This window comes from Ruegeria sp. (genome assembly GCF_040830605.1).
Classification (GTDB): domain Bacteria; phylum Pseudomonadota; class Alphaproteobacteria; order Rhodobacterales; family Rhodobacteraceae; genus Ruegeria.
In genome coordinates this window covers 1-55910 of sequence record NZ_JBFOMD010000006.1, presented here as the reverse complement: position 1 = coordinate 55910, position 55910 = coordinate 1, and the positions used below count along the sequence as shown (strand labels likewise).

Here is a 55910-nt window from a genome sequence, read left to right as displayed (position 1 = left end):
CGGCGCTGATGGCGACCTCGATGGCGGCGACGCGGGCGTTGGAGGCCGAGGGTGTTTCGGTTTCGAAGGCGGCCTTTGTGGCTGGGCACTCGCTGGGCGAATATTCGGCGCTGGCCGCTGCGGGGGCGCTGTCGGTGGCTGACACCGCGCGCTTGCTGCGGACCCGCGGTCTGGCGATGCAGAGCGCGGTGCCGGTGGGTGAGGGCGCGATGGCAGCCATTTTGGGGCTGGACCTGGAGGCGGTGCGGGCGGTGGCCGAAGAGGCCGCGCAGGGCGAGGTCTGTCAGGCCGCCAACGACAATGATCCCACGCAGGTGGTGGTCTCGGGCGCCAAGGCGGCAGTTGAACGTGCGGCCGAGATTGCCAAGGAAAAGGGGGCCAAGCGCGCGGTGATGCTGCCGGTCAGCGCGCCGTTCCATTGCGCCCTGATGCAGCCCGCTGCCGATGCCATGGCTGAGGCGCTGGCCGGGGTGCAGATCGGCGCACCCGCCGTGCCTCTGGTCGCCAATGTTCGCGCCGAGGCGGTGACCGATCCGGACCTGATCCGGCAATTGCTGGTGGAACAGGTCACCGGCTCGGTCCGCTGGCGCGAAAGCGTGCAGTACATGGCCGCCCAAGGCGTGACCGAGGCTTGGGAGATTGGCGCGGGCAAGGCGCTGTCGGGCATGATCCGCAAGATTGACCGAGACATCGGCTCCAAGGCGGTGGGCACGCCGGAAGACATACAGAAAATCACGCAGGAAGGTGCGTAAGCCTTCATGACAACATGAGGTCCGGGGCAATAACTCCGGGCGCAGAAAAGGGAACAGAGATGTTTGATTTGACCGGAAAGAACGCGCTTGTTACCGGCGCCTCTGGCGGGATCGGCGGCGATATCGCCCGGGCGCTGCATGACGCCGGTGCGTCCGTCGGCCTGTCGGGCACGCGGGTCGAGCCGTTGCAGGCGCTGGCGGACGAGCTGGGTGAGCGCGCTCATGTATTACCCTGCAATCTCGGTGACAAGGAGGCAGTCGAGGCGCTGCCGAAACAGGCGGCCGAGGCCATGGGCTCGGTCGATATCCTGGTCAACAACGCGGGGATCACGCGGGACAACCTGTTCATGCGGATGTCGGACGACGAATGGCAGAGCGTGATCGACGTCAACATGACCGCGACCATGAAGCTGTGCAAAGGCGTCATTCGCGGGATGATGAAGGCACGCTGGGGCCGGATCATCAACATCTCGTCCGTCGTGGGCGCCATCGGCAACCCCGGTCAGGCGAACTATGCGGCCTCCAAGGCCGGGATGGTGGGTTTTTCCAAGGCGCTGGCGCATGAGGTGGCGACGCGAGGAATCACCGTGAACGCCGTGGCGCCGGGCTTTATCACCACCGCGATGACGGAAAAGCTGACCGACGAGCAGAAGGCTGGCCTGCTGAGTCAGGTCCCGGCGGGCCGGATGGGCGAGCCGGGCGAGATCGCCGCCGCGGTGGTGTATCTTGCAAGCCCCGAGGCGGCCTATGTGACCGGCTCTACCTTGCATGTGAATGGTGGTATGGCCATGTTGTAGGCGCAATCGGGGGCAAATGGGAAAGCGTTTGCCTCTCGCGTCGACTGTGTTATAGGCGGCGCATGTTTGCGGAAACCGATCCGGGGGATCGGTTTTCACCTTCCCGGTCAGCCGGGACCCAAACCGCCCGGATCGGGCAAACCAAAGCCACCCCGAGCGGGCAAGGGCAGAACCGGGCAGAGCGCCCTGAAGGAATGAGGAATTGATATGAGCGACGTCGCAGATCGCGTGAAAAAGATCGTGGTTGAGCACCTGGGTGTCGAAGAGGACAAAGTGACCGAGAACGCGTCCTTCATCGACGATCTGGGCGCCGACAGCCTGGACACCGTGGAACTGGTGATGGCCTTCGAAGAAGAGTTCGGCATCGAAATCCCGGATGACGCAGCCGAAACCATCCAAACCTTCGGCGACGCCGTGAAATTCATCACCGAAGCTTCCTGAGTTTCGAGTGTGACCTTTTGGCGGCGCTTCCGGCCTTCGGAGGCGCCGTTTTTCTTTGCCCGCCTGAATAATTCTTGCACGGATACGGCTGTCTCTGCACTCTGGTTCTGAGGCAGAAGACAAAAAACGGGCAGGGCATGATCAGAACCATCCCGATGATCAATACCGCGCGGCTGACGCTTTGTGCGATGCGGCCCGAGGATTTCACGCGCTATGCCGAGATCTGGAGCAACCCTTGCGTGGTCCGGCATATCGGCAAGGAGCCACGCTCGCGAAGTGAGGCGTGGGATGCGTTCTTGCGCAATGCGGGCCATTGGCAGATGACCGGGTTCGGGCAATGGGCGGTGCTACAGCAATCCGACCGCCAGATGATCGGGCAGGCGGGTTTCTTTTACACTCACCGGGCTTTGGGCGAGGATTTCGACCAGTTCCCCGAAGCGGGCTGGGTGCTGGCGCCCGAGGTGCAGGGGCAGGGGCTTGGGTATGAGGCGGCGCAGGCGGCCCATGACTGGTTTGACAGGATCATGCCGGGCCCCTTGGTGGCGTTGGTTGATGGCGAAAACACCGCGTCCCAGCGGCTGGCCGGCAAGTTGGGATATCGTTTGCTGCGCGAGGCCGAATATGGCGGCAGCCCCGTGCATTTGTTTCGCCGTGACCGTCCGCCCGATCGGCGGTGAAACGCCTCAGGGATTTGCGCGCCGCAAATGGCGCAAACGATGCCGAAACTGGGTGATGAGCCCGATTCCCTCCGCGCTATGGTATGCTCGAATCCCGTGGCTTTGAGCGGAGGAACAGGCCCATGATGATTTACCCGACGATGGAGCTGCAGCAGGGGCGATGCGTGACCCTGGACAAGGGCCGGCTGGACGCAGCGATGTTGTGGCATGTGGATCCGGTTGAAACCGCGCGCAGCTGGGCTGCGGCGGGTGCCGAATGGATGCACCTGACCGATTTCGATGCGATCGAAGGCCGCGACACAAATGCCGGACTGGTTGAAGAGATCATTCGCGCCGCCGAGATCCCGGTACAGCTGGGCGGCGGTATGCGCAGCCGCGAAACCATCGAACACTGGATCGACAAGGGCGTGGGCCGCGTCGTGATCGGCACTCTGGCGGCGCTCGATCCTGAACTGGTCAAGGAACTGGCCAAGCGGCATCCGGATCAGATCGTATTGTCCGTCGATGTCTGGAAAGGCCGGGTGATGACCGAGGGCTGGCGCAACTCCAGCGCGTTCACGCCGGAGGCCTTCCTGGACGCCTATGGCGATGCGCCTTTTGCGGCCGTCATCGTTACCGATATCGACAGTGATATGGAGGATGTCGAGGCGCAGCTGGGCCTGATCTCGGGGCTGGCCGCCAAGGCACGCACGCCGGTCATTGCCAGCGGTGTGGTGCGGTCGGTCGATGACATCTCGCGGCTGGCCTATATCCACAATATCTCGGGCGCGCTAGTGGGGCGGTCGCTGTTTCGCAAGACGCTGGATCTGGGCGAGGCGCTGGAGGTGGCCAAGGGCGCGCACGAGCCGGTGGCGCAGTTCCAGTAGGCCGGGTCGCACCCCTTTCGCGCAGGCGGGCGCGGACGGTGCGCGCTGCGCGGACATTTTCGACTTTGCCACGGGCCGGGGCAGGGATGCTCCGGCCCACGGCCTTTGAACCGACGGGCCGTCCGGTGGCTGAAAAGCGCTAAGGGCAAAACCGCCCAAGCTCTTGCCCCCGGCCCCCCGGGCGGGGTATGAGCGGTTCTCGAACACCAAGCAGGCAAGAGGCACTTTCATGCGCAGAGTCGTTGTAACCGGGCTGGGATTGGTCACACCTTTGGCCAGCGGGGTCGAAGAGAGCTGGTCTCGGCTGCTGGCCGGAGAGTCGGGCGCGGGTCCGATCACCCTGTTCGATGCCCAAGCCAGCGGCGTCACCACCACCTATGCCTGCGAGGTTCCGCGTGGCGACGGCACCGATGGCACCTTCAATCCTGACGACTGGATGCCTCCGAAAGAGCAGCGCAAGATCGAGGATTTCATTCTCTATTCGATTGCGGCCGCGGAAATGGCCTGCAAGGACGCCGACTGGCTGCCCGAGGATGAGGACGCGCGGCTGCGCACCGGTGTGATGATCGGCTCGGGCATCGGCGGGCTGGGCTCGATTGCCGAGACCGCCAACTTGATCAGGGATCGCGGCCCGCGCCGTGTGTCGCCGTTTTTCATTCCGGGCGCGCTGATCAATCTGGCCTCAGGGCAGGTGTCGATCCGCTTTGGCTTCAAAGGCCCGAACCACTCGGTGGTGACGGCGTGCTCGACCGGCGCACACGCGATTGGCGATGCCAGCCGTCTGATCCGGCTCGGTGACGCAGACGTCATGGTCGCGGGTGGCGGCGAGGGCTGCATCTGCGAGATCGGCATCGCCGGCTTCAACTCCTGCAAGGCGCTGTCCACCAAATATGCCGACAATCCCAAGGGCGCGAGCCGCCCCTACGACGTAGATCGCGACGGGTTTGTCATGGGCGAGGGCGCGGGCATCGTGGTGCTGGAAGAATACGAGCACGCCAAGGCGCGCGGCGCCAAGATCTATGCTGAGGTGCTGGGCTATGGCATGTCGGGCGACGCCTATCACATCACCGCGCCGTCCGAGGATGGCGACGGGGCCGAACGCTCGATGAAAGCGGCGCTGCGCAGTGCGGGGCTGGAGCCGAAGGACGTCGACTACATCAATGCACATGGCACCTCGACCATGGCTGACACGATCGAACTGGGCGCGGTCGAGCGGTTGCTGGGCGATCACGCGGGCAACGCGACCATGTCCTCGACCAAATCGGCTACTGGGCACCTGCTGGGCGCGGCTGGCGCGATTGAGGCGATTTTCTCGATCCTCGCGATCCGCGATCAGGTGGCGCCGCCGACGATCAACCTGGACAACCCTGCGGTCGAGACCCCGATCGATCTGGCCCCCAATGCCAAGCGTGAGCGCGAGATCAACGTGGCCCTGTCGAACTCGTTCGGCTTTGGCGGCACCAATGCGAGCGTGATCTTCGGAAAGGCCAGTTAAATGTGGCGCGCGCTTGCTTCGAACATGCTGACCGTCCTGGCGGTCGGCCTGTTCCTGATGGCCGGTGTGATCCTGTGGGGGCAGGCGCAGTATACGGCCGGGGGACCGCTGGACAGCGCCATCTGTCTGCGGGTGGAAAGCGGCTCGAACATGAGCCGTGTCAGCCGTGATCTGGAGGAGCAAGGCGCGGTGACCAGCGCGACGATCTTCCGGCTGGGTGCGAATTATGCCAACAAATCCAGTCAGTTGAAGGCAGGCAGCTTTCTTGTGCGCGAAGGCGCGACGATGGAGGAGATCGTCGATCAGGTGACCCGGGGCGGGGCCAGCACCTGTGGCACCGAGATCGTCTATCGCATCGGCGTGACCCGCAGCACCACACAGGTGCGCGAGCTTGATCCCGCCTCGCTGGAGTTTGTCGAGATCGCGTCGTTCAACCCGGCTGAAGATGAGGTGCCTGCTGCCTATACCGAGAAGCGGGGCGAGCGGGACACCCGGTACCGGATCGCGATGGCCGAAGGGGTGACCTCGTGGCAGGTGGTTGAGGCGCTGAAAGGCATGGATGTGCTCGATGGAGAGGTGGCCGAACTGCCCGCCGAAGGTGTGCTGGCGCCGGACAGCTATGAGGTGACGCCGGGCACGACACGTGCGGATTTGCTGCAAGATATGCAGGAAAAACAACAGCTTCGGGTGAATGCGGTTTGGGAGAACCGCCAGGGGGGACTGCCCTTGGCGAGCCCGGAGGAGATGCTGATCCTGGCCTCGATCATCGAGAAGGAGACCGGGTTGCCGGACGAGCGCGGGCAGGTGGCCAGCGTGTTCATCAACCGGCTGGACCGGGGCATGAAGCTGCAGACGGACCCGACCGTGATCTATGGCGTCACCAAGGGGCAGGGCGTGCTGGGACGCGGGCTGCGTCAGAGTGAGCTTCGCCGGGCAACGCCTTGGAATACCTATCTGATTGACGGGTTGCCGCCGACGCCGATTGCCAATCCCGGGCTGGCGAGTCTTGAGGCGGCTGTGGCGCCGGAACAGACGGATTTCGTGTTCTTCGTTGCCGACGGAACCGGCGGGCATGCCTTTGCCGAGACGCTGGAGGAGCACAACCGCAACGTCGCCAAATGGCGCGAGATTGAGGCGCAGCGGCAGAGCGAGGGGAACTGACCCCGCCTGCCGGGATCTTCCGATTTGTACAGGGTTTTGAGGGCGGGTTGTCCGGGTTGTACAACGGGGCACCATGGCGGAGTGCGGGCTGATCGCGGCCATTGCAGTGCCAGAGGTTCAGCTCCTGGCGATGTGCGGCGGTTCTAATCCGGCGTTTTGCCTTCGGGCGAAGCGGCGGGGATTTGAAATGACTCTGCGGGCAGGTCTGCGGCACGGCGTGCGTGGGCTTGAGCGTATGCGTCTTCGAGAGACCGCGTGTGGGCTGCCGTGTCGAACAGCGGGCAGGTCAGCCGGTTGGCGGTGAGCCGCTTGCGGATTGCCCGCAGTTTTTCGGGATCAGTGGCCAGTGCGAAGGCGAGGCTTTCGTAGTCGGCGTCGCTGGTGGTGATCATCTCTGGCAAGCCCGCTGCTGTCAGTACGCTGGCGGCGACGCGGGCGGAGAACTGGTCTCCGATCCGGGTCAGAACCGGCAACCCGGCCCAGAGCGCATCGACGGCGGTGGTGTGCGCATTATAGGCAAATGTGTCGAGGAACAGATCCGCCAGACGGTGCCGGGCCAGATGTTGCGGGTTGGGCATCCTGTCGGCGAACACCAGCCGCGTGGCGTCTACCCCGTGCGCCCGGGCGGTGTGGCGCAGGTTGCGTTCGGCCTGCTCGCTGGTCCTGAGCAGCCACAACACGCTGCCGGGTGTTCGGGTGAGCAGACGCATCCATATGGCGAAGACGCGGGGGCAGATCTTGTAGCTGTTGTTGAAGCAGCAGAAGACGAAGGCGTTTTCCGGCAAGTCATGCTCTGCCCGGGTTTGGGGGTCATCCGAGATCGGACGGTTGCGGTCGCTGGGAAAATAGCTGTGGGGCAGGGATATGACCGCCTCGGAAAAGCTGTCATGCCGGTTGGGCGGCAAGACCGTGCCATCGGCGATCACGTAGTCGATATAGGAGGCCCCGGTGGTGCCCGGATAGCCGAGCCAGGCGATCTGTGTTGGGGCCAGCCGGCGGGAAAACAGCGCGGCCCGGTTGTGTCGGGTATAGCCCATCAGGTCGATGGCAATATCAAGCCCGTCCTCGCGCGCCAGTGCGGCGGCCTGTGCATCGGACAGGCCGCTGATGTCGTGGAACCGGTCGAAATGGGCGCTGACCTTGTCCCGCATCGCGTCGGTGCAGCCTGTGAGTGCATAGGCGATGAGCGTGAAACGGGATTTGTCATGGGCGGCCAGAGTGCCGGTCAGCAGATGCGCGGCGGCGTGATCGCGGAAATCCGCGGACACATAGCCGATGCGCAGTTTCCTGTCCTCGCTTCCGCCACGGGCGGGCAGGGCCGGGGCGGGTTGGCCGATGCTCTGCTGCACATGAAGCATGGACCGTTGTTTTTGCCGGGCGGGGTGATCCTCGAGCGCCAAAGTGGCGAAGGGGGGCACGGGTTGGCCTGTGGTTCCCAGCGTCTCAAGCTGCGCATTCAGCCGCTCCATTTCGGTCCAGTCGCACAGACCCGCCAAGTGATGCAGGGCTTGAGCAAGGAACCGGTCGTTGTCGGGCGCCAGGGCATGGGCGCGCAGGTAATAATCGCGGGCCAGTTCGGGCTGCCCGGCATCCTGCAGGGTGAGGGCCAGGCCAAAACAGGTTTCGGCGGAGTGAGGCGCCTGACAGAGTGCCTGTCGCAGGCACGCGATCGCGGTCTCATAATCGCCCGTGCGGCGCAGCGCGTTGCCCTTGTTGACGAGGGAGTCGTAGTACCCCGGCTGCCGGTTCAGCGCGGCGTCGAAACATTCGAGCGCCTTGGACCATTGGTGTTGCTCCTGCCGGAGGTTGCCCAGGTTGTTCCACGCCTTGACGTGATCCGGGTTCCGCTTGAGCACCGAGTGATACTGCGCTTCCGCGGCGTCGGTGTTCTTCATCGCCTGCAGCGTCACGGCGAGGTTGTAGCGGGCTGTGACGTCATCGGGACACAGCGCCAGCGCCTGTTCGTAGCATTCTGCCGCAACTTGCAGCTCACCCAGTATCTTGGAGACGTTCCCCAGCGCGGTGTGGACCCGGGCGGCGTCCTGGGCGGGAAGGTCTTGGGACAGGACTTCGCGAAAAAGATCGGCGGCCTCGCGGAAGTGACCGATACGCAGCCGCGCCTCGGCCCGGCGCATCAGTAGGTTGACGCTTGGCATGGCTCTCCCGCTATTTGGCTACGGCCACTCGGCCCCTGTTGGTGTCGGTATAACACTTTAGCGCACGCGCAGTCTGCGGGTGTTTTGGTCCGGGCTGCCGTTGCTGGCCGTTTGGCGTAAATTAGGGATTTGTTAGGTATTTCAGCGCGTTGGGTGTTGCGCCTGTTGCGCGAAGGCTTGACATTGCGGACGGTTTCCCGTATAAGTTGTGTCATGCTAGAAGAAGTGGGCGGCGGCCCCGGGGCGACCCGGTGGCCGTTTTTCATTTCTCTCGTGCGGAGATCACTCACGCATGAGGTCACGCACACATATGACTTTGATTACCCCGGAAGAGCGGATTTCGCGGACGGCTGACTTGTTGCAGTCGCTCGAGACGTCCATTCGCGGTCTGCGGCAAGCGGCGGAAGACCTGCGCAAGCAGATCGAGACCGGGGAGGATGCAGATCTTGCTGGTTCAGCCAAGCAGCTCGGTCAGGTCGAGGGACTGATCCGAAGTTGCCAGAAAGTGGAGACAAGCTTTGTCGAACATCATCACAGACAGGCCGGAGTTGCCCAAGGGGGCTATGCGCTCGACCTTGAGCAGGCCCGATTTGAGATCGGGTGCAGGCTGGCTCGCCTCCGCCGATGCCGCGGTGCGGGAAAGGTTCCTGAGTGAGATCGGGGAGGGAGGGCTGTGTGCCCTCCCTTTCCTGTTCGAGTTCTGGGCGTTGCCGCATCAGTTGCCGCCCGAGGGCGACTGGCGGGCTTGGGTGATCATGGGCGGGCGCGGCGCGGGAAAGACGCGGGCCGGGGCCGAGTGGGTTCGGTCGATGGTCGAGGGGTCGAAGCCTTTGGATGGCGGCGAGGCGAAGCGCGTGGCGCTGGTGGGGGAGACCTTTGATCAGGTGCGCGATGTGATGATCTTTGGCGATAGCGGGATATTGCAGTGTTCGCCGCCGGATCGCCGTCCGGTGTGGAAGGCGTCGGAGCGGAAATTGGTCTGGCCGAACGGGGCCGAGGCGCAGGTGTTTTCGGCGCATGATCCCGAGGGGTTGAGGGGGCCGCAGTTCGATGCGGCCTGGGTGGATGAGCTGGCCAAGTGGAAGAAGGCGGGCGAGACCTGGGACATGTTGCAGTTTGCGCTGCGGTTGGGCGAGCGGCCGCGGGTCTGTGTGACCACGACGCCGCGGAATGTGAAGGTTTTGAAGGAGTTGCTGGCGTCGCCGTCCACGGTGGTGACCCATGCGCCGACCGAGGCGAACCGGGCCAATCTGGCGGCGTCGTTTCTGGAGGAGGTGCGGGCGCGCTATGCGGGTACGCGGTTGGGGCGACAGGAACTGGATGGGGTTTTGCTGGCGGATGCCGAGGGGGCGCTGTGGACCGGGTCGATGCTGGAGGCGGCGCGGGTTGGGCACGTGCCGGAGCTGGATCGCGTCGTGGTGGCGCTGGACCCGGCAGTGAGTGCCGGGGCGCAGTCCGATGCCTGCGGGATCGTCGTGGTCGGTGCGCGCTTGCAGGGGCCGCCGGAGGAATGGCGGGCCTATGTGCTTGCGGATCGAACAGTGCAGGGGAAAGGCCCCTCGGGCTGGGCGCAGGCGGCGGTGGACGCGATGGACGAGTTTGGCGCCGAGCGGCTGGTGGCCGAGGTCAATCAGGGCGGGCAACTGGTTGAGGAGGTGGTACGGCAGGTGGCGCCGCTGGTGCCGTTCCGGGCAGTGCGGGCCTCACGTGGCAAGGTGGCGCGGGCGGAGCCTGTGGCGGCGCTTTATGAGCAGGGGCGGGTGTCTCATGCGGCCGGGCTGGACGCGCTGGAGGAGCAGATGTGCCAGATGACGGCGCGGGGGTTCGAAGGGCAGGGCTCGCCGGACCGGGTGGACGCGCTGGTCTGGGCCTTGCACGAGCTGATGGTGGGGCCGGCAGCGCAGCATAGAAGGCCGAGGGTGCGGGTGTTGTGAGCGAGATGTCGGATTTGAGTCGATGAAAGTGGCTCGAGGACTGGTGCTGAAAGTGCGACCCGGGCTAGCTGTGCGTGCCGTGAGGCTATTGCGGTGGTACAACAGCAGTCCCATCGGCACAGCCGTAGAATGGCAAGGCGGGTGCAAGGGCACCGCCTGATTGCAAGTGGTCATGGGGTCGGTGCTGTTCTTAGTGTGCACGAGTATTGTGGGGCGACCGTTCCGAACGGGAATGATGGGATGCGGCGGGTCTTGTAAGACGCAACAATCGCTCTTTTAGCCCCGCGTCTCTGAGTGCTGTCGTCCAGCCTTCCTGCGGACGGCCTTGACCGCCCCATCCACGGCTACTTCCTACGTTCCGGCTTTGGGTTCCGTGTTCGCCTCCCGGCGGCGCAGATGAGCCGCAAAACCTGCGTGATGCAAATCCCCAGGTCCGACTTACGTGTGCGAACCCCGGACGCATCTTGGGCGTTGCAAAGCTAAGTGCGGCGTAGCGTTCATTGATACGACGGGCGCAGCGGTCAAATCGGGTTCAATCACGATATCTGAACTATCCGTGCCGTCAGTATGCCTCGCCCTGAACGCAGCCTTACCGTCGGAATAATACGTTCTGCGCCTGCTTGTCCCGGTGATCCCCCCGTAGCTCCGCGAACAACGCACGGCCCGCCTGCACCCCCGGACGCGCGCCCATGACCTCCAGCCAGCGGGCGAAGTGCGGTTTGTCCTCCAGCACCTGCTGCTGACCCTCCCACAGGCTGGCCCAGCCCCAGATCGACATGTCGGCGATGGAGTAGAAGTCTCCGGCTACGTATTCGGTTTCGGCCAGCCGCCGGTCCAGCACACCGTAAAGGCGGGCGACCTCGGCGCGATAGCGGTCCTTGGCGTAGGGCAGATCCTGCGGCGGGTCGAGTTGAGGGGCGTATTTCAGGAAGTGATGCGCCTGACCCGCCATCGGGCCGACGCCGCCCATCTGCCACATCAGCCATTGCTCGACGGCGATCCGGTCGCGTTCGGTCGACCCGTAGAACCGCCCGGTCTTGCGGGCCAGATACATCAGGATCGCGCCGCTTTCGAACAGTGAAATCGGCTCACCGCCCGGCCCGTCGGGGTCGATGATCGCAGGCATGCGATTGTTGGGCGCGATCTTGAGGAACGCGGGATCGAACTGGTCGCCCTTGCCGATGTCGATCAGGTTTGTGTGATAGGGAAGTTCCATCTCTTCCAGCGCGATGGAAACCTTCCAGCCATTGGGTGTCGGCCAGTAGTACAGCTCGATCGGGTCCGCCATGCATCCTCCTCAACCTGAGGGGATCATGAGGCTTTCTGGGCAAACGGCAAGAGCAGTTGCGGCCGTGGCAGGGCAAAAAGTCGTGACCAGCGCCGGGCCGGCCGTTCGGGCAGGCCGCAGCTCAGGGTGGGCAGGCTCAGCCGGTCGTGGTTTCTCAACAGTGCGTTGTAGACCCTCAGAACGCCGGGGCGGGTGTAGCTGGACCAATGGCAAATACGCCGCCGGGGCGCCGCTATGGGGATGGAAAGGCGGGCCAGGTGGGCCAGGGTGTCGGGGCAATCCAGTTGCAGCGTGACGGCATTTGGCGCGTCAAGGCCCAGGCCGATGCTGCGGTCGCCGCGTTTCGGCGGCGCGATCAGCCATTCGTAAAGGGCGTCGAACAGATCGTTTTCACGGCTCGTGACATTTATGAACTCGGCCTGACGGCCAGCAGAGGTTGCCAGGGCCGCAAGCGCCCGGCTGCGATAGGTGGCGCCGGTCATGGAAATAATCCGCCTGAGCGCGCCGGGCGGGACATGATGCAGCGCTTCGAGCGCCAGTTCGGTGCCCATCGAATGGCCGATGAAATGGATCGGCCGCGCCCGGTTGAGGCGGTGAAGCTCGGCGATGATCCCGGCCAGCACCCGGCCCGCCGTTATCGCCCGCCGCCGCGCCGCCCAGAGCGGCCCACTGGCATCCCAGCCAACGGCAACTGCCAGCCCCTCATCGGCGCAGCCGGAGCCGAAGCCGAGCTGTTTGGGCCAGCTTGGGCCGGAGCACGGGCCCGGCGCGGGGTGCAGCGACAGGATAGTGCGGTGCGGACAGGCTTGCGCGTCATCGGGCCGGTATTTGTACCCGTGGGTCATGATGATTACCGGGCCTTCCAGCGTGCGGGTCTGGCGCAGGGTCCCGTGCACGGGCCGGGGGCTGCGGTGCAACGCGGTCCTGTCGCCTGTCACGTTGATCCTGATCACCGGCATGGCTCTGCCTCACACAATGTGTTGTGGTGGTGCTGTCTCACGACGCTATGACGGTCGGGTAAAGGGACCGTTACTGAACGGTGACGACGCGTGTTGCGGGCTTGACGCGCCGGGGCGCTGGGCGTATGGGCAGGGCAGAGACCACGTGGCGATTTGTTACCGGATTGCGGGCCACGCTAAACAACACCGCTAAAAGGTCAGGATGAAAGACCCCTTTCGCTTGGCCGCGTCTGGGGTTTTTTCTTTGCCCTCTGGTTTCGGGGTCGAAAGGGATGAGATGAGCGAGAGCTGGAACAAACGCACCCAAGCCGTGCATGGCGGCATCCGCCGCAGTCAGTACAACGAGGTGAGCGAGGCGATTTTCCTCACCCAGGGCTTCGTTTACGAAAACGCCGAACAGGCCGAGGCGCGGTTCATCGAGAGCGGCCCGGATGAGTTCATCTATGCCCGCTACGGCAACCCCACCGTGTCGATGTTCGAGCAGCGGATTGCGGCGCTGGAGGGGGGCGAGGACGCCTTTGCCACCGCATCCGGCATGGCTGCGGTCAATGGCGCGCTGACCTCGATGCTGCAGGCGGGCGATCATGTGGTGTCGGCCAAGGCGCTTTTCGGGTCCTGTCTTTACATTCTGGAAAACATCCTCAGCCGCTATGGGGTCGAGGTGACGTTTGTGGACGGTACCGATCTGGAAGCCTGGAAGGCGGCGATCCGGCCCGACACCAAGGCGGTGTTCTTCGAATCCATGTCGAACCCGACCTTGGAGGTGATCGACATCGCCGCCGTCTCGGAACTGGCCCATGCGGTGGGGGCCGTGGTGGTGGTGGACAACGTGTTCTCGACCCCGGTGTTCTCGAAAGCCATCGAGCAGGGGGCGGATGTGGTGGTCTATTCCGCCACCAAGCATATCGACGGGCAGGGCCGGGCGCTGGGCGGTGTTATCATCGGCAGCCGCGAGTTCATCCGGGGCACGGTCGAGCCGTATCTCAAGCATACCGGCGGCGCGCTGAGCCCGTTCAACGCGTGGATCATGCTGAAAGGTCTGGAAACCATCGCGCTGCGGGTGAATGCGCAGGCCGATACCGCGCAGAAGGTGGCGGAGGCGCTGGAGGGACATCCGGCGCTGGAGCGCATTCTGTTCCCCGGCCTCAGGACCCATCCGCAGAACGCGCTGGTGCAGAGCCAGCTGGGCGGCAAGGGCGGCACCGTGCTGTCGCTGGATATCAAGGGCGGGAAAGAGGCGGCGTTTGCCTTTCTCAATGCCATGACCATCCCGGTGATCTCGAACAACCTCGGGGATGCGAAATCCATCGCGACCCATCCCGCGACGACGACGCATCAGCGTCTGAGTGAGGCGCAGCGCGATGAGTTGGGGATCACGCCCGGCCTGATCCGCCTGTCCATCGGTCTGGAGGATGCGGAGGACCTGCTGGCCGATATCAAACAGGCGCTGGACGCCTCGCAAGGGTGAAACCCGCGCGCCCAAGGCGTTTCGAAACGCCTTGCCGCTCACATCTCCCACGGAAAACTGTCCAGCCGTTCTGCGCCGGTTTCGGTGATCAGCACCTGCGTTTCCAGCTTGACGCTCTCGGAGCCGTCCTCGGCGATCAGGCTTTCGACGCAGACCACCTGACCGGTTTCGAAATGCCCACCGTGACTGGCCTCGAAATCCGGATGCAGCAGCACCACCGGCCATTCGTCCGCCATGCCGACCCCATGCGCTGCCAATGAGTAGCGGTAGGGCTGGTAAGCGGCTGGAATCCGCCAGCTTTTGGCGTTGAATTCGGCAAAGCTCAGACCCGGCTCCAGCAGCGCCAGATTGTGGTCGATCTGAGCCCGCGCCGCTGCATAAAGCCGCTTCTGCCGGTCCGTCATCGGCGCATCGCCGCAGGTCCAGGAGCGGCTGAGATCGGCGCAATAGCCGTAAGGGCCGATCATGTCAGTGTCGAAGGCGATCATCTCGCCCAGCCGGCATTCCCGGTCCGAGCATTCGCGGTACCACGGGTTGGTATTCGGCCCGCAGGTCAGCAGCTTGGTCTCCAGCCACTCGCCGCCCGAGCGGGCGTTTTCGAAATGCAGATGCGCCCACAGCTCGCGCTCGGTCACGCCGGGCACCGAGTGCTGGTAGATCCGTGCCATCCCGGCCTCGCAGACGCGGATGGTCCAGCGCATCAGCGCGATCTCGTCGGCGGATTTGACCGAGCGGGCGATCTCGGTGATCTGGCCGCCCTCGACGATCTCGATCCCGCGCGCGGTCAGCGCCGCGACGCCTTCGGGTTCCAGCCGGTCCACCGCCAGCCGCATATTGCCGCCGCCATGCGCGCGCAGTTCGGACACGATCTCGTCGGCCCACAGCGCCAGCCGCTCGCCGGACCGGTCTCCGGCGCACATGAACATCCAGCCGACGGCGTTGCGCAGCTCGTCGATCCCCGGCAGCCCGTCATTGAGGTGCTCGCAGCCCTTGAACTCGAACATGATGCCCGGCCCCCCGTTCAGGATCAGCGCGTAGCGGATCGGGTTGTGGCTGGTCCAGACCCCCATGTTCGAGCTGTCGAAGGCGTAACGGATGTTGACCGGATCGTAGAGCAGCAGCCCGGCCACATCATGGGCGTCCATCAGAGCGCGAAAGCGGGACAGGCGGTAGGCGCGGGCGCGGTCCAGAACCTCGGCCGGCAGGGGGCTTTTCAGCGGGCGGTCGGCGCCCTCGGCGTTCAGATAGGCGAGTTTGCGGTCGTCCTTGAACGGGGTTGCCTCGTTCATGACGCGCGCCCGTAGAAGCCTAGCCGCTCGGCGTCCGAGAATGTCACGCCGGGGCGTTCATAATAGGAGAAAACCGCAATCACCCGCTCCCGCGCGCCTTTGACCGGGGTCACCCGGTGGGCGGTGTTCTTGCCCTTGAACACGTTGAGCGTGCCGGGGCTGAGGGTGATGACCTTGCTCTCGGGGTCCTCGCCGCGCAGTAGCCGGGCGACACCGTCATAGTTCGGGTCGCCGTCGCTGCGCAGATCGGTGCGGTATTCGAAGCCGCCGCCCTGATCGGGGGCCTGCAGCAGCAGGGTGGTGGTGAATTCCGAGCGGTCGAAATGCCAGTTCAGCGCCTGCCCCTCGCGGTAGGACATCACGTTCACGCAGGCCAGCGGGTCCTCCATCACGTGCAGTTCGGGCTTGTCCATGGTGGCGGCGAGGAAGGTGGCGAACTGGGGCCATTCATAGAGCCGCAGCAGCGCAGACCCCGCGATCTGATCGGCGCAAAGCGTCCGGTTCGAGGTCTGAAACTGCCGCAGGGCCGGGTGATCCGGGGGCAGGCCCTCGACCGGTTTGAAATAGATATTGTGCGTCCGCTCGTGCAGGAAGGCGTCCGCGGCGAAACGGGGTGCCGTCTCGGCCACCGCCTGTGCCGCAATGCCGGGCCGCATCAACCCGTCGAGGTTGAACATCCCCTCGGCCGCCAGATCGGCGCGGCAGCGGTCGACCAGCGCCTGCCAGTCGGGGGTGTGCGGGCGGTGCAGGGGAAACCGGTCGAGATCGAGGATGTCGTGCATGGGCAGGGCCTTTCCTGGGACAGGATCAGTCTGCCCGGGTCTTGCCGCCTGAGACACTATAAAATATCTTGGTCAGCATAAGAAAATCTTGAGGTATGGGCGCATTGCGCTAATATTGAATCACCCGCAGACCCGAACGCGTTGGTGCTTTGCAAACGCTGCCTCGGATAAGCGGGTGATGCTCGTTTGTCTCGAAGGCGCAATGCACCCTGGATGAAACTTCCCCCGCTCAACGCCCTGCGCGCCTTTGAATGTGCCGCCCGCACCGGCAGTTTTGCCGCCGCCGGGGGTGAGTTGGCGTCACCTCGGCGGCGGTCAGCCTGCAGGTGCGAAACCTTGAGGACTGGCTGGGCCGGCAGCTTTTCACCCGCCGTGCCAACCGGATCTGGCTGACTGACGCGGGGCGGGATTATTACATGAACGCGGCCTCGGCCCTGACGGATATCGCCAGCTTTACCCAGGCGCTGACCGAGAGCGACCCGCGCCGCCCGCTGGTGATCAGCGCCACGCCCGCGCTGGGCGAGCTGTGGTTGCCCGAACAACTGGCGCGCTTTGCGGAACTGCGCCCCGACGTGCCGCTGGAACTGCGGTTCCAGGCCGAGGATCCGGATCTGGAACAGCACGGCATCGACGCGCGGCTGAGCTATGGGGGCGAATTGCCGGAATACCGGACCACCGCGCTGTTTACCGATCACTGCTGCCGGTGGGCCTTCCGGGCAACGATCCGATGCGGGCCCGCCGGATCGCGGTGAACTGGGGGCAGAATATTTCATCGGTGCCGGGCTGGGCGCAGTGGTTCGCCGCGCAAGGCGTGTACTCGCCCGAGACCGGGCCCGAGGTCACCGCGCCCTCGGTTCCGGCGGCGCTGTCTCTGGCCGCTGCCGGGCTGGGCGTGGCGCTGCTGCCCGCGCGGGTCCTCTCGGGCGCGCTTGCCTCGGGGCGGGTTGCGGCCTGTTCCGAGCTGTCCCTGCCGATGCCGCGGCCCTATGTGATGATCACCGCCCATTACAAGGCGCGCTCGCGCCGGTTGCGAGATCTGGCCGGGGTTCTGACCGCCGCCACAGACGCCTTGGCCGCAACGTAACCGGCTGTTTCGGCGCATTCGGCCTGGAAAAGACGTTTTTTCACACCATTTTGCGATCCGGGCTGATATTTGCTGCGTAGTGGGACTAGAATGGAATTTGTCCTGCTGCGGCCTATATACGGTCGACCAACCGAGGAAACGCGCCGATGAATTTTCACCCTCGTGATGTGAACGAGACCCCGGACCGCGACGAGGCGGCCGCCGCGCTGTACGTGCTGCGGGCATGGGCCAAGACCGCCACCGAGGCCGAGATCAGCCAGCTGGACCCTGCCGTTGCGCGGCTGGTGCCCGGGCTGGTGCCGGTGAATTATCCGTCGCTGTCGCGCGAATATCCCGAGGGTTTCGTGTCCGACGAGGCGTATCGCGCCTCGCTGCCCGACCTGCAGAACGGCCCGTCCAGTCTGATCCGGGGGGCAAAGCAGCAGATCCAGCATGTGGGGATTTCGAATTTCCGCCTGCCGATCCGGTTTCACCGCAAGCGGGGCGAGGATCTGACGCTGGAGACCTCGGTGACCGGCACCGTCAGCCTGGAGGCCGGCAAGAAGGGCATCAATATGTCCCGGATCATGCGGTCGTTTTACAAGCACGCCGAGCGCACCTTCAGCTTTGAGGTGATCGAGGCGGCGCTGAGCGATTACATGGCCGATCTGGAAAGTATCGACGCCCGTATCCAGATGCGGTTTTCTTATCCCGACCGGGTCGAGAGCCTGCGGTCGGGTCTGTCGGGTTATCAGTATTACGACATCGCGCTGGAACTGGTCGAACAGGGCGGCGTGCGGAAAAAGATCATCCATCTGGATTACGTCTATTCCTCGACCTGCCCCTGCTCGCTGGAGCTGAGCGAGCATGCGCGCTCGACGCGCGGGCAACTGGCCACGCCGCATTCGCAGCGCTCGGTGGCGCGGATTTCGGCGGTGGTGGACCCGGATGCCGATTGTCTGTGGTTCGAGGATCTGATCGCGCTCTGCCGCCGGGCGGTGCCGACCGAGACGCAGGTGATGGTCAAGCGCGAGGATGAACAGGCCTTTGCCGAGTTGAACGCTGCCAACCCGATCTTTGTCGAGGATGCGGCGCGGCTTTTCTGCGCCGAGTTGCAGGCCGATCACCATATCGGTGATTTCCGCGTGATCGCCAGCCACCAGGAAAGCCTGCACAGCCATGATGCGGTTTCGATCCTGACCGAAGGACCCACCTTTGAGGCGCAAAGCCTCGATCCCAAACTGTTCAACACGCTGTTTCACGTCGGCTGAGACCCGGGGACATGTTTTGCGGCTGCTCGAATGATGAGCAGCCGTTTGCGTTTGTGCCTGCATCTTGGAAGGAATCCGCCGATGCATGAGCGAATTGCCGCACTGCGGCATAATTTTCTGCGGCTGCGTGGGGAATAGTCCTATATTGAGACTGAATGTCGAAGCGGTGCCGGCAACACAGATGAAACCGGCGCCAGACCTTGAGGGATCGCGATGCGCAGGCTGCGTAGTTGCACGGACAAAAAGACCGGTCGTTTTGGGCCGGTTCCGCCTTTTCGGTTCGCTTCGGCACTTGGGCTTTCCATAGGAGTGAAACACGGATGACCCCCATAACCCACCCGCTTGAACTGCAGGCTGCCGCGATGCGGATGGCCGGGTATGCGCTGACCAATCAGATCCGGATCATGCAGATCATGACCCAGTCCGCGCTGAACGCGCCGATGATGCAGGTGCAGGCGCTGCATGCGGCGGCCTCGGTACCGTCCAAGACGGTGACATCCTTCAAATCCGAGCGCACGGCAGCGCCGAAAGCCGCTCCTGCGGCGGCCAAACCGGCCAAGCCGAAGGTCGCCAAGCCTGCTGCGAAACCGAAAGCGGCGAAGCCCGCCGCAAAAGCCAAGCCCGCCGCAAAGACCAAGCCTGCTGCCAAGGCCAAGCCGGCAGCACCTGCCAAAGCCGCGCCCAAACCTGTTGCAGCACCGAAAGCGGTGGCACCCAAACCGGCGCCCAAGGCGGCGGCACCTGCCAAGCCCGCCGCAGCGGCCAAACCGGCTGCAAAACCGGCACCGGCCCGCAAACCGGCGGCCCGCCCTGCGCCGGAACCGGCGGCCGCCAAGACCGCCAAGCCAGCAGCCAGTGCGCCTGTCAAACCCGCCGCCGCGAAGCCGGTGAAAGCAGCGCCTCAGGCCAAGGCGGAACCGGCCAAGCCCGCCGCGCCCGCAACGCCGCCGCAGCCCTCCCCGAAAGCGGCAGCACCGACCGCGACCGAGGCGCAGAAACCCACCCGCCGCCGCGCCCGTGTGCCCTCGGCGCCGCCGCCGATGCCGGAACGGAAGCCCGAAACCGACGCCTGAGACGTCGCCTTCGGCTTGACAGTGCAGGTCCAGCGCGCCAACCCTGCGCCTCATGTTGGACCTGCGCCCCGTCGGATATGTGATCGGTCTGCTGGTCGCCATTCTTGGCGCGGCCATGTTTCTGCCGATGCTTGCGGACCTGGCCGAGGGCCGGGGCGAATGGCATGTGTTTCTGGAAAGCGCAGTCATCACCATCCTGACGGGCGGCATCCTGGCGCTGAGCTGTGCAAACGGCGTGCGCGCGGGCCTGACCATCCAGCAGACCTTTCTGCTGACCACCGGCGTGTGGCTGGCGCTGCCTTTTTTCGGCGCGCTGCCCTTCGTGTTCGGCGAGACCGAGCTGCGTTTCGTCGATGCGTTTTTCGAGGCGATGTCGGGCCTGACCACCACCGGCTCGACCGTGATCGGCGGGCTCGACGAACTGCCGCGCGGGCTGCTTCTGTGGCGCGGGCTGCTGCAATGGTTGGGCGGCATCGGCATCATCGTTGTCGCCATGGTGTTCCTGCCCGAGCTGCGGGTGGGCGGCATGCAGATCTTCCGTTCGGAAGGGTTTGACACCTTTGGTAAAATCCTGCCACGCGCCACCGAAATCTCATCGCGGATTTCCGGGGTCTACATCACCCTGACCATGATCTGCGCGCTGTGCTACGCAGCCTCGGGCATGAGCGCCTTTGACGCCTCGGTTCACGCCATGACCACGGTGGCCACCGGCGGGTTCGCCAATTACGACGCCTCGTTCGGCGCCTTTTCGGGGGCCGCGGAATATGTGGCGGTGCTGTTCATGCTGCTGGCCGCCCTTCCATTCGTGCGTTTCGTACAGCTGACCGCGGGCACCGCGCGACCCTTGATGGAGGACACCCAGATACGCGCCTTTCTGGCCACCGCGCTGGCGCTGGTCACCGTGCTGACCTTGTGGAACTGGAGCCAGTCGCCGGAAGTGGGCGAGCCCGCCTTTCGCAAGACGCTGTTCAACACCGTCTCGCTGCTGACCGGCACCGGTTATGCCAGTCAGGACTACATGCAATGGGGCAGTTTCCCGATCACCATGCTGTTCATCGTCGGGCTGATCGGCGGCTGCGCGGGCTCGACCGCGTGTTCGATCAAGATCTTCCGCTATCAGTTGCTCTTTGCCTCGATCCGGGCGCAGCTGCAGCGCATCCGCTCGCCCAACGGCATCTTTACCCCGCGCTACGCGGGCCGCCCGGTGGGGTCGGACGTGCTGAGCTCGGTCATGAGCTTTTTCGTCTTCTTCATCGTGACCATGGGGCTGGTGTCCTGGGGGCTGGCGCTGACCGGGCTGGACTTCATCACCTCGGTCTCGGGCGCGGCGGCGGCGCTGGCCAATATCGGCCCCGGTCTGGGCGATCAGATCGGCCCGGCGGGCAATTTCGCGGGCCTCAACGACTCGGCCAAATGGATGCTGAGCGCGGCGATGCTGATCGGGCGGCTGGAACTGCTGGCCGTCTACGCAATCTTCACCATTCAGTTCTGGAGAGCCTGATGAAACGACCGCTCGGCGCGCAAATCTCGCACATGCTTAGGGATCGGGGGGTCGAGGTCATCTTCGGCATTCCGGGCGTGCACAATCAGGAAATGTATCGCGGTATCGAAGAGGCCGGGATCACCCATGTGCTGGCCCGGCACGAGCAGGGGGCGGGGTTCATGGCCGACGGCTACGCGCGCGCCTCCGGTCAGCCCGGCGTGGCCTATGTGATCACAGGGCCGGGCCTGTGCAACATCATGACACCGATGGGGCAGGGCTATTCCGATTCGGTGCCGATGCTGGTGATCTCCTCCTGCCTGGACGAGGTGGCCGAGCGCCGGGGGCAGTTGCACCAGATGAAGGATCAGGAAGCGGCGGCATCATCCGTGTGCGACTGGTCCCATACGGCGGGTTCGGCGCAGGCGGCTTATGGGCTGATCGAGCGTGCCTTTGACGAGTTCGAGCTGAACCGCCCGCGCCCCAAGCACATTCAGGTGCCGATTGCGCAGCTTGAGGCCGAGGCGGATCCGGCCCCGCCGCCCAATCAGCCGGCGCTGCGGACCAAGGCGCTCGATCCCGATATCGCGCCGGTGCTGTCGCTGCTGAATGCGGCCAAGCGGCCCTTGTTCATCCTTGGCGGGGGCGCGCGGTCCAACCTCTGGCGGCAGATCCTGTCGCAGGTGGGCGGCGCCTGTTTCACCACCTATGCCGGACGCGGTCTGGTCGGGACCGGCTATGCGCTGGATTTCGGCGCCACTCTTGCCCGTCCCGGCAGTGCCGAGATCGTCGCCTCGGCTGATCTGGTGGTGGCGGTGGGCACCGAACTGGCCGAAGTGGACATGTGGCGTGCCGATCTGGGGCATAATGCGCCGCTGGTGCGGGTCGATCTGGACGCCGAAGTGCTGGGCGATGCGCATCGTGCGCTGGTCAAGCTGCAGGCCGATGGCGAGAGCTTTGCCCGCACTTTATGGGCAGCCACCGATGGGGTCAGCCCCGCCACCGGCTGGAGCCATGAGGAGGTGGCCGAAGCCCGCACCCGCTGGCGCGCCGAGGTCGATGCCGTGCGTCCCGGCATCTTGCCCATCCTGGACGCCCTGCGCGCCGCCATACCGCCCGAGACCATGATCTATTCCGACATGACCCAGTTCGCCTATGTGGCCAAGGAGGTGTGGGAGATGTCGTCTCCCTATCACTGGCACCACCCCACCGGGTTCGGCACGCTGGGATATGCGCTGCCCGCCGGGATCGGCGGCGCGGTGGCCCGGCGCGGCAAGCCGACGGCGGTGATCGCGGGGGACTACGGGTTCCACTACACGATGCAGGAGCTGGGCGTGGCGGTGGAACTGGGCCTACCGCTGCCGATCATCCTGTGGGACAACGGCAAGCTCAAGGAGATCGAGGACAGCATGGTGCGCTCGCAGATCGCGCCCAACGCGGTGATCGCGCGCAACCCGGATTTCTGCAAGCTGGCAGAGGCGTTCGGCGCGGCCGCGGCGGCTCCGTCTACGCTGGAGGAGCTTCAGCACACGGTGCGCGGTTCTTTTGACGCGTCCGGGCCGACGCTGATCCATGTGACGCCGGGGATTTTGTAGCCAGCATCGTGCGGCGTTTGAACGTCGCCTCGGGCCAAACGGCAAAGAACTGAGGATAACGCTTGGAATTCTGGATCGTGGCAGGGTTGGCGGCCTATCTGATGGGCCTGTCCAAGGGCGGTGTGCCGATGATCGCGCTGCTCTCGGTGCCGCTCATGTCGCTGTTCATGGACCCGGCCATGGCGGCGGGTCTGCTGCTGCCGATCTACATCGTGGCCGACTGCTATGCCGTCTACCTGTTCCGCAAGGCGTTTTCCGTCCGCAACCTCAAGATCCTGCTGCCGGGCGCCGTCGGGGGCATCCTGACCGGGTTCGTCGCGGTGGCTTATGTGCCCGGCGACGCGGTCAAGCTGCTGGTCGCGGGGATCGGCCTGTCCTACCTCGTGACCGCGCTGCGTAACCGGTTTGCCAGGGGCGAGGTGCCCGCAAAACCCGCCGATGTTCCGCGCGGGCTGTTCTGGGGCACGCTGGCCGGGCTGACCAGCTATATCTCTCACGCCGGCGGGCCGCCGTTTCAGGCCTATGTTCTGCCGCAGCGGTTGGAGAAGATGGTGTATCTCGGCACCACGACCATCTTCTTCACCACCGTCAACCTGCTGAAAGTGCCGCCTTTCATGCTGGCGGGGCAGATCACCTGGGACAGCGCCGCGCAGGCGGCGTGGCTGGCACCGCTGGCGCTGGCAGGGGCGTGGAGCGGGGCGGCGATCTCGCGCATTCTGCCCGAGCGGGTGTTCTTTCTGCTGGTCGAGGTCGCGCTGGCGGTGGTGTCCTTCAAGCTGCTCTACGAGGTCGTGGCAACCTGATCGCGCTTCGGGTGCAGCGCCGTGCGGGCAAGGCCCGTGCGGCGCCCGGCCCAACGGGAGGAGAGGCCGCAAAAGCGGCCTTGACGACGGGCGGGACTGCCTCGTGTCAACGGGAAAGGCGGCGCCTCAGACTGCTGATAAACCTCGAGAATCGGAGGGGCAGGGAAATTGTTCCGCGCGCCGGCTGAATGGGTGCGACAAGGGCCGCGCCCGACCTTGGGTGGGCGCTTGCGAAACGCAGAAATAGTGCGGATCGTTCAAAACCTGAGCCCTTGTCGGAGATTTACGCGACATCGCAAATGCGCCCTCCCGGGGGGAGGGTCGGGCGCGGCCCGGGCTGATGCCCGTGCCAAACGGATTTGAAATGGTGTTTTGGAACAGTTTCCCGCATCTTGAGACCGGTTTGCAGGAGCCGGGGGTTTGTCAACGTTCTGAGGCGGCGCATCTAGCGCCGCCTTTGTCATCTCAATGAGGCGGGCCTCACTCCCAGCAGCTGACCAGAACCGTCATGCCCTGCGCCCTGCGGTTCAGCTCGTCGGGCGAGACCGGCTCACCCCCCGGGGTCTCCTGCGCGCTCAGCCCCGCCGAACTCAACAGATCGGTCAGCGCCGCCGCATCAGCGGCAAAGCTCACATCGCCCGGCAGGTCCTGCCCGGTTTTCGGCGTGGCCAGCAGCATGCCCAGAACCGAGCCGCCCGCGTCAAAGACCGGACCGCCCGCATCGCCCTCCTGCGCGGCCAGCGCCAGACGCGCCAGTTCGGCCTCGCCGCCCAGCCCGCGCACATCCGCCAGCGTGCCATAGGTCAGCGTCGGGGCGCCCAGAACTCCCTCGTAGGAATAGCCCGACAGCGTGATCTCGGATTGCAGCCGGGGCTCGGTGGTGGTCAGTTGCGCCACCGCCATCGGCGACAAGGCGTCGGTGGGCCGCAGCAGTGCCACGCCCAGATCCGCATCCGTGCTGATCACCTGCGCCTCATGCTCGCGGTCCAACGTGATCCGGGTACAGCCCTCGACCGCCTCGGCCACGGTGGCAACCGCGCCTTCGCCGTCGACATAGAAGCCCGAGCGCGACAGGCGCGGCTTGCGGATGGCAAGACCCGAGACCAGATCGACCCGCTGTTCGGCATTGGCACCGGCGCCGGCGTCCAGCACGCCCTCGATGCGCGAGAAGCTGGCTTTCATCGCCGCCAGAACCCGGGTGCGGCGCGCCTCGTCCCCCTCGGGCCAGACCAGGGTAAAGCCCTTGATCTCACCGTCTTTCAGCGCCGCTTCGGTGTATGAGACGATGCCGTTGCCGCGCCCCTCCAGCGTAAAGCTGTTCTTGGCCCGGTTGCGCGGGCCGTCGAGCGGCACGATCTCCAGCGTCTGCATCACGTCGTAGAGCCCGCGCAGGGTCGCCGCCGAGCCCTCCTGCGAGATCAGCAGCACCTGTGCGCCGATATCCGAGCTGCTTTCGAAATGGGCAAACGGCGCCTCGTAGCGGTCGAACCGGGTCACGGCCAGCGGCAGGTCGATCTCGATCCCGGTCTCGGTGTCGCTACGGCGTTGCATGCCCGCGCTGATCAGCGGCGCGTTGTACTCGTCCATCAGCACCTTGCGCTGCTGGGTGGTCAGAATGCCGGTGGCCTCGAACCCGTTGAACTGCTGCCAGTCGGCCATCGACCGGCGGGTGCCCCGGCCAAAAGCTCCGTCGATTGCCGAATTGTAGAACCCTGCGGCCTGCAGGGCGGTTTGCAGCCCCTTGCGCTCGTCCGCGGTCAAAAGGCGCTCGCTCTGACGGGCCTCGGCCGGGGTTTCGTCCGATGGCTGGGTCGGCGTCTGCACGGTGGCCTGCGGCTGCTCAGGCGCGGGCTGCACCGGCGGCGCGACCACGCCGCGGTTCAGGATGTTCGCGCCGATGGGCCAGAACTGCTGACCCAGCGAGTTCGACCGGGCAAGGAAACTGTCCTGCGGGATCTGCCGCTCGGCCCGGTAGACACGCAGCACCTGCTCGGCATCCGGGCGTGCGTAGGGCCCCAGCACGATGGCGTACCAGCCCTGGCCCAGCCGGAATCCGTTCACATCCGCCAGCGCGTTGGAATAGATCTGCGCCCGTGCCTGCGCCTCGCGCAGCGAGGGGTGTGCCTCGATTTGTACCCACATCGCCTCGCCCTGCTGTGCAAAGGCGGCGCGCAGGCCGAAGAAAAGAAAAAAAGCAATGGTTGAGAAAACCCGTGTCATCAGAAGTCCCGTGTTCCGGAAAGCCGTATCCTGGCTGCACCATAAGCAGCATTTTGCGCCAAATGCCATGCCCGCGGCGAGGGGAAAAACGGGTGTGGCCGTATCGCGACAGGCGGGGCGGTATTGGCCCGTTGACGCCCCCGGGCCCCTTGCATAGGAAAGGCGCAAACCATCGGAACCGCGCGATGAGCGCCCAGAGGGAACGTCATGACCGATCAGACCAGCGCGCCGCGCTCATTTCAGGAGATCATCCTGCGGCTGCAGACCTATTGGGCCTCCAAGGGCTGCGCCGTTCTGCAACCCTATGACATGGAAGTGGGGGCAGGGACGTTCCACCCGGCCACCACCTTGCGCGCGCTGGGCTCGAAACCCTGGGCGGCGGCCTATGTGCAGCCCTCGCGCCGCCCGACAGACGGGCGCTATGGCGAGAATCCCAACCGGTTGCAGCATTACTACCAGTACCAGGTGCTGATCAAACCCAGCCCGCCGGACTTGCAGGACCTGTATCTGGGTTCGCTTGAAGCCATCGGCATCGACATGGACCTGCATGACATCCGCTTTGTCGAGGATGACTGGGAGAGCCCGACCCTGGGCGCCTGGGGTCTGGGCTGGGAGGTCTGGTGCGACGGTATGGAAGTCAGCCAGTTCACCTATTTCCAGCAGGTCGGCGGCCATGACTGCGCGCCGGTCTCGGGTGAGCTGACCTATGGCCTGGAGCGGCTGGCCATGTATGTGCTGGGCATCGACCACGTGATGGACATGCCCTTCAACGACCCGCAATCGCCCAGCCCGCTGACCTATGGCGACATCTTCAAACAGACCGAAGAGGAATATGCCCGCTGGAACTTCGACGTGGCCAACACCGAGGTCCTGCTGCGCCATTTCGAAGAGGCCGAGGCCGAGTGCGCCGCGATCCTCGCGCAGGAGCATGACGACCCCAAGACCGGCAAGCGCATCGTCATGGCGCATCCCGCCTATGACCAGTGCATCAAGGCCAGCCACATCTTCAACTTGCTGGATGCGCGCGGCGTGATCTCGGTGACTGAGCGGCAGGCCTATATCGGCCGGGTGCGGGCACTGGCCAAGCAATGCGCCGATGCCTTCGTGCAGACCGGGGCCGGGGGCTATCAGGCCACCGCGCAATGACCGGCAGGCTCCTCGTCATCGTCCTGCTCGCCTGCGCCACGGCTGCGGGCATCGCCATGTATTACCTGCAGATCTACGGGTTCTATTATGAGGTGGCCGCGCAGCCCGGGCGCGATGTGCAATTGCTTCCCAAGGACGCCGATGCGCCGGAACCGATTGAATACACGGCGTTTCAGGCGATCGACGCCGACAGCTCTCCGATCCGCTACCGGGCCTGTTTCGAGACCGGGCTGAGCCTCGATACGCTGTCTGCCACATACATGGCCGCCGACGATCCCGAGCCGCTGATCGCGCCGGGCTGGTTCGACTGCTACGATGGTGTGGCCCTGGGCGAGGCATTGAAGGCCGGGACCGCCCGCGCCTATCTGGGCACCAAGAACATCCATTACGGCGTGGATCGTATCGTGGCCGTGACCGAGGACGGGCGGGGCTATGTCTGGCATGTGCTGAACAATTGCGGGCACAAGGCCTATGACGGCACCGTGGTGGGCGAGGAATGCCCGCCCCGACCGCAGAACTGATCGGCTGCGCATGGGCCAGACCTATCTGATACCCGATTTCCTGACCGCCACGCTGGGCTTTGCCGTCTATCTGCTGGGGGCCGAGATCAATACGCGGGTCGCGGCCCTGCGCCGCTTCAACATCCCCGAGCCGGTGACCGGCGGCCTTCTGGCCTCGCTGGTGGTGCTGGCGCTCTACCTGTTCTTCGGGGTGGAACTGTCGTTCGAACTGACCTCGCGCGATTTCCTGCTGGTCCTGTTCTTTGCCGGTATCGGCCTGAACGCGCGGCTGTCGGACCTGATCGCGGGCGGCAAACCACTGCTGCTGTTGCTGGTTCTGACACTGGCGACCATCTTGATGCAGAACGTGATCGGCGCGGCGGGGGCGGTTCTGTTCGGCTATCCGGCGCAGGCCGGGGTGCTGTTCGGCTCGGCGGCGCTGATCGGCGGGCACGGCACCGCCATCGCCTGGGCGCCCGAAGTGGCCGAGGCCACGGGACTTGAGGGCGCGACCGAGCTGGGCGTGGCCGTGGCCACGCTGGGCCTCGTGCTGGCCGCCCTCGTCGGCGGCCCGATTGCCCGCCTGCTGGTCGAAGGCCGCGACCTGAGCCCCAGCCGGCCGGATGAGGAACACACAGTGGGCGTGCCCGGCGACGTCAAGGCCGCGACCACCCGGATCGACCATCTGACGGTGATGCGGGTGCTGCTCTACCTCAACCTCGCCATCATCTCGGGCTACGCGCTGAGCGAGGCGATCACCGCCGCCGGGCTGAAACTGCCGCTCTTCGTGCCTTGCCTGATCATGGGCATCGTGATCTCGAACCTGCGCGCCGCGATTGCGCCCTCGGCCCCTCCGGTCTCGCGTACGCCGTCGCTGGCGCTGATCTCGGAATTTGCGCTGGGCGCGTTTCTGGCCATGTCGCTGATGAGCCTGCAGCTCTGGACCATTGCCGAGTTGGGTATCGTCATCGCCGCGATCATGGCGGCGCAGACACTGTTTGCGGTGGCTTTCGTGATCTGGGTGCTGTTCCCCGTCATGGGCGGCAATTACCGCGCTGCCGTGCTGGCCGCCGGTTTCGGGGGCTTTGCCCTGGGCGCGACCCCCACCGCCATCGCCAATATGACCGCCGTGACCAAGCGATATGGCCCGTCGCCTATTGCCTTTATCGTGCTCCCCCTTGTATCCGCCTTCTTCGTGGACATCGCCAATGCCATCGTCATCCAGACGATCGTCACTTTCTAAGGACCGACCATGCCCGACCTGCTGATCGAACTGTTTTCCGAGGAAATCCCCGCGCGCATGCAGACCCGTGCGGGCGAGGACTTGGAAAAGCGGATCACCGACGGTCTGGTCGAGGGGGGTCTGACCTATGCGGGTGCCGCCGCGCTGACCACACCGCGCCGCCTGACGCTCGCGGTCGAGGGGCTGCTGGCCGAAAGCCCCACCATCCGCGAGGAACGCAAGGGGCCCAAGGTGGGTGCGCCCGACAAGGCGGTCGAGGGGTTCCTGCGCGGCGCCGGCATCACCCGCGACCAGCTTGAGGAACGCGACACGCCCAAGGGTGCGGTCTATTTCGCCACCATCGAAAAGCCGGGCCGCCCGGCCGCTGACATCGTGGCCGAGGTGCTTGAGGCGACCATCCGCAACTTCCCCTGGCCCAAGTCGATGCGCTGGGGCGGCGGGGCCTTGCGCTGGGTGCGCCCGCTGCATTCGATCCTCTGCATTCTGAGCGACGAGACGGGTGCTGAGGTCGTTCCGCTGGAGGTCGAGGGCATCGCTGCCGGTGACAGCACCGAAGGCCACCGCTTCATGGCCCCGGGCCGGTTTTCCGTCGCGTCTTTCGAGGATTACGCGGCAAAGCTCAAGCGCGCCTTCGTGGTCCTGTCGCCTGCCGAGCGGGCTGAGCATATCTGGAACGACGCCCAGAACCTCGCCTTTGCCGCCGGGCTTGAGGTGGTCGAGGACAAGGGGCTGCTGGCCGAAGTGGCCGGGCTGGTGGAATGGCCCGTGGTGCTGATGGGCGAGATCGACGCGGAATTCCTCGATCTTCCTCCGGAAGTACTGCAGACCTCGATGAAAGAGCATCAGAAATTCTTCTCGGTCCGCAATCCGAAAACGGGCCGGATCGAACGCTTCATCACAGTGGCCAACCGCGAGACGGCGGATAATGGCGCGACCATTCTGGCGGGCAATCAGAAAGTGCTGTCGGCGCGGTTGGCCGATGCCAAGTTCTTTTGGGAAAACGACCTGCGCGTTGCCACATCGGACATGAGCCAGTGGACGGACGCCTTGGAAAACGTGACCTTCCACAACAAGCTCGGTAGCCAGGGCGACCGCATCCGCCGCATCGCTGCGCTGGCGCGCGAGTTGGCCCCGGTAACCGGTGCGGATGCCGATCAGGCCGAGAAGGCGGCGAAACTGGCCAAGGCCGATCTGAACTCGGAAATGGTTTATGAATTCCCCGAACTTCAGGGGCTTATGGGTCGGTATTACATCGAAGCCGCGGGCGAGGACGTTGCGGTGGCCGCCGTGGCGCAAGAGCATTACTCGCCGCTCGGGCCGTCCGACGAGGTGCCCACCGCGCCGCTTTCGGTGACCGTGGCGCTGGCCGACAAGCTGGACACGCTGACCGGGTTCTGGGCGATTGATGAAAAGCCCACCGGCTCGAAAGACCCGTTTGCGCTGCGCCGCGCGGCGTTGGGGGTGATCCGGTTGGTTTTGGTCAATGGGCTAGGGCACTCGTGGCGTGAAATCATCTCTATTGCAATGCGAGCGGCCTTTGGCGCTCGATACTCTTCTAGCAACGCAACAGCGATAATGTGGATCAAGGAGTATATCTCGTATTTGCCGAGTGAGTTTAGCAAGAAATACTCGAAGTCATTGGCGAGAGAGAGGTACACCAGCGACCAACTTGCAAAGATGCTGGAAGAGGCAAAAAACATGGGTATCTTGGACTCCGCTTATTCAGTGGAGAGTCCGGAAATTGAAAACAGCTTCTGGGAGTTTCTTCATGATCGTCTCAAAGTTTTCCTCCGCGACGAGGGAATCCGTCACGACGTTATCGACGCTTGCATCGCGATGGACCGCAACGACGACCTTACTTTGCTGGTCAAAAGGGCCCGGGCGCTGAACGCGGTGATTGCGACCGAGGATGGCGAAAACCTCGTGCAGGGGTTCAAGCGGGCCAACAACATCCTCACCCAGGCAGAGGAGAAGGACGGGGTGGAATACTCGTTCGGAGCGGATGCGAAGTTTGCCCAGACCGAGAGCGAGAAGACCCTGTTTGCCGCGCTGGATGCGGCGCAGGACAGGATCGCGCCCGCGCTCGAGGCCGAGGATTTCCCCGCTGCCATGTCCGCCATGGCCGGCCTGCGCGCGCCGATCGACGCCTTCTTTGAAGAGGTGCAGGTCAACACCGACAACGACATCGTCCGCCGCAACCGCCTGAACCTGCTGAGCCAGATCCGCACGGTGTGTTCCAGCGTCGCGGACTTAACTCGCATCGAGGGGTGAGGCGCGCCCTTGAGATCGGTCCGGTGAACCGATTTCAGCGCCGAACGGGCGGAGCCCCGGGAAAGGCGTTTGCAAACGCCTTGAAGAAAGCGGTTTGAAAACCGCTTTCCAAGCCGCTTCCAAGCGGCTTTCTTCCCCGTTACGCCCGGATTGCGCGGGATCAGCCCCTTGCGCCACGCCCAAACCTTCTTATGCTGCGGCGAAACCAAAAGGTGCCGCAGTGCAGAATAATCCGGATACAACCCTCATCACCGCCGACGCGCCGGTGGCCGCGAACACCCATGGCGGGCGGGCGAAATGCCTGCAGCGTCTGGTCCGGCTCGACCTGCCGGTGCCGCGCACTGTGGCGCTGTCCTTTGACGCGGTGCATGAGATTGCCGAGGGCCGGATGCCCGATCTGGCGGCCATTCTGGGGCAGTTCGATCCCACGTCGCTGTTGTGCGTGCGGCCCAGCTCCGAGGACCCGGACTGGGGTGGGCCGGGGGCGGTACTGAATATCGGCATGAACGACGCGCGCTACGTGGACCTGTCGGACGCGATGGGGGTCGAGGCGGCGGCGGCGCTCTATCTGCGCTTTGTGCAAAGCTATGCGATCCACGTGGCCCGGCTGGACCCGGATGTGTTCGACGATGTCGAGGCGGATGGCCGCGAGGGGCTGAAACAGTCGCTGCGCGCCTATGAGGACGAGACCGACGAGAGCTTTCCGCAGGACCCCGGCGAGCAGCTGAGCGCCGTTTTGCGCTCGATGGCCCGCGCGTGGGAAGGCACCTCGGCCCGCCTGCTGCGGCAGGCCAAGGGCGCGCCCGCAGATGCCGGGCTGGGGCTGGTGGTGCAGGAGATGATCCCGGGGCTGGGGCTGGGCGAATGCGGCTCGGGCGTGTTGCAGCTGGTCGATCCGGCCACCGGGCGCCCGCAGATCACCGGGCGCTACCTGAGCCAGAGCCAGGGCCGCGATGCGCTGGGCGAGGATGTGGCAGCGCTTTATCTGGAAAAGGACACGCGCGGCCCGTCGCTTGAGGATGTGGCGCCCGAGGCCTTCGTCGCCATCAAGGATCATGCGGCGCTGATGCGCGAGAAGCTGCGCGAAGAGATGCAGGTGGAGTTCGTGATCGAGAATGGCCGCGTGCATATTCTCGACGGGGTGCGGGTGCCGCGCAGCGCCCGTGCGGGCGTGCGGATTGCCGTGCGTCTGGCCGAGGACGGCATCATCCCGCCGCAGGAGGCGGTGATGCGGGTCGATCCGCATTCGCTGAACGAGCTGCTGCACCGCCAGGTCCATCCCAAGACCGAGCGCGACGTGCTGACCACCGGCATCGCCGCCAGTCCGGGCGCGGCCTCGGGCCGGATCGTCTTTACCGCCGCCGAGGCGCAGGCCAGTGCCGCGCGCGGCGAGCCCTGTATCCTGGTGCGCCGCGAAACCTCGCCCGAGGATGTGCGGGGCATGCATGCCGCCGTGGCGGTGTTGACCGAAAAGGGCGGCATGACCAGCCACGCCGCCGTGATCGGCCGGGGTCTGGGCCTGCCCTGCATCGTCGGCGCGTCCGAGATGCGGTTTCAGACCAAGAAGAAACTGCTGACCGCCCCGGATGGCCGCATCTTCAAGACCGGCGACATCCTGACCATCGACGGCAGCTCCGGGCAGGTTCTGGCCGGCGAGCCCGAGATGCTCGAGGCGGCGCTGGACGATTGTTTCCAGACCCTGATGGGCTGGGCCGATGCCGAGCGCGATATCGGCATCCGCGCCAATGCCGACACCCCCGCCGACGCCCAGACCGCGCGCAATTTCGACGCGCAGGGGATCGGGCTCTGCCGGACCGAGCACATGTTCTTTGATCCGGGCCGCCTGATCGTGATGCGCGAGATGATTTTTGCCCAGACCTCCAAGGGCCGGGCCGCCGTACTGGAACGGCTGCTGCCGATGCAGCGCGAGGATTTCGTTCAGCTTTTCCGCATCATGAAGGGCCAGCCGGTCTGCATCCGCTTGTTCGATCCGCCCCTGCACGAGTTTCTGCCCACCACGCGCACCGGCCAGCGCGAACTGGCCGAGGCGCTGGATCTGCCGGTCTCGGATGTCGAGCGCCGGGTGGACGCGATGAGCGAATACAACCCGATGCTGGGGCTGCGCGGCGTGCGCCTGGGCGTGACCGTGCCCGAGATCTACGACATGCAGGCTCGCGCCATTTTCGAGGCGACGCTCGAGGCCAGCAAGGAAGGCGCGCCGGTGGTGCCGGAGATCATGATCCCGCTGGTCTCGGCCAAGCGCGAGGTGGAACTGGTCAAGGCCCGGATCGACTCGGTCGCGGCTTCGGTCGCCTCGGAGGGCGGGCAGGAGTTCGACTATCGCCTGGGCGTGATGGTGGAAACGCCGCGCGCGTGCCTGCGCGCCGATGAGATCGCGCCGCATACCGCGTTCCTGAGCTTTGGCACCAACGACCTGACCCAGATGGCCTATGGCCTGTCGCGCGACGATGCGGGCCGCTTCATGTCGGCCTATGTCCGGCAGGGCGTGTTCATCGAAGACCCGTTCCACGTGCTGGATGTGGACGGGGTGGGCGAGCTTTTGCAACTGGGGGCGGAACGCGGACGCCGGGCACAGCCCGAGGTTACCCTGTCGGTTTGCGGCGAGCATGGCGGCAACCCCGAATCAATCGCCTTTTGCCGGGATGCCGGGTTCGACTATGTGTCCTGTTCCCCCTTCCGGGTGCCGGTCGCTCGGCTGGCTGCCGCTCAACTGGCGATTTCGTCCAAACTTGGTGGTTGACACGGCCCGTCCACCATAAATTTAGTGGCAAAAAGCCGCCGATCGCAGGGTGAGCCAACCCGCTATCGGCAAGATTCCACTTGTCTTTTCCGCAAAACTGGACGTTCCGCGCCGACTGGTCTAAGAGCCACCTCGCGCCCGCCGGGGGAGGGTATGGCGCGTATTGTGCCTGTGCGAGGTTTTCTGATGATACGTATCGTTGTGGCGGCTGCCATGGTGATGGTGTTTGCGTTGCCGAACCCATCCTTTGCCGAACGAGAAAAAGACTATGTAACCGGACAAGACCAAGTGTCCCGCAGTGAGCTGCCGGGGCAGAGGTTCCGTCAATACCTGAACGTGTTCAAGCCGCGAAAGCAGGCGAAACCGGTCAAGGTGAGCTATACCCGCAACTGGCTGGACCAGCGGCCCAAGGCCGCCGGTGACGACAACTGGCAATGCCTGGCCGAGGCGCTGTACTTCGAGGCGCGCGGTGAGACGGTCAAGGGCCAGTTCGCCGTTGCCGAGGTGATCCTGAACCGGGTCGAGAGCACGCGCTTTCCCAACACGCTGTGCGGCGTGATCAAGCAGGGAACCGGGCGCAAGTTTCAGTGCCAGTTCACCTATACCTGTGACGGGCGCAAGGAAGTCATTGCCGAGAAAAAGGCGTTCGAGCGGGTGGCCAAGGTGGCCCGCGCCGCCATTGACGGCGTCGGCGGCGGCCTGACTGAGGGCGCCACCCATTACCACACCAAGGCGGTGCGCCCGTCCTGGTCGCGGGTCTACGAGGAAACCGCGCGGATTGGTGTGCATATCTTCTATCGTCACAACTACCGCACGGCCAGTAACTGAGGCTGGACGGAACAAGAGGCCGGATACCGGTGGGCAGAGCGGCGTTTCGCGTTTTCTCGCGGACGCCGCAATCCGTTGCTGGTGTGGCGCTTGTGAGGCTGTTATAGCCGCGCGCGACCCTTATGCTGGTCGAACCTGATCTGTCCGAGCCCGAAAAGGCCACGCTCATGAGCTCTGAAATCCGCCTCGCCTTTGCCCATCCGTCCGAACGGTCCGAGGCCACTGCGCCGCTGGGGCCGCTCGACCGCATCTCGCTGCGCGATCATATCGTCGAGGTCGAGATCGGCGCCTTTCAGGCCGAACGGGGCACGACGCAGCGGATCTGTTTCAACATCGTGGTCGAGGTCAAGCCGCTGACCGGCCCCATCGATGACGATGTGGACCGCATCCTGTCCTATGACCGGGTGACCGAAGCGATTGCGCATGAGCTGGCCGCCGAGCGTCTGAACCTGCTGGAGACCCTGGCCGAGCGGGTGGCCGAGCGCATCCTGCTGGAACCGCAGGCGGTGCGCGCCTTTGTCCGCATCGAAAAGCTGGATCGCGGCCCCGGCGCGCTGGGGGTCGAGATCGTGCGCGGCAAGGATGCCGTACATCACGATGTGGAAGAGGAAGAGCGCCCGCATCCCCGGCTGGTCTATCTGTCGAACGAAGCGATTGCCTCGCCCAACCTGTCGGCCTGGATCGACCAGCTGGAACACCGCCGGCGCCCGCTGATCCTGTGCGTCGGCGCCGCCGATCTGCCCGCGCCGCAGACCGGCCACGCGATGACCCAGCGCCGGATCGACCTCTTGGCCATCGAACAGAATGCCTGGGCCCTCGCCGCGCGCGATTTCCGCTGCGTCGTGGTCTCGACCCGGACCGAGCTGGATTGGGCGATGAAGAACGGCCAGATCTGCGTCTGGGCGCCGTCGAAGATCGTGCTGGACGCGGTGGATGGGCCCTCGGCCAAGCCGTCGGACGCGGTGGCGCTGGCCGCCTGGTTCGCCGCCACGTTCGAGGCCAGCGAGATGCTGGTGATCGGCGGCGATCTGCCCGCCGACCCCAGCGTGCCGCTGCGCGCGGTGTCGGTGGAGCAGGCCGAACTGTGAGCGACTATTACCGTCCGCTGGTGCAGCATGGCCCGGCCCGTCCCGATGGCGCCTTGCCGTTGGCCGGAGGGGACCTGTGGTTCACCCATGCCGAGCGTTTGTCCCGCGATGCCGCACCACGCGTGGTCAGCGCCGATGCCATTCCCGGTGATGTGCGGGACCGTCTGACCGCCCCGCGCGCGCCCATTGCCGGTCTGGACATGGCGCAGCCGCAGATCATGGGCATCCTCAATATAACGCCCGACAGTTTTTCGGATGGCGGGCGGCACGATACGGTCGAAACCGCCCGGGCCGCCGCCGCCGACATGGCGGCACATGGCGCCACCATCCTCGATATCGGTGGCGAATCCACCCGGCCCGGTGCCGATTTCATCCCCGAAGCGCAGGAGATCGCCCGCACCGTCCCGGTGATCGAGGCGATCCGGGCGGAAACCGATACGCTGATCTCCATCGACACCCGCAAGGCTGCCGTGGCCGATGCCGCGCTGGCTGCCGGGGCCGGTCTGGTCAACGATGTCTCGGGCTTTACCTTCGATCCGGCGCTGGCGCCGCAATGCGCCGAGGCACAGGTGCCGGTGTGCGTCATGCACATGCAGGGCGATCCCGCCACGATGCAGGACAACCCCGAATATGAAAACGTGCTGCTGGACGTTTACGACTTCCTCGCGGGCCAGATCGCCCGGCTGGAGGCACTTGGGCTTACCCGTGCGCAGATCGTGGTCGATCCCGGCATCGGTTTCGGCAAGACCGAGGACCACAACCTGACGCTGCTGCGCAATCTGAGCCTGTTTCACGGGCTGGGCTGCCCGATCCTGCTGGGCGTGTCGCGCAAGGGTTTCATCGGACGTATCGGGCAGGCGCCGCGCGCCGATGCCCGCGCACCGGGCTCGATCGCCGCCGCCCTGGCCGGTCTGGCGCAGGGGGTGCAGATCGTCCGGGTGCACGATGTCGCGCAGACCGCGCAGGCCTTGCGTCTGTGGTCCGCCGTCCGCTAAGCCTGTCTCGCCAATAGTTGAGAAAGAGTGAAAGCCATGCGCAAGCTGTTCGGAACCGATGGGGTGCGGGGCACCGCCAACACCCATCCGATGACCGCCGAGATGGCGCTGCGCATGGGCGCGGCGGTGGGGCGTTACTTCCGCCGCGATGCCAGCGGTGTCCACCGGGTGGTGATCGGCAAGGATACGCGGCTGTCGGGCTACATGTTCGAGAACGCGCTGACGGCGGGGCTGACCTCCACCGGCATGAACGTGCTCTTGCTGGGGCCGGTGCCGACCCCTGCGGTGGGGCTGATGACCCGCTCGATGCGGGCCGATCTGGGCGTGATGATCTCGGCCAGCCACAACCCGGCCGAGGATAATGGCATCAAGTTCTTCGGCCCCGACGGCTACAAGCTGTCCGATCAGGCCGAGCTTGAGATCGAGGCGCTGATCGACGCGGGCGTGAACCCGGCGCAGGCGCAGAATATCGGGCGGGCCCGGCGGGTGGATGACGCGCGGTTCCGCTATGGCGAGCGGGTCAAGTCCTCGCTTCCCCGCGATCTGCGGCTCGAAGGGCTCAAGGTGGTGATCGACTGCGCCAACGGCGCTGCACACCGCGCTGCGCCCGAAATCCTGTGGGAGCTGGGCGCCGACGTGATCCCGCTGGGCGTCGCACCCGACGGCAAGAACATCAATCTCGGCTGCGGGTCGACCCAACCGCAGGCCGCCTCCGAAACCGTCGTCGCCCATGGCGCCCATGTGGGCATCTGTCTGGACGGGGACGCCGACCGGGTGATCCTGATCGACGAGACCGGCACGGTGGCCGATGGCGATCAGCTTATGGCGCTGCTGGCCTCGCGCTGGGCCGCTGACGGGCAGCTCAGCGGCGGGGCGCTGGTGGCGACGGTGATGTCCAACCTCGGACTGGAACGCTATCTGGACGGGCAGGGGCTGCGGCTGGAACGCACCGCCGTCGGCGACCGCTATGTGGTCGAACGGATGCGCGAGGGCGGGTTCAACCTGGGCGGCGAACAATCGGGCCATATCGTGATGAGCGACTATGCCACCACCGGCGACGGGCTGATGGCGGGGCTGCATTTCCTGGCCGAGATGGTGCGCTCGGGCCGTCCGGCCTCGGAACTGGCGCAGCAGTTCGAGCGCGTGCCGCAATTGCTGAAAAACGTCCGCTTTGAAGCCGGTCAGACCCCGCTGGAGCTGCCGCAGGTGCAGACCGCGATTGCTGAGGCCGAAGGCGCGCTGAACGGCAAGGGCCGCCTGCTGATCCGCAAATCCGGCACCGAGCCGCTGATCCGCGTGATGGCCGAATGCGAGGATGAGGGGCTGCTGGAGCGCACCGTGGATTCCGTGGTGGACGCAGTGGCGGACGCGGTCTCGGCCTGAGCCTAGCCGCGCCCGAACAGCCGCCGCAGCGCGCCATACTGGCTGAGGCCGACGCCACAGAGGATCAGCAGCAGCGCCCAGAGCAGGGCGGGCGGCAAGGGCTCGCCCAGCAGCGCCGCGCCCAGAACCACCGACCAGACCGGCACCTGATAATTGGTCAGGCTCATGAAGACCGGCCCGGCGGTGCGCACCACGGTCACGCGCAACAGGTTGGCCGCCGCCGTGGGCACCATGCCCAGAAAGGCCACCAGCCACAGGGTTCTCTGATCGGGCAGGGGCGGCGGCCCCTCGACGGCCCAGGCCAGCGGGATCACGCCAAAGGCACCAATCAGCAGCAGAACGGCGGACAGGCCCACCGGGTCCACCGGGGGCAGGCGGCGCATCAGGATCGAGGTGACCGCATAACAGGCCGCGGCCGCCAGACAGGCCAGCCGCCCCGGCAACTCACGCACGTCGCCCGAGCTTTCGAAGGCCTGTGAGCCCATCAGCAGCGAAACGCCGACAAACCCGACGCAGAACCCTAGCGCCCGGCGCCAGGTCATCCGCTCTCCCGGCACCATGAAATGCGCCAGCGGCAGCACCATCAGCGCGGTCGAGGCCATGGAGACGCCGGTAAAGCCCGAGGTCACGTATTGCTGCCCCCACGAGATCAGCGCGAACGGCACCGCCGAGCTGAGCAACGCGATCAGGATCAGTGATCTCCGGTCCGGCCCGGTGAGCGGCGCGGTGAACAGCCGCCCGCCCAGCATCTGCCAGACCGCGCAACTCAAGAGCGCGCCAAACCCGATGCGGAAGGCGGCCAGCCAGAATGGCGTCAGCCCCTCCAGCGCAAGCTCGATCACCATGAAGGTGCCGCCCCAGACAAAGCCGAGAATGGCAACCATGATCCAGCTGCGTGCGGTGATGTCAGGGCTTTGGCTCACTGTGTCCCCCGGAAATCCGAAAGGCACAGAAACCGGGTCTGGCATCGGCGTCAATCCCGGAGTTGGCGCGAAGGGTCCAGTTGTGGACAAGACTTGGCACGGTGTCCCACCCAGACACCTCAGTTGACATTATGTAAGTACATACTTACCGTAAGTTATGACTTACATAGATTCTCTCTCCGCCCTGGCCGATCCGACCCGGCGACAGGTTTTTGAGGTGATTGCCGCCACCCCCAGCCCCGTGGGCGCCGTGGCCGCAAAACTGCCCGTCAGCCGCCCTGCCGTGTCGCAGCATCTGAAGGTGTTGTCCGATGCCGGTCTGGTGATGTGCCGCGCCCAGGGCACCCGCCGGATCTATGCAGTCCGGCCCGAGGGACTGGCGGACCTGCGGGAATGGCTCGACCAGTTCTGGACCAAGGCCCTGGACAGCTTTGCCAGTGAAATCAACGACAAGGAGGCGGATCGCCATGACTGACCCGATCGTGAAGACAGTAGACGTCAACTGCTCTGCCGCGCATGCTTTCGAGGTGTTCGTGACCCGGATTTCCGACTGGTGGCCGCTGGATGGGCATGCCGTGTCGGCCGCGTCCGGGAAGCCTGCGCAGTCGGTAACGATCGAGCCGCGCGTAGGTGGGGCGGTCTATGAGACCATGCATGACGGAGGCCGCGCCGACTGGGGCAAAGTGCTGGAGTTTGAGCCGGGCCGCAGGCTTGCGATGACCTGGCATCCGGGCAACAACGCCGATGCGCCCACACGGGTCGAGGTGGAGTTCGCGGATGCAGGCGGCAAGACCCGGGTCACGCTAACCCATTCGGAATGGGAGGTCTGGGGCGCTGAAGCGGCTGCCAAACGCGGCAATTACGACAGCGGCTGGGATTACGTGTTCGGAGAACGCTATGCGGGCGCCATCGCCGCCTGAGCCACGAAAAAGGGCGGCCCGCTGGACCGCCCTTTGTTCGAACCGGGGATGGCTCAGTTCTTCGACTTGTCGACCATCTTGCCGGCCGAGATCCACGGCATCATGCCGCGCAGCTTCTCGCCGACCTGTTCGATCTGATGCTCGTCATTGGCGCGGCGCGACGCCTTGATGGTCGGTTGGCCGACCGCGTTCTCCAGCATGAAGTCGCGCACGAACTTGCCCTGCTGGATGTCGTTCAGAACCTCTTTCATGCGCGCTTTGGTTTCGTCGTATTTCAGAATGCGCGGGCCGGTGACGTACTGGCCGTATTCGGCGGTGTTCGAGATCGAGTAATCCATGTTGGCGATGCCGCCTTCGTAGATCAGGTCGACGATCAGCTTCACCTCGTGCAGACATTCGAAATAGGCCATCTCGGGCGCGTAGCCTGCTTCGACCAGGGTCTCGAAGCCGCAGCGGATCAGCTCGACCAGACCGCCGCACAGAACCGCCTGCTCACCGAACAGGTCGGTTTCGCATTCCTCGCGGAAGTTGGTCTCGATGATGCCCGAGCGGCCGCCACCGATGGCCGAGCAGTAGCTCAGGCCGGTTTCCAGCGCCTTGCCGGTGGCGTCGGTGTGAACCGCCACCAGGCAGGGCACGCCGCCGCCTTTGGTGTATTCGCCGCGCACGGTGTGGCCGGGGCCCTTGGGGGCCATCATGATGACGTCGACGCCCTTTTTCGGCTCGATCAGGCCGAAATGCACGTTCAGGCCGTGAGCGAAGGCGATGGCGGCACCGGGCTTGATGTTGTCATGGACGTATTTCTTGTAGGTCTCGGCCTGCAGCTCGTCGGGCATGGTGAACATGATGACGTCACACCAGGCCGCGGCCTCGGCGATGCCCATCACCTGCAGGCCTTCGGCTTCGGCTTTCTTGGCGGAGGCCGAGCCTTCGCGCAGAGCGACGACCAGGTTCTTGGCGCCCGAGTCGCGCAGGTTCAGCGCGTGGGCGTGGCCCTGGCTGCCATAGCCCAGAATCGCCACTTTCTTGTCCTTGATCAGGTTGATGTCGCAATCACGATCGTAATAGACGCGCATTTTGCCGGTCCTTTCTGTTTCGATTGCGGTGCTTTTATCCGGTCGTTTTGCACTTTGCGAGAGCGCGGGACATGCGTATTTATCTGCAAGAAGAAGAATCATTCGCAAAAATGTGAAAGTGCGAAGAAATCATGCTTGACGACATTGACCGCCGGATTCTGCGCCATTTTCAGGGTGAGCCGAGCCTGTCCGTGGCCGAACTGGCCGAGCGGTGCCGGATCAGTCCGGGCGTCTGCTGGCGGCGGATCGAGAAGATGCAGACGGCGGGGATCATCGAGGGGCAGGAGGCGGTGATCGACTGGGCGGCGCTGGGTTATGCGGTCGAGGTCTCGCTGCGGGTGACGCTGGACAAGACGCAGGCGCGGGCCTTTGACGAGTTCACGGACGCGGCGCGGCAGGTGGCCGAGGTGATCGAGATCCAGACCTTTCTGGGCCGGGTCGATGTGCGCCTGTCGGTGATCGCGCGGGACATGTCCCACTACCAGCAGCTCTACCGCGACCGCATCCTGACCCTGCCGCATATCGCCGATATCGAGGCGCTGATGCATATCGCCCGGGTCAAAAGCGACGAGGTGCTGCCGGTATGATCGAACTGGACGATATGGACCGCAAGCTGCTGCGGGCGCTGGCGCAGGACGCGACGCAAAGCGCAGGAGCCTTGGGGCGGCGGTTCGGGCTGTCGCAGCCGGCGACATGGCGACGCATCCGGCGGCTGGAGGAGGAGGGGGCGATCAAGGGGCGGCGGCTGCGGCTGAACGCCGAGGCGCTGGGCTTTGGCGTGACCGTGTTTCTGGGCGTCAAGCTGGCGCGCAAGGGGCAGGTGAGCCTTGAGGATTTCGAACGCGCCGTCAGCGCCATCCCCGAGGTGCAGACGGTCGAGCACGTGCTGGGGCTGTATGATTACCGCCTGCGGGTGGTGGCGCGGGACCTCAGTGATTTCGAGCGCGTGCTGCGGCGCCGGATCATGACGCTGCCGGGTGCGGGCGAGGTGGAGGCCAATGTGCTGCTCAGCGAGGAACGCCTGCCGGGCCCGATCGGTTGAGGTTCAATAGCGCGTGCTGATCCGGAAGCCGGGGTGATGGGTCATGCGGGCGAGCGTCACCGGCGTGTTTTGCAGCCAGGTCACCCGCTCGGTCTGCATCATCGGCATGCCGGGCATCGTGCCCAGAAACTCGGCCAGACGCGCGTCCGCCGCGACAGCGGAAAAGGCGAGATTGGCGTCCGTGAAAGGCGCGGCATTCAGCAGCCACTCATGCGGCCCGGTCTCGCTCAGATCCGCGTGTTCCACCTCGGGCACCGAGGCGATGTTGATCCAGCGCTCCTCGAACTGGAAGGGCCGGTCATCCGCATAGTGCATGCATTGAAGATGCAGGATTTGCGCATCGGGCGGCAGGGTCAGCTGCGAGCTGAGCCATGCGGGTGCCGGCACCACGTCACGAGCGACCAGCGCATAGCGGTAGGCGGCGTTCTGCGCCTCGACCATCTGCCTTGCAAGGGCGATTTCCAGACGGGCCTGCCGGGCCGGCGCCTTCTTGACCCGGGTGCCGCTCTTGCGCTTGCGCTCGACAAAGCCCTGATCCGCCAGTTCACGCAGGGCGCGGTTGACCGTTGCCCTTGCGCAATCGAATTCGGCGGCCAGTTCGGTTTCGGTCGGTAACACGGACCCCTGCGGCCAGACGCGGCTTTCAATCCTTCGTTTCACCTCGTCACGAACGACCTGAAAGCTGGTCCGCTTTTGCGATTTCACGGGTAAGTCCGCCCTTTCTTGTCCTGGCTGAGCGTATCTGTTCAGAAACACTTCTGCGTGTAAAGATGTCGTGACACTATTTAGCGTCACATGTGTTAACCATTTATTTTCGAACAAGAAAATTGCACGCACCGCAAAGGGCACGGTTGTACTCCCAAATAACCCAATCCGACGACCGACTGTGAAGGCAGAAATTTTCAAGCGATATGTCGATTATCCCCCCGCAAAACGTCGGTTTGCCGCTTTACCTGCCCGGCGGTGGCCGCCAGAAATGACGGGACCAGTCAGAAAGGACAGATCATGCCCGCACTGCTTGATACCGTCGATCCCAACGGGCTCGAGGAATTCTCGGTCGTTTTCACCGACCGCTCGCTCAACCACATGTCCGCCGCCTTTCAGCAGGTGATGCGCGACATCTCGGACATGCTGAAAGGCGTCTACAAGGCGCAGGGCGTCGCGGTGATCCCCGGCGGTGGCACCTACGGGATGGAGGCGGTGGCGCGCCAGTTCGCGCGTGGCGCAAACGTGCTGGTGGTGCGCAATGGCTGGTTCTCCTACCGCTGGAGCCAGATTTTCGAGACCGGCGGGCTGACCGCCAGCACCACCGTGATGAAGGCGCGCCAGACCGGCAATGACAGCCCGTCGCCCTTTGCGCCTGCCCCGATTGACGAGGTGGTGGCGACGATCCGCGAGCAGAAGCCCGATATCGTCTTTGCCCCGCATGTCGAGACGGCGGCGGGCGTAATCCTGCCCGACGACTACGTGACCGCCATGGCGGCGGCGGCGCATGAGGTGGGCGCGCTGATGGTGCTCGATTGCATCGCCAGCGGCTGTGTCTGGGTGGATATGGAAGCCACCGGCGTGGACGTGCTGATCTCGGCCCCGCAGAAAGGGTGGAGCGCGTCGCCCTGTGCCGGTCTTGTGATGCTCTCCGATAAGGGTGAGGCGCGGCTGGCCGAGACCGCTTCGGACAGTTTTGCCATCGACCTGAAGAAATGGCGCGACATCGTGAAGGCGTATGAGGGCGGCGGGCATGCCTATCACGCCACCATGCCCACCGATGCGCTGCGTGCCTTCCGCGATACCATGGCCGAGACCCGCGACTATGGGTTTGACAAGCTGCGCGAGGCGCAGTGGGCGCTGGGCAATGGTGTGCGGGCGATGTTGCGGGACAAGGGCATCACCTCGGTCGCCGCCGAAGGCTTCGGCGCGCCCGGGGTGGTGGTCAGCTATACCTGCGACCCCGAGGTGCAGAACGGCAAGAAATTTGCCGCACTCGGCATGCAGATCGCCGCCGGGGTGCCGCTGCAATGTGATGAGCCCGAGGGCTTCAGCACGTTCCGGCTGGGCCTGTTCGGTCTGGACAAGCTCTATGACGTCGATGCCACCATCGGGCGGCTCAAGCGGGTTCTGGATCAGGTGCTTTGACCGGGTGGCGGGCTGAAGCCCGCCCTACGGTTGGAACCAAATGGGATTGATCTGCACCATAACGCATCAATATTCGCGTTCGAAATCAGCGACATGCTGATTGAGGGGTAAGGAAGTTCGAGTTCTGCTTTAGCGGACGCCAAGACCCATCTGCATCAGCGTCCTGCGCACCGGGGCCAGCGAATAAAGCGCGCTCAGGCCCATCGCACGCGCGTCCCGCAGGGCACGCGTTTCGACCATCGAGGCGCGGTTCAACAGGTCGATGCCCTTCACCCGCAGTTCGATCTCGGTATGGCGGGCCTTGTGATAGGCCGCCAGCATTTCGGCATCGCCCAGACCCTCGGGCCGGGCCTGCGCCAGATCCAGGAGCGTGCGCAGATCGCCCAGCGACATGTTCAGCCCCTGCGCACCGATGGGCGGCACCACATGGGCGGCCTCGGCCATCAGCGCGATGCGTTCACCCGACAGCCGCTCGGCGGACTGGCTGATGATCGGCCAGATGGTCCGGCGCGAGGCCAGTTTCAGCGGACCGAAGAGGCCGCAGGAGCGTTCGGTCATCGCCGCCTCGAACGCCTCAGGCTCCATGTTCAGCAGTTCCAGCGCCTTAGGCCCACGCTCCATCCAGACGATGGCCGATGACGGCTGACCCTGCCAGTCGGGCAGCGGCACCAGCGTGAACGGACCGCCCGAGCGGTGGATCTCGGTCGAGACATTGTCATGCGCAATCGGATGGGTGACCGCAAAGGCCAGCGCCTTTTGGCCATAGCGGGTGGTATGCACACCGATCCCTGCCGCCTCGCGCATGGGCGAGTTGCGGCCATCGGCGGCCACGACCAGCCGGGCCCGGACGCGAGAACCGTCGCTCAGCCCCACCCGCGCTTCGGCAGTGCGGGTGAACAGGCTGGTGGTGCCGGTGCCGGGGCGGAAATCGACGTTGGGCAGATCGGCCAGCCGCGCCACCATCTCGCGCCGTAGTAGCCAGTTGGGCAGGTTCCAGCCAAAGGGCTGATCCGAAATATCGGCGGCGTTGAAATCGCGCACCACGCGCGGCTCGGGCACGTCGCCGCCCGCATCCACGATGCGCATGATCTGAAGGGGGGCCGCGTGTTCGGCCAGCCGGGCCCACAGCCCGCACTGTTCCAGCAGCCCGCGCGCGGGTTGCAGAAAGGCGGTGGTGCGCAGGTCGGAGCCTTCCGCGTCGCGCTCGGTCACCGGCGGGGCGGGGTCGACGCAGATCACGTCGAACCCGGCGGCTCCGAACGCGGCCACCGCTGTCAGCCCGGCGATGCCGCCGCCGGAAATCAGGATGTCACAGCTCTGGCTCATGGCCCGCACCTCCGTTTGCGGTGGACCCTAGGCCGGTTCGGCTTCAGGCGCCAAGTGACATCCTGTCCCGTGTCTCAGCCGCGCGAGATCAGGATCAGCAGCAGGAACATCACCGGCACGGCGGCCAGCGCGGGGATGTAAAGCCCGGGCACACCGAACAGCAGGATCGAGCAGCCCCACATGGAAAACAGCGCACCGGCTGCGTAGTACCAGGTGTCAGCATCGCCCTCGGCCATCTCGCGGGCCATCCAGCCGAACAGCGGCACGGCAAAGATCAGGCGTTGCCAGAACGGGCGGGGGGCGGGGAAGTCGATCGCGGCCATTGGGGGCTCCTGTGGAATGTCTCGGGTGTGTTGCCCGGCATATAGGAACCAAAAGATGCATCCGGCAGGTGCATTTTGCCGCAGAACGGGGGGCTGAGGCAGCAGGTCGCAGGCCGGCCGTTCTGCTCAGGCCAGCCGGGACAGGAACGCGGTCAGATCGTCGGTGTGGTGGTGGATGTGATCGGCGTCATGCGGCTCGGGCGCGACGTGCACCGTGCGCATGCCCATCTGGTGCGGGGCGGCCAGATTGCGGGGATCGTCCTCGAACATCGCGGCTTGGGCGGTGTCGATCCCGTCGCGGGCAAAGATCGCCTCGAAGGCCGCGCGCTCGGGCTTGGGGCGATAGCCCGCATGCTCGACGCCGTAAACCGCATCGAACAACCCGCTGAGGCCGCGCGCGGCCAGTACCCGCTCGGCATAAGGCGCGCTGCCATTGGTATAGACGATGCGGCGGCCGGGCAGGGTGCGGATATAGGCGGCAAGCTGTGCGTCGGGCTCCATGTGGCTCATGTCCACTTCATGCACAGCGACCAGATAGGGATCGGGGTCCAGATCGTGCTCGGCCATCAGACCCGCCAGCGTGGTGCCGTAGTCGCGCCAGTATTGCGACCGCAACCGGTCGGCCTCGGCCCGCTCCACACCCAGCGCCTGCATAACATATTGCGTCATCAGCACCTCGATCTGGTCAAAGAGGCGCATATGCGGCGGGTAGAGCGTGTTGTCGAGGTCGAACACCCATTGGGTGACGTGGGAAAAGGCGGGACGTACCATGCCCCGGGTGTAGGGCTCAGCGTCGCAGTTTTCAATGCCCGGCTTGATTGCAGCCCCGCCCGGCGGATAGACAAGCCGGAACAGGGAGAACGCATTCAACATGAGCCAGAGCCGCCAGCCCCATACAGACGCCTACAGTCTGATCCTCGAAGCCATCGATATTGGCGTCTACAAGCCCGGTGACCGGCTGGTGGAAAGCGAACTGGCCGAGCGCTTCGGCGTGTCGCGCACCCCGATCCGCGAGGCGTTGCAGCGGCTCGAGACGCAGTCGCTACTGGAACGCGACGGGCGGTCGCTGATCGTGGCCTCGCTGGATCACAACCAGATGGCCGAGCTGTACGTGGTACGGCGCGAGCTCGAGGGGCTGGCGGCGCGGCTGGCGGCCCAGCATGCCACCGAGGAAGAGATCAAGGTGCTGCGCGAGATGGTCACTGCCGATGACGCGCTGGTCGACGACCCTTCGGCGCTGTCGCGGGCCAACCGGCGGTTTCACGAGCAGATCCACCTGGCCTCGCACAATCGCTATCTGGTGCAGCAGCTCGATCTGGTGCACCGCACGATGGCGCTGATGGCCACCACGTCGCTGGCGGCGCGTGGCCGGGGCGAGATCGCGCAGAGCGAGCACAAGGGCATAGTCGACGCCATCGAGGCGCGCGACGAGAACCGGGCGCAAAAGGCGCTGCGGGAACATATCTCGATCGCCTTCATGACCCGGCTGCAGCAGGACGCAAACAAGCGCGAGCGGAGCTGACGCTTACGCCGGGGCCTGTTCCTCTCCGGCCTGCCCGTGCTGGGTCTTGTCCCAGAAATAGGGCTTCACGGCCAGCTCCCACAGCGCCTTGTAGGCAGCCAGCACCCCAAGCGGGAAATAGAGCATCATCGTCGGTACCCAAGGCATCAGAAAGCGCCGCTGCCGCGACGAGACGGCGGCCAGCCCGACCGCGATGTTCAGCGCCTCGGCAGCCACGAACAGGCCGACACAGACGGTCAGGGCCTGCAGCGGCAGAACCTCGGCCACCGGATGCGGCAGGCCCAGCACGATCAGCCAGAAGGACCACAGCATCGGCGCCAGCAGGAACTGGCCCAGCGTGCCCAGAAAGAACGCCTGCACGCCCAGAAACCGCCTGAGCCCCAGATCGCGCAGCAGCCGCAGCGGCGCGCGCATATGCACCAGATAGGTCACCATGAACCCCTTGAGCCAGCGCGAGCGCTGCTTGACCCAGGGCCAGGCGCGGAAATTGGCCTCTTCGTACGTCACGGTGTCGATCATCTCGGTGCGGTATCCGGCGCGGCACAGGCGCACCCCAAGATCGGCATCCTCGGTCACGTTATGGGCGTCCCAGCCGCCCAACTCCTCCAGCACCTCGCGGCGGAAGAACAGGGTGGTGCCGCCCAGCGGCACCACCAGACCCAGCCGGGCGATGCCGGGCAGAATGATGCGGAACCAGCTGCAATACTCGATGGTGAAACACCGCGCCCGCCAGCTGCTGCGCGGGTTGTAATAATCAAGGATGCCCTGCAGGCAGACCACGTCCTCAGGGACCTGCGCAAACCGCGCGGCCACTTGTTCGATCTGGTCGGCCATCGGCGCGTCCTCGGCATCCCAGACCCCGATGATCTCGCCCCGGCAAAAATCCAGCGCATAGTTCATCGCGCGCGGCTTGGTGGTCAGCCCGTTATGGTCGGGCACCTCGATCACCCGCATCCAGTGGGGCAGGTCGGCGCTGGCCAACGCCTCGCGTGTGACCTCGTCCTTTTCCTCGAGCACCAGAATCACGTCGAGCAGCGCCTTGGGATAGGTCAGGCGGCTCAGCCGTCCGATCAGGGCGCTGGCGATCTCACGCTCCTTGTAGAGCGGGACGAGGACCGAAACCTTGGGCAGGCGGGGGGAGGCATCGAGGGCGGGTTGCCCGCGCGGTGCGGTCAGCGAGGAATGGCTGAGCAGATGCGCAACCGCCCCGGCGGCGCGCAAGGCGACGAACAGGAACAGCGTCGCCACCGCAGCCGCGAAGAGGGCGGTCAGACCCCAGACCGGCACCAGTGCGGCGATGCTCGCCATCAGAAGGACCACCGCGATGCCCGGCAGGCGCGAGGCGATGTGCCAGTCACGGCAGCTCTGGGACGCCTCCACGCGGGTCTCGGCGGCGCGGGCCAGCGGGTCCGCAAAATGGCGGGCGATGGCACGGTCGATCTGATCGGCGCTGGCCAGCGCCGGCACCAGCGTCAGCCCGGTCTCGGACATCGCCGTGCGCACCTCTTCGAACTGGTCGGGCCGGGCTGTGGCGATCAGCACGAGCGGCCCCAGACGCATCCATGGGATGACCCCATGGCCAAGCCAGAATTCCACCGGCATCAGATCGCAGAGATCGCCGCCGGGCGGGTGCTCGGCCAGATCGGCCACCTGAATGCCGTTCTGCATCGCCAGAGCCGCCAGCACGTCACCCGGTTCGGCCCAGCCTTCGGCCACCAGGATCTCGCCGATGGGAGCGTTCAGGCGCAGCTGCATCTGCAGCGCCTGGATCAGTTGCGCCTGAGTGATGACCCCGCTCGTCACCAGATGGCGCCCCAGCGGCAGCTGCGGCCGCACCGACGGGATCGGCCAGGCCGGTGCAAGCAGTTGGAGATTCTGGTCACTCATTCACCGGACCCCGACACGTGAAACCGCGTCAGGGTGGTGCAATCGGAGTTAACGTGCAGTTAACAGGCGCGATCAGGCCGCGTTTTTCCGCGCCGACATGGCCGAAGCGAAACGTTCGAACAGGTAGAAGCTGTCCTGCGGGCCGGGCGAGGCCTCGGGGTGGTACTGCACCGAATAGACGGGGCGGTCGGTCATGCGGATGCCGCAGTTCGACCCGTCAAACAGCGAGCGGTGGGTCTCCATCACCCCTGAGGGCAGGGTCTGGGCATCGACCGCAAAACCGTGGTTCATCGAGGTGATCTCGACCTTGCCGGTCTCCAGATCCTTGACCGGGTGGTTGGCGCCGTGATGGCCGTGGTTCATCTTGACGGTCTGACCCCCAAGGGCCAACGCCAGCATCTGATGGCCGAGGCAGATGCCGAAAACCGGCAGGTCGGTGTCGTCGAGGATTTCCTTGATCATCGGCACGGCATATTCGCCGGTTGCCGCCGGATCGCCGGGGCCATTCGACAGGAACACGCCATCGGGATCATGCGCCAGCACCTCCGCCGCCGTGGCGGTGGCGGGCAGAACCGTGACGTCGCAGCCCGCCGAGGCGAGGCAGCGCAGGATGTTGCGCTTGGCGCCATAGTCGACCGCCACCACCTTGTGCTGCGGGGCCTCCTGCCGGGCATAGCCGTCGGGCCAGGCCCAACGCATCTCGTCCCAGCGGTAGCTCTGCGCGCAGGTGACCTCCTTGGCCAGATCCATGCCTTCGAGCCCCGCAAAGCCGCGCGCGGCCGCGATCAGCGCCACGATGTCGAAATCGCCGTCCGGATCATGGGCCAGCGCCACATGCGGCGCGCCCTGCTGGCGGATCGCGCGGGTCAGGCGGCGCGTATCGACGCCGCCGATGGCGATGCGGCCACGCTTGGCCAGCCAGTCCTTCAGCTCTTCGCCGGCGCGCCAGTTCGACGCCTCGGTCGGGTCCCATTTGACCACCATCCCCTCGGCCACCGGATCGCCGGTTTCGTCATCGTCGGGATTGACGCCGACATTGCCGATATGGGGAAAGGTAAAGGTCACGATCTGGCCCGCATAGGACGGGTCGGTCATGATCTCCTGATAGCCGGTCATGGCGGTGTTGAAGCACAGCTCGGCGACCGTCTGGCCGGTGGCGCCGAAGCCGTGCCCGTAAAACAGCGTCCCATCGGCCAGTGCCAGACATGCGGTGGGCTTGGACGGGGCGTGCGGGGCCATGGCGCGACTCTCCTGCTGGGTAAATCGGCGCATTCGTAAGGGGGTTAGGCCCCTTGGTCAACCCTGTTCAATTTTTTGGCTATCGTTTTATTTCAATGGCTTAGCTGCATGCGCCCCCTGTTGTGTCGGCCTTTTTGTTTCGGTATGGTCGGGTTTCCGGTTCCATGGGGATGGACAGAGCAGATGGATATGCGATCGAGGGTCAACACGGCCCTTAAGCAAGCAATGAAAGACAAGGCGCCTGCGCGTTTGTCGACACTGCGGCTGATCAACGCCGCGATCAAGGACAAGGATATCGCCACACGCGGCTCGGGCAGCGAAGAGGCCAAGGGTTGCGGCGATGCCGAAGTGCTGGAAATCCTTGGTAAAATGACCAAGCAGCGCAAGGAAAGCGCGCGCGCCTATGAAGAGGGCGGGCGGCTTGATCTGGCCGAGAGGGAGCTTCAGGAAATCGCCGTGATCGAGGAATTCCTGCCCAAGCAGCTGGACGACGACGAGGTGACCGAGGCCATCAACACCGCCATCACCGCCACCGGCGCGGGCTCGATCCGCGACATGGGCAAGGTGATGGGCGAGCTGAAATCGCGCTATACCGGGCAGATGGATTTCGGCAAGGTGGGCCCGATGGTCAAGGACCAGCTCTGCGCGGCCTCGGGCGGCGGCTGCTAGAGGCAGCTCTTCCGTCAGACATCGGAACAGGCGCCCCGGGGACAGCCCTTTGCAGTAAATGGTGCAGTTGAATGATCTCTGGGCGCAGGTGCAACGGCGGCTCCGAACCCAGAGCAACGATTGCAACGGTGGAAACGAGCGTCAGCTTCCAGGCTGCGGCCATGCGAGAGCGATTGGGTTCATTCTTTGAATAAGAATTGGTAACCTTTCCGGATGAGAAAACCAACGCGCAGCATCAATGTCCAAGACAATATTTTGCCGGACGGATCAATGTCCTCTGAACTCAGGGAATTCTTGGCAGGCGCACTAGCCAAAATGGAGGAAAATGCCGTCGATCACGAGCAGCCACCATGGACGGCTTTCCCCGAATATGACAGATATTCAATGGGTTGGAGGATGGGACCTGGCGAGGATTACTGGAACGCCTTCCATTCTTGGATTCGCTCTCTCAGCAGGCCAGATGCCGATGCGTTTGTTTCAGCTCATCCTGAGCCTGAAAATTGGAAGGGATTTTACGATAGTATTGACTTTGGTAGCTAGTATTGTTGCGGCCCGCCATTAGATTTCGCTATTATGTGGAGCCGCTGAGAACGTTGCGATAGGTCACATCGAAAGCAGCCGTTCACGCTGGCGCAGCGAAATGGTGCTTTGTCCCGCACAGTTGCCATTTCGGGTTCCTCACTCACGAGCATTTCTTCGGGATCGGTCCGTCGCCCAAGACCCACTACCTTTTATCTTAGTGATCCTGGCCCTTTCTTACGCCATTTGCTGCAAAGGGCTGGCTCCCTCGGTGTATTTTTCACTCGAAGACCAGCTCAGACAGGGCGGTATCGGCCCAGCGGCGCCCGGGGTAGGTGCTGTCGATGCGCAGCATCACCCAGTGCAGCGGGCCGCCGTCCAGCGCGATCTCCTGCCAGTCCGGCGTATCCGCCAGCGTCACCTGCCGCGAACTGCCATCCGAGGCGATCAGGCTCAGGCCGCGGACGCGGGCATTGTCCAAATAGGCCTTGTTGGATTTGGTATAGCCGTTGCGCAGCAGAAGGCGCGCGGGCCGGGCCGGGGTGTCGAAGGTGATGGCGACATATTCGCCCTCGCCATTGCCGGGACCGCCCTCGACCCAGGCGGTGTTGCCGTTGCGGTCGAACAGATGCGCGGTGCCATAGCTGGACGCGCCCTGCGGCGCCAGCGTGGTGGACGCGCAGACCGAGGCCGGGCCGAGCGCAAGCTGCAGGTGGCTGCAGATCTCTCCGGCGCGGGCCGGGCGGGTGAGGCTGGCCTGAGGGGCGGTCTCTGGTGCGGCCTCTGGTGCGGTTCGGGGCGAGGGGCTCGCCGCACCTGGGTTGCGGCGCGTGTAGCGGTCCCAGCCGCGCTCGACCGCCGCCAGCCGCTGATGACGCGGCGGGTGCGTGGCTGATCCTTCGACGCTGAGCGTGGACCAGAGCGACTGCGCCTGCTGCAGACTGGCTCCCAGCGCGGCGAGAGTGAAACCGGCATATTCGTCCGCCTCCAGCTCGGTCGGCGGGCGCGAGCCACGACCGGTCAGCGTGTGCCCCTGCAGGTGGTGGCCGACCTCATGGGCGATGATGCCATAGAGCTGCCAGGTCGCCTGCGGGTCGTCCTTGTAGCGTTCGATCCAGACCGGGTTGAAGGCCAGATAGCGCTCTTTTTCGATCACAACGGCGGCGGCATTGCCGACCTCGGTGGTCTCGATCACCTGAAAATTCGGCGCCAGTCCCGAGACGGCGAGGATCTCGTTCACCACCGACCAGACCTCTTGCACCGAAAAGCTGTCGGCGCCGGCAAAGCGCGGCAGCTCGATATTGACGGTCTCGCAGCCGGCGATGGTGCAGGCGACCTGTTCTTCGGCCTTGGCGGCAAGCGCGGCCAGAAAAATGGCGCAGGACAGGATCAGAGGTCGCATCGGCAGCGGGTCCGTTCATGTGGGTCTTCAAGGGGAACTGTAACCAGCGGCGGCGGCCTCAGGCAAAGAAAAACAAGGTTTTACAGCACTTTGCGGAGATCTTGAAACACCGAGCATCACTTAACGCGTTGAAATCTATGATTTCAGGCAGCGTTAGGTGATTCAGGTATTTCGCAAGGTGCTTTAGCCTTTCGGGAAAAAGTCGAACCGCCAATACCCTGCCGCACCAGCGGTGCTTTCGGGACATTGGCCATACATGCGTCTCAGAGATTTCCCGGAACGCTCTAGCGAAAGGCTTGGGTCAGCTCGTCATAAAGCGCGATGCGCTCGTCCTCGGACAGAAAGGCGCCGATCTCGACCTCGCGCCCGGCGCCGGTCAGCGTGACATAATGGGGCACCGGCCCGCCCTGTTCATGCATCTTCGGATGCGCCCAATAACGATTGCAGTCCCATTCCTGGTCCGGCCCCTTGGGGTTGTGACGCACCAGATGGGCATGATCGTTGGACAGGGTCAGCACTTCGAGCACGCGGCGCTGGCGATAGTTCAGATCGAGCGCCAGCCATATCCCCGCCACCGCGATCAGGACAAAGGGCAAAAGCCCCCAGAGCAGCACCGAGCCCAGCAGCGCCAGCAGCGGGATGGAGGCGAACAGAAAGACCGTCAGCACCACCGCCGCCGCACCGCGCGGAGGCAGCGAGTTGTGCGGCCAGAGATGCAGTTCCCGTTCCGCCTTGGACGTGCGTTTCCAGTCATAGGGCATATCGTTAATCTATCATGTCCGGCCTGCGGGTCGAGGGTGCGGCCGCCTCAAATCCGGTTACACCACGTGACCGACCCGGACCCAGGAAAACGCGTCCTCAAGCCGGTCGTCCCCCCAGAACACCTCGCCCCGCACGACAAAGCTGGGCGCGCCGAAGATGCCGTGCGACACCGCCTTTTCGGTCTCGGATGCCAGCGCCTCGACGGCCTCGGGCTCGCGAGCGCGGGCCAGGATCGGCAGCGGGTCCTGTTCGCAGCGGTGCAGCGCCTCGGTCAGGGCGGCCTCGCTGCCGGCCTCGACCCCGTCTTCGAACCAGATGCGGTAGAGCGCTTCGGTAAAGCGCTTGCCCCAGCCTTCGCCCATCCCCATGAGCGCGACCTGATTGGCCAGTGCCAGATCCGAGATCGGGTAGGGCGCGGGCAGGCTGGCATGCAGCCCGTACTTGGCCGCGCGCCGCTCGATGTCGCGCCACATATAGGCGCTTTTTTCCGGTTTGCCCGCAAAGGGGATGTTCTGCTGCGCGTTCATCACCGTGCGGACGTTGAAAGGGTGCCAGCACACGGTTGCATCATGTTCCTTGCACCAGTCCGGCAGGCGCAGGATGGTGAGAAAGCTGTAGGTGCTGCCGATGGAATACCAAAAATCAATCTCGGGCATCTGGAGGACTCCGAAAAATCAATATGTGACTTACCCATAGTAGCGGATTTTAGTGAGTCTGGCGATGTGCGCGCGCTCGGTTGCATTTGAAGTGGGGCGGTGGGGCTGTCCCACTTCTTCCCTGCGCCGCACAGGAAATGCCGGCAATGCGGACATTGCAGACTTTCAGGTTATGGCGACGGCGAGATCGCCGACTTGATCATAACAACCGTCTCTTCTTCACCAAAGAACTTCCGGCTTTGCTCGACATAGCCTAACGCCGAGTAGAATTTGACCGCCGACAACGAAGACGAAACCACAAGTTCCTGCACACCTCTTTTGGAAGCAACCCGTTCCAGCTCTCCCAACAATACGCTTCCGACACCCCTCCGGTGCAGGTCAGGCGATACGAATACAGACTTAATTTCAGGACCTTGCAACGCACCAGTGCCGGCAACCACGTTATCATGCATGGCCACTATGGTTAGCCGCTGTTTCAAGAAATCGAGAATGTTGGATGTCGAAAAATTGCTGACAAGACGGTTGATCTCATGGGGAGGATAGTCCTTGGCATTGACCCTCCGGATTGCATCCCGAACCACTTTGCCAATACCTTCCGCGTGCTCTTCACTGGCTGTTATAACTTCGATCTGGGTTCGCATGGGGGCATGATACAACGTTCAAATTCAGATGTCGTGGTTGGGCTCACACTGGTCATCTGACGACTTCGCTCAGGCCTTCCCTGCGTTGGCGCGCACCCAAGGTCGCCGGCGCGGACAAAGCTGACGTGCGGACGCCTAGTGTTTGCGATTCACGACCGAGGCGAGAATTGCCTGCGGCACATTCCGCTGGTTTGCGGCAGACGCGAAGAGAAACTGGGTTGGGTTACCCGTCATCATTCGGATATATAAACCCGTTCACCGGGTAGGAACTGCCATACCGGCCCGGCTGGCTTTCGACCCGGACCAGCGTCCAGTCATTGTGTTTGGATACGTCCCTGACGCCCATTTTCAACGATACCTTGTTGCGGTGCCAGTTGGCGTGGTTCACGACGACTTCCCGGTCGGTGACAATATCGGACACAACCGCCACATGGCCCAGAGGCATCCCGCTGGTCGCCCGAAACGACATCACCGCGCCGACAACCGGTTCAGTGCCCCGCTCAAAAGCATTGCGCGCCTTACCCCACCAGTCCTTGGCGTTGCCGCGAATTTCGATGCCGCTGAGGTTCCTTGCGTAAGGCACGCACCACACCCTTTGGCCCCGGGCCTGCTTTTGCGCGACCTCGCGCAGGGCCATTGACTGACGTTCCGGATTGAGATTCGCATTGGTCGGGCTTTGGGAGCAGGCAGAGACAAGGCTGAAAAGCCCCAACGCAACCGCAGTTCGGGCGGTGCCGGACAAGCGCGGCCAAATCGTATTTGTTTTGTGAGCGTTGTTTTGCAAGAAGCTTCATTGCCGGTTCGAAGACTCACGGGGTTTTACGGTGGTCTGATCGGGAATGAAAAGAGGCTTGCCAATTCCCCGGCAAGATTTTGCCAGTTCCCCGTGCCACATTTAGGCCAATGGCTGAGCCAAAAGACGCATCACGCCTATAATGCCCATAATGTCAATAATGACAAATGCTGCGTTTGAACACGAGGTCTGCAATGGGCTCGGAGCGGTCGCTGTGCTTGAAACCAAGCGGTGGCTCCTCTGGTTCGTCGATCACGTGCTCCAAAGAAAAACCCCGCCGGGATCGGCGGGG

The 55910-nt window shown here is 64.7% G+C and carries 53 protein-coding genes and 1 riboswitch (1 of these 54 running past the window's edge); of the genes, 34 read left to right on the top strand and 19 right to left on the bottom strand.

Translation table 11 applies throughout. From position 1 onward, the window contains the following. The 7 genes from fabD to mltG form a co-directional block, all read left to right on the top strand. Window positions 1-752, top strand: the 3' portion of a protein-coding gene (gene fabD, locus AB3N21_RS10740; protein ID WP_367935237.1) for an ACP S-malonyltransferase. 187 nt of this gene lie to the left of the window's left edge; 752 of the gene's 939 nt are visible here — the last part of the coding sequence; the start codon falls outside the window, past its left edge; the stop codon is at window positions 750-752. Between the two features lie 59 nt (window positions 753-811). After that, window positions 812-1549, top strand: a complete 738-nt coding sequence (fabG, locus tag AB3N21_RS10735; RefSeq protein ID WP_367935236.1) for a 3-oxoacyl-[acyl-carrier-protein] reductase — start codon at window positions 812-814, stop codon at window positions 1547-1549. A 207-nt stretch (window positions 1550-1756) separates the two neighbouring features. Continuing rightward, window positions 1757-1990 (top strand): acyl carrier protein, encoded by a 234-nt coding sequence (locus AB3N21_RS10730; protein WP_028091986.1) that lies wholly within the window; start codon window positions 1757-1759, stop codon window positions 1988-1990. 137 nt (window positions 1991-2127) lie between these two features. Further along, window positions 2128-2667, top strand: coding sequence for a GNAT family N-acetyltransferase (locus tag AB3N21_RS10725; protein ID WP_367935235.1), 540 nt, complete (start codon window positions 2128-2130; stop codon window positions 2665-2667). 122 nt (window positions 2668-2789) lie between these two features. Beyond that, window positions 2790-3533: a HisA/HisF-related TIM barrel protein gene (locus AB3N21_RS10720; RefSeq protein ID WP_367935234.1), complete on the top strand. Its 744-nt coding sequence runs from the start codon at window positions 2790-2792 to the stop codon at window positions 3531-3533. A 229-nt stretch (window positions 3534-3762) separates the two neighbouring features. Further along, window positions 3763-5028 (top strand): beta-ketoacyl-ACP synthase II, encoded by a 1266-nt coding sequence (fabF, locus tag AB3N21_RS10715; RefSeq protein WP_367935233.1) that lies wholly within the window; start codon window positions 3763-3765, stop codon window positions 5026-5028. After that, window positions 5029-6189 carry an endolytic transglycosylase MltG gene (mltG, locus tag AB3N21_RS10710; protein ID WP_367935232.1) on the top strand — a complete coding sequence of 387 codons (1161 nt, stop codon included), beginning with the start codon at window positions 5029-5031 and terminating at the stop codon, window positions 6187-6189. 143 nt (window positions 6190-6332) lie between these two features. On the opposite strand, the gene AB3N21_RS10705 is transcribed toward mltG, so the two are convergent. After that, the gene (locus AB3N21_RS10705; protein ID WP_367935231.1) at window positions 6333-8345 is read right to left on the bottom strand and encodes a tetratricopeptide repeat protein; all 2013 of its coding nucleotides are present in this window, start codon (window positions 8343-8345) and stop codon (window positions 6333-6335) included. A 310-nt stretch (window positions 8346-8655) separates the two neighbouring features. Between AB3N21_RS10705 and AB3N21_RS10700 the strand changes: the two genes are divergently transcribed. Beyond that, window positions 8656-9000 carry a hypothetical protein gene (locus AB3N21_RS10700; RefSeq protein WP_367935230.1) on the top strand — a complete coding sequence of 115 codons (345 nt, stop codon included), beginning with the start codon at window positions 8656-8658 and terminating at the stop codon, window positions 8998-9000. Between the two features lie 52 nt (window positions 9001-9052). Then, window positions 9053-10279: a DNA-packaging protein gene (locus AB3N21_RS10695; RefSeq protein ID WP_367935276.1), complete on the top strand. Its 1227-nt coding sequence runs from the start codon at window positions 9053-9055 to the stop codon at window positions 10277-10279. Between the two features lie 589 nt (window positions 10280-10868). Here the strand turns inward: AB3N21_RS10695 and AB3N21_RS10690 are convergent. Together AB3N21_RS10690 and AB3N21_RS10685 are read right to left on the bottom strand one after the other, a co-directional pair. Next, window positions 10869-11567 carry a glutathione S-transferase N-terminal domain-containing protein gene (locus AB3N21_RS10690; protein ID WP_367935229.1) on the bottom strand — a complete coding sequence of 233 codons (699 nt, stop codon included), beginning with the start codon at window positions 11565-11567 and terminating at the stop codon, window positions 10869-10871. 23 nt (window positions 11568-11590) lie between these two features. After that, window positions 11591-12526: an alpha/beta hydrolase gene (locus AB3N21_RS10685; RefSeq protein WP_367935228.1), complete on the bottom strand. Its 936-nt coding sequence runs from the start codon at window positions 12524-12526 to the stop codon at window positions 11591-11593. A gap of 135 nt (window positions 12527-12661) precedes the next feature. Next, window positions 12662-12739, top strand: a riboswitch (SAM riboswitch). Window positions 12740-12803: 64 nt separating this feature from the next. Here AB3N21_RS10685 and metZ point away from each other — a divergent pair. After that, entirely contained in the window at window positions 12804-13994 is a 1191-nt protein-coding gene (gene metZ / locus AB3N21_RS10680; RefSeq protein ID WP_367935227.1) for an O-succinylhomoserine sulfhydrylase, read from the top strand. 38 nt (window positions 13995-14032) lie between these two features. On the opposite strand, the gene AB3N21_RS10675 is transcribed toward metZ, so the two are convergent. After that, the gene (locus tag AB3N21_RS10675) at window positions 14033-15283 is read right to left on the bottom strand and encodes a M24 family metallopeptidase (RefSeq protein ID WP_367935226.1); all 1251 of its coding nucleotides are present in this window, start codon (window positions 15281-15283) and stop codon (window positions 14033-14035) included. Next, a complete protein-coding gene (locus tag AB3N21_RS10670) occupies window positions 15280-16065 on the bottom strand; it encodes a 2OG-Fe(II) oxygenase (protein ID WP_367935225.1) in 786 nt (261 codons plus the stop codon). Before AB3N21_RS10670 ends, AB3N21_RS10675 begins: the two co-directional genes overlap by 4 nt. A 326-nt stretch (window positions 16066-16391) precedes the next feature. Here AB3N21_RS10670 and AB3N21_RS10665 point away from each other — a divergent pair, with 326 nt between their 5' ends. The 7 genes from AB3N21_RS10665 to AB3N21_RS10635 all read left to right on the top strand — a co-directional run bounded on the left by AB3N21_RS10665 (window position 16392) and on the right by AB3N21_RS10635 (window position 23350). Further along, window positions 16392-16817 (top strand): LysR substrate-binding domain-containing protein, encoded by a 426-nt coding sequence (locus AB3N21_RS10665; RefSeq protein ID WP_367935224.1) that lies wholly within the window; start codon window positions 16392-16394, stop codon window positions 16815-16817. Further along, complete coding sequence (locus AB3N21_RS10660; protein WP_367935223.1) at window positions 16793-17149, top strand: LysR substrate-binding domain-containing protein; 357 nt, start codon at window positions 16793-16795, stop codon at window positions 17147-17149. The genes AB3N21_RS10665 and AB3N21_RS10660 overlap by 25 nt, the downstream gene beginning before the upstream one ends. A gap of 146 nt (window positions 17150-17295) precedes the next feature. After that, entirely contained in the window at window positions 17296-18399 is a 1104-nt protein-coding gene (gene folE2 / locus AB3N21_RS10655) for a GTP cyclohydrolase FolE2 (protein WP_367935222.1), read from the top strand. Between the two features lie 320 nt (window positions 18400-18719). After that, a complete protein-coding gene (locus AB3N21_RS10650; protein WP_367935221.1) occupies window positions 18720-19472 on the top strand; it encodes a hypothetical protein in 753 nt (250 codons plus the stop codon). A gap of 52 nt (window positions 19473-19524) precedes the next feature. After that, on the top strand, window positions 19525-20973 hold the full coding sequence (locus AB3N21_RS10645) for a TrkH family potassium uptake protein (protein WP_367935220.1): 1449 nt from the start codon (window positions 19525-19527) through the stop codon (window positions 20971-20973). Then, the gene (locus tag AB3N21_RS10640) at window positions 20973-22547 is read left to right on the top strand and encodes a thiamine pyrophosphate-binding protein (protein ID WP_367935219.1); all 1575 of its coding nucleotides are present in this window, start codon (window positions 20973-20975) and stop codon (window positions 22545-22547) included. Before AB3N21_RS10645 ends, AB3N21_RS10640 begins: the two co-directional genes overlap by 1 nt. 62 nt (window positions 22548-22609) lie before the next feature. Further along, window positions 22610-23350: a sulfite exporter TauE/SafE family protein gene (locus tag AB3N21_RS10635; RefSeq protein ID WP_367935218.1), complete on the top strand. Its 741-nt coding sequence runs from the start codon at window positions 22610-22612 to the stop codon at window positions 23348-23350. A 480-nt stretch (window positions 23351-23830) separates the two neighbouring features. On the opposite strand, the gene AB3N21_RS10630 is transcribed toward AB3N21_RS10635, so the two are convergent. After that, window positions 23831-25570 carry a serine protease gene (locus AB3N21_RS10630; protein WP_367935217.1) on the bottom strand — a complete coding sequence of 580 codons (1740 nt, stop codon included), beginning with the start codon at window positions 25568-25570 and terminating at the stop codon, window positions 23831-23833. Window positions 25571-25777: 207 nt separating this feature from the next. On the opposite strand from AB3N21_RS10630, the gene AB3N21_RS10625 reads away from it, so the two are divergent. The 9 genes from AB3N21_RS10625 (at window position 25778) to glmM (ending at window position 37785) form a co-directional block, all read left to right on the top strand. Further along, the gene (locus AB3N21_RS10625) at window positions 25778-26716 is read left to right on the top strand and encodes a glycine--tRNA ligase subunit alpha (protein ID WP_367935216.1); all 939 of its coding nucleotides are present in this window, start codon (window positions 25778-25780) and stop codon (window positions 26714-26716) included. Next, window positions 26713-27237, top strand: a complete 525-nt coding sequence (locus AB3N21_RS10620) for a DUF6446 family protein (protein WP_367935215.1) — start codon at window positions 26713-26715, stop codon at window positions 27235-27237. Before AB3N21_RS10625 ends, AB3N21_RS10620 begins: the two co-directional genes overlap by 4 nt. A 10-nt stretch (window positions 27238-27247) precedes the next feature. Continuing rightward, entirely contained in the window at window positions 27248-28459 is a 1212-nt protein-coding gene (gene gltS / locus AB3N21_RS10615) for a sodium/glutamate symporter (protein WP_367935214.1), read from the top strand. A gap of 9 nt (window positions 28460-28468) precedes the next feature. Continuing rightward, the gene (glyS, locus tag AB3N21_RS10610) at window positions 28469-30730 is read left to right on the top strand and encodes a glycine--tRNA ligase subunit beta (RefSeq protein WP_367935213.1); all 2262 of its coding nucleotides are present in this window, start codon (window positions 28469-28471) and stop codon (window positions 30728-30730) included. Between the two features lie 220 nt (window positions 30731-30950). Continuing rightward, complete coding sequence (locus AB3N21_RS10605; protein WP_367935212.1) at window positions 30951-33491, top strand: putative PEP-binding protein; 2541 nt, start codon at window positions 30951-30953, stop codon at window positions 33489-33491. Window positions 33492-33677: 186 nt separating this feature from the next. Next, on the top strand, window positions 33678-34319 hold the full coding sequence (locus tag AB3N21_RS10600) for a cell wall hydrolase (RefSeq protein WP_367935211.1): 642 nt from the start codon (window positions 33678-33680) through the stop codon (window positions 34317-34319). 167 nt (window positions 34320-34486) lie between these two features. Beyond that, entirely contained in the window at window positions 34487-35407 is a 921-nt protein-coding gene (locus AB3N21_RS10595) for a dihydroneopterin aldolase (RefSeq protein WP_367935275.1), read from the top strand. Beyond that, complete coding sequence (folP, locus tag AB3N21_RS10590) at window positions 35404-36402, top strand: dihydropteroate synthase (protein WP_367935210.1); 999 nt, start codon at window positions 35404-35406, stop codon at window positions 36400-36402. Before AB3N21_RS10595 ends, folP begins: the two co-directional genes overlap by 4 nt. Before the next feature lie 36 nt (window positions 36403-36438). Next, window positions 36439-37785 carry a phosphoglucosamine mutase gene (gene glmM, locus AB3N21_RS10585; protein ID WP_367935209.1) on the top strand — a complete coding sequence of 449 codons (1347 nt, stop codon included), beginning with the start codon at window positions 36439-36441 and terminating at the stop codon, window positions 37783-37785. A gap of 2 nt (window positions 37786-37787) precedes the next feature. Here the strand turns inward: glmM and AB3N21_RS10580 are convergent, their stop codons facing one another. Further along, complete coding sequence (locus AB3N21_RS10580; RefSeq protein WP_367935208.1) at window positions 37788-38708, bottom strand: DMT family transporter; 921 nt, start codon at window positions 38706-38708, stop codon at window positions 37788-37790. Window positions 38709-38865: 157 nt separating this feature from the next. Between AB3N21_RS10580 and AB3N21_RS10575 the strand changes: the two genes are divergently transcribed. Next, complete coding sequence (locus AB3N21_RS10575) at window positions 38866-39183, top strand: ArsR/SmtB family transcription factor (protein ID WP_367935207.1); 318 nt, start codon at window positions 38866-38868, stop codon at window positions 39181-39183. Then, window positions 39176-39628, top strand: coding sequence for an SRPBCC domain-containing protein (locus tag AB3N21_RS10570; RefSeq protein WP_367935206.1), 453 nt, complete (start codon window positions 39176-39178; stop codon window positions 39626-39628). Before AB3N21_RS10575 ends, AB3N21_RS10570 begins: the two co-directional genes overlap by 8 nt. A 53-nt stretch (window positions 39629-39681) precedes the next feature. On the opposite strand, the gene ilvC is transcribed toward AB3N21_RS10570, so the two are convergent. Then, window positions 39682-40704, bottom strand: coding sequence for a ketol-acid reductoisomerase (ilvC, locus tag AB3N21_RS10565; protein WP_367935205.1), 1023 nt, complete (start codon window positions 40702-40704; stop codon window positions 39682-39684). Between the two features lie 131 nt (window positions 40705-40835). Here ilvC and AB3N21_RS10560 point away from each other — a divergent pair, with 131 nt between their 5' ends. Both AB3N21_RS10560 and AB3N21_RS10555 read left to right on the top strand, forming a co-directional pair. Beyond that, a complete protein-coding gene (locus tag AB3N21_RS10560; RefSeq protein WP_367935204.1) occupies window positions 40836-41291 on the top strand; it encodes an Lrp/AsnC family transcriptional regulator in 456 nt (151 codons plus the stop codon). Further along, window positions 41288-41746, top strand: coding sequence for an Lrp/AsnC family transcriptional regulator (locus tag AB3N21_RS10555; RefSeq protein ID WP_367935203.1), 459 nt, complete (start codon window positions 41288-41290; stop codon window positions 41744-41746). Before AB3N21_RS10560 ends, AB3N21_RS10555 begins: the two co-directional genes overlap by 4 nt. Window positions 41747-41749: 3 nt before the next feature. On the opposite strand, the gene AB3N21_RS10550 is transcribed toward AB3N21_RS10555, so the two are convergent. Next, on the bottom strand, window positions 41750-42451 hold the full coding sequence (locus AB3N21_RS10550) for a GntR family transcriptional regulator (RefSeq protein ID WP_367935202.1): 702 nt from the start codon (window positions 42449-42451) through the stop codon (window positions 41750-41752). 300 nt (window positions 42452-42751) lie between these two features. Here AB3N21_RS10550 and AB3N21_RS10545 point away from each other — a divergent pair, with 300 nt between their 5' ends. After that, complete coding sequence (locus tag AB3N21_RS10545) at window positions 42752-43879, top strand: aminotransferase class V-fold PLP-dependent enzyme (protein ID WP_367935201.1); 1128 nt, start codon at window positions 42752-42754, stop codon at window positions 43877-43879. A gap of 129 nt (window positions 43880-44008) precedes the next feature. Here the strand turns inward: AB3N21_RS10545 and AB3N21_RS10540 are convergent, their stop codons facing one another. From AB3N21_RS10540 to AB3N21_RS10530, 3 genes are all read right to left on the bottom strand, one after another. After that, window positions 44009-45205: a UbiH/UbiF family hydroxylase gene (locus AB3N21_RS10540; protein WP_367935200.1), complete on the bottom strand. Its 1197-nt coding sequence runs from the start codon at window positions 45203-45205 to the stop codon at window positions 44009-44011. A gap of 74 nt (window positions 45206-45279) precedes the next feature. Further along, window positions 45280-45528 (bottom strand): hypothetical protein, encoded by a 249-nt coding sequence (locus tag AB3N21_RS10535; RefSeq protein WP_367935199.1) that lies wholly within the window; start codon window positions 45526-45528, stop codon window positions 45280-45282. A gap of 126 nt (window positions 45529-45654) precedes the next feature. After that, window positions 45655-46299 carry a pyrimidine 5'-nucleotidase gene (locus tag AB3N21_RS10530; protein WP_171178788.1) on the bottom strand — a complete coding sequence of 215 codons (645 nt, stop codon included), beginning with the start codon at window positions 46297-46299 and terminating at the stop codon, window positions 45655-45657. A 100-nt stretch (window positions 46300-46399) separates the two neighbouring features. Here AB3N21_RS10530 and AB3N21_RS10525 point away from each other — a divergent pair, with 100 nt between their 5' ends. Next, the gene (locus tag AB3N21_RS10525; RefSeq protein WP_367935198.1) at window positions 46400-47050 is read left to right on the top strand and encodes a GntR family transcriptional regulator; all 651 of its coding nucleotides are present in this window, start codon (window positions 46400-46402) and stop codon (window positions 47048-47050) included. A gap of 3 nt (window positions 47051-47053) precedes the next feature. Here AB3N21_RS10525 and AB3N21_RS10520 read toward each other — a convergent pair whose 3' ends face one another. Beyond that, a complete protein-coding gene (locus AB3N21_RS10520; protein WP_367935197.1) occupies window positions 47054-48937 on the bottom strand; it encodes a glycosyltransferase in 1884 nt (627 codons plus the stop codon). 72 nt (window positions 48938-49009) lie between these two features. Next, window positions 49010-50176: a glutamine-hydrolyzing carbamoyl-phosphate synthase small subunit gene (gene carA, locus AB3N21_RS10515; protein ID WP_367935196.1), complete on the bottom strand. Its 1167-nt coding sequence runs from the start codon at window positions 50174-50176 to the stop codon at window positions 49010-49012. A gap of 183 nt (window positions 50177-50359) precedes the next feature. Between carA and AB3N21_RS10510 the strand changes: the two genes are divergently transcribed. Both AB3N21_RS10510 and AB3N21_RS10505 read left to right on the top strand, forming a co-directional pair. Continuing rightward, window positions 50360-50845 (top strand): GatB/YqeY domain-containing protein, encoded by a 486-nt coding sequence (locus AB3N21_RS10510; protein WP_367935195.1) that lies wholly within the window; start codon window positions 50360-50362, stop codon window positions 50843-50845. A 213-nt stretch (window positions 50846-51058) separates the two neighbouring features. Further along, window positions 51059-51385, top strand: a complete 327-nt coding sequence (locus AB3N21_RS10505; RefSeq protein WP_367935194.1) for a hypothetical protein — start codon at window positions 51059-51061, stop codon at window positions 51383-51385. A gap of 259 nt (window positions 51386-51644) precedes the next feature. On the opposite strand, the gene AB3N21_RS10500 is transcribed toward AB3N21_RS10505, so the two are convergent. The 5 genes from AB3N21_RS10500 to AB3N21_RS10480 all read right to left on the bottom strand — a co-directional run bounded on the left by AB3N21_RS10500 (window position 51645) and on the right by AB3N21_RS10480 (window position 55408). Further along, window positions 51645-52766, bottom strand: coding sequence for a hypothetical protein (locus tag AB3N21_RS10500; RefSeq protein ID WP_367935193.1), 1122 nt, complete (start codon window positions 52764-52766; stop codon window positions 51645-51647). 284 nt (window positions 52767-53050) lie between these two features. Next, window positions 53051-53527, bottom strand: coding sequence for a DUF2244 domain-containing protein (locus AB3N21_RS10495; RefSeq protein ID WP_367935192.1), 477 nt, complete (start codon window positions 53525-53527; stop codon window positions 53051-53053). Between the two features lie 57 nt (window positions 53528-53584). Continuing rightward, complete coding sequence (locus AB3N21_RS10490; RefSeq protein ID WP_367935191.1) at window positions 53585-54184, bottom strand: 2-hydroxychromene-2-carboxylate isomerase; 600 nt, start codon at window positions 54182-54184, stop codon at window positions 53585-53587. Between the two features lie 170 nt (window positions 54185-54354). Continuing rightward, window positions 54355-54825, bottom strand: a complete 471-nt coding sequence (locus tag AB3N21_RS10485) for a GNAT family N-acetyltransferase (RefSeq protein ID WP_367935190.1) — start codon at window positions 54823-54825, stop codon at window positions 54355-54357. A 223-nt stretch (window positions 54826-55048) separates the two neighbouring features. Continuing rightward, complete coding sequence (locus AB3N21_RS10480; RefSeq protein ID WP_367935189.1) at window positions 55049-55408, bottom strand: CHAP domain-containing protein; 360 nt, start codon at window positions 55406-55408, stop codon at window positions 55049-55051. Window positions 55409-55910: the final 502 nt, after the last annotated feature.

Bases quoted from the DNA above. Each gene is read 5' to 3' on its own strand.
- fabG (WP_367935236.1), top strand. From the start codon at position 812: ATGTTTGATTTGACCGGAAAGAACGCGCTTGTTACCGGCGCCTCTGGC.
- AB3N21_RS10730 (WP_028091986.1), top strand. From the start codon at position 1,757: ATGAGCGACGTCGCAGATCGCGTGAAAAAGATCGTGGTTGAGCACCTG.
- AB3N21_RS10725 (WP_367935235.1), top strand. From the start codon at position 2,128: ATGATCAGAACCATCCCGATGATCAATACCGCGCGGCTGACGCTTTGT.
- AB3N21_RS10720 (WP_367935234.1), top strand. From the start codon at position 2,790: ATGATGATTTACCCGACGATGGAGCTGCAGCAGGGGCGATGCGTGACC.
- fabF (WP_367935233.1), top strand. From the start codon at position 3,763: ATGCGCAGAGTCGTTGTAACCGGGCTGGGATTGGTCACACCTTTGGCC.
- mltG (WP_367935232.1), top strand. From the start codon at position 5,029: ATGTGGCGCGCGCTTGCTTCGAACATGCTGACCGTCCTGGCGGTCGGC.
- AB3N21_RS10705 (WP_367935231.1), bottom strand. From the start codon at position 8,345: ATGCCAAGCGTCAACCTACTGATGCGCCGGGCCGAGGCGCGGCTGCGT.
- AB3N21_RS10700 (WP_367935230.1), top strand. From the start codon at position 8,656: ATGACTTTGATTACCCCGGAAGAGCGGATTTCGCGGACGGCTGACTTG.
- AB3N21_RS10690 (WP_367935229.1), bottom strand. From the start codon at position 11,567: ATGGCGGACCCGATCGAGCTGTACTACTGGCCGACACCCAATGGCTGG.
- AB3N21_RS10685 (WP_367935228.1), bottom strand. From the start codon at position 12,526: ATGCCGGTGATCAGGATCAACGTGACAGGCGACAGGACCGCGTTGCAC.
- metZ (WP_367935227.1), top strand. From the start codon at position 12,804: ATGAGCGAGAGCTGGAACAAACGCACCCAAGCCGTGCATGGCGGCATC.
- AB3N21_RS10675 (WP_367935226.1), bottom strand. From the start codon at position 15,283: ATGAACGAGGCAACCCCGTTCAAGGACGACCGCAAACTCGCCTATCTG.
- AB3N21_RS10670 (WP_367935225.1), bottom strand. From the start codon at position 16,065: ATGCACGACATCCTCGATCTCGACCGGTTTCCCCTGCACCGCCCGCAC.
- AB3N21_RS10660 (WP_367935223.1), top strand. From the start codon at position 16,793: ATGCGGGCCCGCCGGATCGCGGTGAACTGGGGGCAGAATATTTCATCG.
- folE2 (WP_367935222.1), top strand. From the start codon at position 17,296: ATGAATTTTCACCCTCGTGATGTGAACGAGACCCCGGACCGCGACGAG.
- AB3N21_RS10650 (WP_367935221.1), top strand. From the start codon at position 18,720: ATGACCCCCATAACCCACCCGCTTGAACTGCAGGCTGCCGCGATGCGG.
- AB3N21_RS10645 (WP_367935220.1), top strand. From the start codon at position 19,525: ATGTTGGACCTGCGCCCCGTCGGATATGTGATCGGTCTGCTGGTCGCC.
- AB3N21_RS10640 (WP_367935219.1), top strand. From the start codon at position 20,973: ATGAAACGACCGCTCGGCGCGCAAATCTCGCACATGCTTAGGGATCGG.
- AB3N21_RS10630 (WP_367935217.1), bottom strand. From the start codon at position 25,570: ATGACACGGGTTTTCTCAACCATTGCTTTTTTTCTTTTCTTCGGCCTG.
- AB3N21_RS10625 (WP_367935216.1), top strand. From the start codon at position 25,778: ATGACCGATCAGACCAGCGCGCCGCGCTCATTTCAGGAGATCATCCTG.
- AB3N21_RS10620 (WP_367935215.1), top strand. From the start codon at position 26,713: ATGACCGGCAGGCTCCTCGTCATCGTCCTGCTCGCCTGCGCCACGGCT.
- gltS (WP_367935214.1), top strand. From the start codon at position 27,248: ATGGGCCAGACCTATCTGATACCCGATTTCCTGACCGCCACGCTGGGC.
- glyS (WP_367935213.1), top strand. From the start codon at position 28,469: ATGCCCGACCTGCTGATCGAACTGTTTTCCGAGGAAATCCCCGCGCGC.
- AB3N21_RS10600 (WP_367935211.1), top strand. From the start codon at position 33,678: ATGATACGTATCGTTGTGGCGGCTGCCATGGTGATGGTGTTTGCGTTG.
- AB3N21_RS10595 (WP_367935275.1), top strand. From the start codon at position 34,487: ATGAGCTCTGAAATCCGCCTCGCCTTTGCCCATCCGTCCGAACGGTCC.
- glmM (WP_367935209.1), top strand. From the start codon at position 36,439: ATGCGCAAGCTGTTCGGAACCGATGGGGTGCGGGGCACCGCCAACACC.
- AB3N21_RS10575 (WP_367935207.1), top strand. From the start codon at position 38,866: ATGACTTACATAGATTCTCTCTCCGCCCTGGCCGATCCGACCCGGCGA.
- AB3N21_RS10570 (WP_367935206.1), top strand. From the start codon at position 39,176: ATGACTGACCCGATCGTGAAGACAGTAGACGTCAACTGCTCTGCCGCG.
- ilvC (WP_367935205.1), bottom strand. From the start codon at position 40,704: ATGCGCGTCTATTACGATCGTGATTGCGACATCAACCTGATCAAGGAC.
- AB3N21_RS10560 (WP_367935204.1), top strand. From the start codon at position 40,836: ATGCTTGACGACATTGACCGCCGGATTCTGCGCCATTTTCAGGGTGAG.
- AB3N21_RS10555 (WP_367935203.1), top strand. From the start codon at position 41,288: ATGATCGAACTGGACGATATGGACCGCAAGCTGCTGCGGGCGCTGGCG.
- AB3N21_RS10545 (WP_367935201.1), top strand. From the start codon at position 42,752: ATGCCCGCACTGCTTGATACCGTCGATCCCAACGGGCTCGAGGAATTC.
- AB3N21_RS10540 (WP_367935200.1), bottom strand. From the start codon at position 45,205: ATGAGCCAGAGCTGTGACATCCTGATTTCCGGCGGCGGCATCGCCGGG.
- AB3N21_RS10535 (WP_367935199.1), bottom strand. From the start codon at position 45,528: ATGGCCGCGATCGACTTCCCCGCCCCCCGCCCGTTCTGGCAACGCCTG.
- AB3N21_RS10530 (WP_171178788.1), bottom strand. From the start codon at position 46,299: ATGGTACGTCCCGCCTTTTCCCACGTCACCCAATGGGTGTTCGACCTC.
- AB3N21_RS10525 (WP_367935198.1), top strand. From the start codon at position 46,400: ATGAGCCAGAGCCGCCAGCCCCATACAGACGCCTACAGTCTGATCCTC.
- AB3N21_RS10520 (WP_367935197.1), bottom strand. From the start codon at position 48,937: ATGAGTGACCAGAATCTCCAACTGCTTGCACCGGCCTGGCCGATCCCG.
- carA (WP_367935196.1), bottom strand. From the start codon at position 50,176: ATGGCCCCGCACGCCCCGTCCAAGCCCACCGCATGTCTGGCACTGGCC.
- AB3N21_RS10510 (WP_367935195.1), top strand. From the start codon at position 50,360: ATGGATATGCGATCGAGGGTCAACACGGCCCTTAAGCAAGCAATGAAA.
- AB3N21_RS10505 (WP_367935194.1), top strand. From the start codon at position 51,059: ATGAGAAAACCAACGCGCAGCATCAATGTCCAAGACAATATTTTGCCG.
- AB3N21_RS10500 (WP_367935193.1), bottom strand. From the start codon at position 52,766: ATGCGACCTCTGATCCTGTCCTGCGCCATTTTTCTGGCCGCGCTTGCC.
- AB3N21_RS10495 (WP_367935192.1), bottom strand. From the start codon at position 53,527: ATGCCCTATGACTGGAAACGCACGTCCAAGGCGGAACGGGAACTGCAT.
- AB3N21_RS10490 (WP_367935191.1), bottom strand. From the start codon at position 54,184: ATGCCCGAGATTGATTTTTGGTATTCCATCGGCAGCACCTACAGCTTT.
- AB3N21_RS10485 (WP_367935190.1), bottom strand. From the start codon at position 54,825: ATGCGAACCCAGATCGAAGTTATAACAGCCAGTGAAGAGCACGCGGAA.